General features: G+C 74.1%; 42 protein-coding genes and 2 pseudogenes (1 of these 44 only partly in view). 27 read left to right on the forward strand and 17 right to left on the reverse strand.

The window, feature by feature from the left end:
* The coding region (locus tag AAT21_RS19605; RefSeq protein ID WP_235438942.1) for an alpha/beta hydrolase fold domain-containing protein at positions 1 to 811 on the reverse strand (811 nt) is incomplete at its 3' end.
* 201 nt (positions 812 to 1012) lie between these two features.
* Between AAT21_RS19605 and tdh the strand changes: the two genes are divergently transcribed.
* The 3 genes from tdh to AAT21_RS19620 all read left to right on the forward strand — a co-directional run bounded on the left by tdh (position 1013) and on the right by AAT21_RS19620 (position 4309).
* The gene (gene tdh, locus AAT21_RS19610) at positions 1013 to 2041 is read left to right on the forward strand and encodes an L-threonine 3-dehydrogenase (protein WP_046778091.1); all 1029 of its coding nucleotides are present in this window, start codon (positions 1013 to 1015) and stop codon (positions 2039 to 2041) included.
* A 114-nt stretch (positions 2042 to 2155) separates the two neighbouring features.
* Positions 2156 to 3364 carry a glycine C-acetyltransferase gene (locus AAT21_RS19615; protein WP_046778092.1) on the forward strand — a complete coding sequence of 403 codons (1209 nt, stop codon included), beginning with the start codon at positions 2156 to 2158 and terminating at the stop codon, positions 3362 to 3364.
* Between the two features lie 30 nt (positions 3365 to 3394).
* Complete coding sequence (locus AAT21_RS19620) at positions 3395 to 4309, forward strand: LysR family transcriptional regulator (RefSeq protein WP_046778093.1); 915 nt, start codon at positions 3395 to 3397, stop codon at positions 4307 to 4309.
* 60 nt (positions 4310 to 4369) lie between these two features.
* Here the strand turns inward: AAT21_RS19620 and AAT21_RS19625 are convergent, their stop codons facing one another.
* Positions 4370 to 5149 (reverse strand): DeoR/GlpR family DNA-binding transcription regulator, encoded by a 780-nt coding sequence (locus AAT21_RS19625; RefSeq protein WP_046778094.1) that lies wholly within the window; start codon positions 5147 to 5149, stop codon positions 4370 to 4372.
* A 168-nt stretch (positions 5150 to 5317) separates the two neighbouring features.
* On the opposite strand from AAT21_RS19625, the gene AAT21_RS19630 reads away from it, so the two are divergent.
* From AAT21_RS19630 to AAT21_RS34545, 3 genes are read left to right on the forward strand one after another with little or no spacing between them, the layout of a single operon-like run.
* Positions 5318 to 6220, forward strand: coding sequence for an SIS domain-containing protein (locus AAT21_RS19630; RefSeq protein ID WP_046778095.1), 903 nt, complete (start codon positions 5318 to 5320; stop codon positions 6218 to 6220).
* The gene (locus AAT21_RS19635; RefSeq protein ID WP_046778096.1) at positions 6217 to 7053 is read left to right on the forward strand and encodes a class II fructose-bisphosphate aldolase; all 837 of its coding nucleotides are present in this window, start codon (positions 6217 to 6219) and stop codon (positions 7051 to 7053) included. The genes AAT21_RS19630 and AAT21_RS19635 overlap by 4 nt, the downstream gene beginning before the upstream one ends.
* Positions 7054 to 7072: 19 nt before the next feature.
* Positions 7073 to 7666: a hypothetical protein gene (locus AAT21_RS34545; protein WP_052757881.1), complete on the forward strand. Its 594-nt coding sequence runs from the start codon at positions 7073 to 7075 to the stop codon at positions 7664 to 7666.
* A 17-nt stretch (positions 7667 to 7683) separates the two neighbouring features.
* Here the strand turns inward: AAT21_RS34545 and AAT21_RS19645 are convergent, their stop codons facing one another.
* Positions 7684 to 8238: a DinB family protein gene (locus AAT21_RS19645; protein ID WP_046778097.1), complete on the reverse strand. Its 555-nt coding sequence runs from the start codon at positions 8236 to 8238 to the stop codon at positions 7684 to 7686.
* A gap of 184 nt (positions 8239 to 8422) precedes the next feature.
* Here AAT21_RS19645 and AAT21_RS19650 point away from each other — a divergent pair, with 184 nt between their 5' ends.
* The gene (locus AAT21_RS19650) at positions 8423 to 9613 is read left to right on the forward strand and encodes an acyl-CoA dehydrogenase family protein (protein WP_046778098.1); all 1191 of its coding nucleotides are present in this window, start codon (positions 8423 to 8425) and stop codon (positions 9611 to 9613) included.
* A gap of 91 nt (positions 9614 to 9704) precedes the next feature.
* On the opposite strand, the gene AAT21_RS19655 is transcribed toward AAT21_RS19650, so the two are convergent.
* On the reverse strand, positions 9705 to 11189 hold the full coding sequence (locus AAT21_RS19655; RefSeq protein ID WP_235438944.1) for an MBL fold metallo-hydrolase RNA specificity domain-containing protein: 1485 nt from the start codon (positions 11187 to 11189) through the stop codon (positions 9705 to 9707).
* Between the two features lie 178 nt (positions 11190 to 11367).
* Between AAT21_RS19655 and AAT21_RS19660 the strand changes: the two genes are divergently transcribed.
* Positions 11368 to 12444: a zinc-dependent alcohol dehydrogenase family protein gene (locus AAT21_RS19660; RefSeq protein WP_046778100.1), complete on the forward strand. Its 1077-nt coding sequence runs from the start codon at positions 11368 to 11370 to the stop codon at positions 12442 to 12444.
* Between the two features lie 115 nt (positions 12445 to 12559).
* Here AAT21_RS19660 and AAT21_RS19665 read toward each other — a convergent pair whose 3' ends face one another.
* Positions 12560 to 13585: an Acg family FMN-binding oxidoreductase gene (locus AAT21_RS19665; RefSeq protein ID WP_046778101.1), complete on the reverse strand. Its 1026-nt coding sequence runs from the start codon at positions 13583 to 13585 to the stop codon at positions 12560 to 12562.
* A gap of 52 nt (positions 13586 to 13637) precedes the next feature.
* Entirely contained in the window at positions 13638 to 14303 is a 666-nt protein-coding gene (locus AAT21_RS19670) for a CBS domain-containing protein (RefSeq protein WP_046778102.1), read from the reverse strand.
* A 395-nt stretch (positions 14304 to 14698) separates the two neighbouring features.
* On the opposite strand from AAT21_RS19670, the gene AAT21_RS19675 reads away from it, so the two are divergent.
* Complete coding sequence (locus AAT21_RS19675; protein ID WP_046778103.1) at positions 14699 to 16465, forward strand: sensor histidine kinase; 1767 nt, start codon at positions 14699 to 14701, stop codon at positions 16463 to 16465.
* A 41-nt stretch (positions 16466 to 16506) separates the two neighbouring features.
* Here AAT21_RS19675 and AAT21_RS19680 read toward each other — a convergent pair whose 3' ends face one another.
* From AAT21_RS19680 to AAT21_RS19690, 3 genes are all read right to left on the reverse strand, one after another.
* Positions 16507 to 17271, reverse strand: a complete 765-nt coding sequence (locus tag AAT21_RS19680) for a response regulator (protein ID WP_079025816.1) — start codon at positions 17269 to 17271, stop codon at positions 16507 to 16509.
* A 132-nt stretch (positions 17272 to 17403) separates the two neighbouring features.
* Entirely contained in the window at positions 17404 to 18309 is a 906-nt protein-coding gene (locus AAT21_RS19685; protein ID WP_046778104.1) for an ADP-ribosylglycohydrolase family protein, read from the reverse strand.
* A gap of 115 nt (positions 18310 to 18424) precedes the next feature.
* The gene (locus AAT21_RS19690; protein WP_046778105.1) at positions 18425 to 19180 is read right to left on the reverse strand and encodes an ABC transporter ATP-binding protein; all 756 of its coding nucleotides are present in this window, start codon (positions 19178 to 19180) and stop codon (positions 18425 to 18427) included.
* Between the two features lie 201 nt (positions 19181 to 19381).
* Between AAT21_RS19690 and AAT21_RS19695 the strand changes: the two genes are divergently transcribed.
* The 4 genes from AAT21_RS19695 to AAT21_RS37645 all read left to right on the forward strand — a co-directional run bounded on the left by AAT21_RS19695 (position 19382) and on the right by AAT21_RS37645 (position 28207).
* Complete coding sequence (locus AAT21_RS19695; protein WP_052757882.1) at positions 19382 to 22690, forward strand: FtsX-like permease family protein; 3309 nt, start codon at positions 19382 to 19384, stop codon at positions 22688 to 22690.
* The gene (locus AAT21_RS34550) at positions 22687 to 25626 is read left to right on the forward strand and encodes a hypothetical protein (protein WP_052757883.1); all 2940 of its coding nucleotides are present in this window, start codon (positions 22687 to 22689) and stop codon (positions 25624 to 25626) included. Before AAT21_RS19695 ends, AAT21_RS34550 begins: the two co-directional genes overlap by 4 nt.
* Positions 25623 to 26582: an ABC transporter ATP-binding protein gene (locus tag AAT21_RS19705; protein WP_046778106.1), complete on the forward strand. Its 960-nt coding sequence runs from the start codon at positions 25623 to 25625 to the stop codon at positions 26580 to 26582. Before AAT21_RS34550 ends, AAT21_RS19705 begins: the two co-directional genes overlap by 4 nt.
* 239 nt (positions 26583 to 26821) lie before the next feature.
* Positions 26822 to 28207, forward strand: coding sequence for a virginiamycin B lyase family protein (locus tag AAT21_RS37645; RefSeq protein ID WP_063838125.1), 1386 nt, complete (start codon positions 26822 to 26824; stop codon positions 28205 to 28207).
* A 21-nt stretch (positions 28208 to 28228) separates the two neighbouring features.
* On the opposite strand, the gene AAT21_RS19715 is transcribed toward AAT21_RS37645, so the two are convergent.
* On the reverse strand, positions 28229 to 28621 hold the full coding sequence (locus tag AAT21_RS19715) for a TOBE domain-containing protein (protein WP_046778107.1): 393 nt from the start codon (positions 28619 to 28621) through the stop codon (positions 28229 to 28231).
* A gap of 107 nt (positions 28622 to 28728) precedes the next feature.
* On the opposite strand from AAT21_RS19715, the gene AAT21_RS19720 reads away from it, so the two are divergent.
* From AAT21_RS19720 to AAT21_RS19735, 4 genes are all read left to right on the forward strand, one after another.
* Positions 28729 to 29718 carry an oxygenase MpaB family protein gene (locus AAT21_RS19720; RefSeq protein WP_079025817.1) on the forward strand — a complete coding sequence of 330 codons (990 nt, stop codon included), beginning with the start codon at positions 28729 to 28731 and terminating at the stop codon, positions 29716 to 29718.
* 26 nt (positions 29719 to 29744) lie between these two features.
* Positions 29745 to 31838: a serine/threonine-protein kinase gene (locus AAT21_RS19725; RefSeq protein ID WP_046778108.1), complete on the forward strand. Its 2094-nt coding sequence runs from the start codon at positions 29745 to 29747 to the stop codon at positions 31836 to 31838.
* Entirely contained in the window at positions 31835 to 33424 is a 1590-nt protein-coding gene (locus AAT21_RS19730; RefSeq protein ID WP_046778109.1) for a phytoene desaturase family protein, read from the forward strand. The genes AAT21_RS19725 and AAT21_RS19730 overlap by 4 nt, the downstream gene beginning before the upstream one ends.
* 105 nt (positions 33425 to 33529) lie before the next feature.
* A complete protein-coding gene (locus tag AAT21_RS19735) occupies positions 33530 to 34543 on the forward strand; it encodes an alpha/beta fold hydrolase (protein WP_079025818.1) in 1014 nt (337 codons plus the stop codon).
* Between the two features lie 75 nt (positions 34544 to 34618).
* On the opposite strand, the gene AAT21_RS19740 is transcribed toward AAT21_RS19735, so the two are convergent.
* Positions 34619 to 35821, reverse strand: a complete 1203-nt coding sequence (locus AAT21_RS19740; protein WP_052757884.1) for an FAD-dependent monooxygenase — start codon at positions 35819 to 35821, stop codon at positions 34619 to 34621.
* Between the two features lie 77 nt (positions 35822 to 35898).
* Between AAT21_RS19740 and AAT21_RS19745 the strand changes: the two genes are divergently transcribed.
* On the forward strand, positions 35899 to 36534 hold the full coding sequence (locus AAT21_RS19745; protein ID WP_046778110.1) for a TetR/AcrR family transcriptional regulator: 636 nt from the start codon (positions 35899 to 35901) through the stop codon (positions 36532 to 36534).
* 215 nt (positions 36535 to 36749) lie between these two features.
* Entirely contained in the window at positions 36750 to 37124 is a 375-nt protein-coding gene (locus tag AAT21_RS19750) for a VOC family protein (protein WP_046778111.1), read from the forward strand.
* Positions 37125 to 37149: 25 nt separating this feature from the next.
* On the opposite strand, the gene AAT21_RS19755 is transcribed toward AAT21_RS19750, so the two are convergent.
* Positions 37150 to 39282: a serine hydrolase domain-containing protein gene (locus AAT21_RS19755; RefSeq protein ID WP_079025819.1), complete on the reverse strand. Its 2133-nt coding sequence runs from the start codon at positions 39280 to 39282 to the stop codon at positions 37150 to 37152.
* Positions 39283 to 39571: 289 nt separating this feature from the next.
* Between AAT21_RS19755 and AAT21_RS19760 the strand changes: the two genes are divergently transcribed.
* The 3 genes from AAT21_RS19760 (at position 39572) to AAT21_RS19770 (ending at position 43533) form a co-directional block, all read left to right on the forward strand.
* Positions 39572 to 40687, forward strand: a complete 1116-nt coding sequence (locus AAT21_RS19760; RefSeq protein WP_046778112.1) for an NAD(P)H-dependent flavin oxidoreductase — start codon at positions 39572 to 39574, stop codon at positions 40685 to 40687.
* Positions 40688 to 40692: 5 nt separating this feature from the next.
* Entirely contained in the window at positions 40693 to 42276 is a 1584-nt protein-coding gene (locus AAT21_RS19765) for an acyl-CoA synthetase (RefSeq protein WP_046778525.1), read from the forward strand.
* 129 nt (positions 42277 to 42405) lie between these two features.
* Positions 42406 to 43533 (forward strand): calcium:cation antiporter, encoded by a 1128-nt coding sequence (locus AAT21_RS19770; protein ID WP_046778113.1) that lies wholly within the window; start codon positions 42406 to 42408, stop codon positions 43531 to 43533.
* Positions 43534 to 43632: 99 nt separating this feature from the next.
* Here the strand turns inward: AAT21_RS19770 and AAT21_RS39155 are convergent.
* A pseudogene (locus AAT21_RS39155) lies at positions 43633 to 44388 on the reverse strand (penicillin acylase family protein); the annotation flags it as partial.
* Positions 44389 to 44519: 131 nt separating this feature from the next.
* On the opposite strand from AAT21_RS39155, the gene AAT21_RS19780 reads away from it, so the two are divergent.
* The 3 genes and pseudogenes from AAT21_RS19780 to AAT21_RS40050 form a co-directional block, all read left to right on the forward strand.
* Entirely contained in the window at positions 44520 to 45041 is a 522-nt protein-coding gene (locus tag AAT21_RS19780) for a hypothetical protein (RefSeq protein ID WP_046778115.1), read from the forward strand.
* The gene (locus AAT21_RS34555) at positions 45038 to 50239 is read left to right on the forward strand and encodes a tetratricopeptide repeat protein (protein ID WP_052757885.1); all 5202 of its coding nucleotides are present in this window, start codon (positions 45038 to 45040) and stop codon (positions 50237 to 50239) included. Before AAT21_RS19780 ends, AAT21_RS34555 begins: the two co-directional genes overlap by 4 nt.
* Positions 50240 to 50378: 139 nt before the next feature.
* Positions 50379 to 50723, forward strand: a pseudogene (locus AAT21_RS40050) (DDE-type integrase/transposase/recombinase); the annotation flags it as partial.
* Positions 50724 to 50750: 27 nt separating this feature from the next.
* On the opposite strand, the gene AAT21_RS19795 reads toward AAT21_RS40050, so the two are convergent.
* A complete protein-coding gene (locus AAT21_RS19795; protein ID WP_046778116.1) occupies positions 50751 to 51605 on the reverse strand; it encodes a YhjD/YihY/BrkB family envelope integrity protein in 855 nt (284 codons plus the stop codon).
* 187 nt (positions 51606 to 51792) lie between these two features.
* On the opposite strand from AAT21_RS19795, the gene AAT21_RS19800 reads away from it, so the two are divergent.
* On the forward strand, positions 51793 to 52350 hold the full coding sequence (locus AAT21_RS19800; RefSeq protein ID WP_046778117.1) for a flavoprotein: 558 nt from the start codon (positions 51793 to 51795) through the stop codon (positions 52348 to 52350).
* Positions 52351 to 52548: 198 nt separating this feature from the next.
* On the opposite strand, the gene AAT21_RS37650 is transcribed toward AAT21_RS19800, so the two are convergent.
* A complete protein-coding gene (locus tag AAT21_RS37650) occupies positions 52549 to 53085 on the reverse strand; it encodes a hypothetical protein (RefSeq protein WP_157879739.1) in 537 nt (178 codons plus the stop codon).
* Positions 53086 to 53766: 681 nt separating this feature from the next.
* Complete coding sequence (gene paaK, locus AAT21_RS19810; protein ID WP_046778118.1) at positions 53767 to 55083, reverse strand: phenylacetate--CoA ligase PaaK; 1317 nt, start codon at positions 55081 to 55083, stop codon at positions 53767 to 53769.
* A 118-nt stretch (positions 55084 to 55201) separates the two neighbouring features.
* On the opposite strand from paaK, the gene AAT21_RS19815 reads away from it, so the two are divergent.
* On the forward strand, positions 55202 to 56050 hold the full coding sequence (locus AAT21_RS19815) for an alpha/beta fold hydrolase (RefSeq protein WP_046778528.1): 849 nt from the start codon (positions 55202 to 55204) through the stop codon (positions 56048 to 56050).
* Positions 56051 to 56143: 93 nt separating this feature from the next.
* Here AAT21_RS19815 and AAT21_RS19820 read toward each other — a convergent pair whose 3' ends face one another.
* Positions 56144 to 57671: the 3' portion of an acyl-CoA synthetase gene (locus tag AAT21_RS19820; protein ID WP_046778119.1), read on the reverse strand. Its footprint extends 110 nt past the window's final position; 1528 of the gene's 1638 nt are visible here — the last part of the coding sequence; its start codon lies off the right edge, out of view; it ends in the stop codon at positions 56144 to 56146.

Consider the following 57671-nt stretch of genomic DNA (forward strand, 5'->3'; position numbering starts at 1 on the left):
CCGCCTCCTGGAACTCCACCTCGACGCCCTCCGCGCGGGCCCGGCGCACCAGCTCCCGGCTGTCCGTCGCCAGCACGTCCCGGGGGCCGCTGAACACCGTCAGCGGCGCCAGGCCCCCGAACGTCCCGCGCAGCGGGCTGACCAGCGGATCCTCGACGGCCAGCGTCCCCGCGTACAGGCGCCCGGCCTCCATCAGCCCCGCACGGGACAGCACCGGATCGGCCGCCTCGATCACCGCCTGGTCCGGATGGCTCATCGTCACGTCCAGCCAGGGCGAGAGCAGCACGATCCGCGAGGGCTGCTCGCCGTCGCGGTCACGCAGCCGCTGCGCGGCCGCCAGCGCGAGCCCGGCCCCGGCCGAATCGCCGATGAGCACCGTCCCGCCGTCCCCGCCGCCCGCGATCAGCCCGCTCAGCAGATCGGTGGCGACCGGGACGGTCCGGTCCGCGGTCCCGCGCGGAGCCAGGACGTACGCAGGTACGACGACCCGCGCCCGCGCCCGCGTCACCAGGGTCCGCACCAGCTCCCAGTCCCGGCGCTCCAGCTCGCCCACGTAGTCCCCGCCGTGCACGTACAGCACCTGCACCGACGGCTCGACCCCGAGTGGGGACACGTCGTACACCGGCCAGGCACCCACGAACGTCCGGGAGATGTCGGCGACCCGGCCCAGCCGGCGCGGCGGCAGATGCGACGCGGGCCGGCGGGCGGCCGAGGCCACCCGGTCGCGCACCGCCTCGGCGCTCGCGGACCGTCTTCGCCGCCCCACCACGGCCATGGCGACCGAAAGCGCCCTGCTGCGCAGACTCGGCACGCCCCTCACCTCCCCTTTTCCCTGCCCCGTCAAGGGAGGAGCATAGGCGTGAAGACACGCTCGTGAAGCTGCGCTGTCGGCCTGTTTAAGAAAGTCTCGATGGACTGATCACCACGGTGATCGGCAGATTGGTGCCCGTCACCGACGCCGGCCGAGCCCCGCACGCTCGCGGCGCCCCCTTCCGCATGCCTGGAGCCACCCATGAAGGCACTCGTCAAGCACAAAGCCGAACCCGGCCTGTGGCTCATGGACGTCCCGGAGCCCGAGTACGGCCCCGGCGACGTGCTGATCAAGGTGCTGCGCACCGGCATCTGCGGAACCGACCTGCACATCCGCTCCTGGGACGGCTGGGCGCAGGGCGCGGTCAGGACCCCGCTCGTCCTCGGCCACGAGTTCGTCGGCGAGGTTGCGGCGGTCGGCGCGGACGTGCGCGACATCGAGCTCGGCGCGCTGGTCAGCGGCGAGGGCCACCTGGTGTGCGGCAAGTGCCGCAACTGTCTCGCCGGCCGTCGCCACCTGTGCCGCAGCACGGTCGGGCTCGGCGTGGGCCGTGACGGTGCCTTCGCCGAGTACGTGGTCCTGCCCGCGCAGAACGTCTGGGTGCACCGCACCGCCGTGGACCTCGACGTCGCCGCGATCTTCGACCCGTTCGGCAACGCCGTGCACACGGCGCTCTCCTTCCCGCTGGTCGGCGAGGACGTACTGATCACCGGCGCCGGCCCGATCGGCATCATGGCGGCCGCCGTGGCCAAGCACGCCGGTGCGCGCAACGTCGTCATCACCGACGTCAGCCCCGAGCGGCTCGAGATCGCCCGCAAGGCGGGCGCCACCCTCGCCGTGAACGTCGCCGAGTCCTCGATCGCCAACGCCCAGACGCAGCTCGGCCTGCGCGAGGGCTTCGACATCGGCCTGGAGATGTCCGGGCGCGCCGAGGCGATGCGCGACATGATCGACAACATGACGCATGGTGGCCGGATCGCCATGCTGGGCCTGCCGGCGACGGAGTTCCCCGTCGACTGGGCGAAGGTCGTCACCTCGATGATCACGATCAAGGGCATTTACGGCCGGGAGATGTTCGAGACCTGGTACGCGATGACGGTGCTCCTGGAGGGCGGGCTCGACCTCAGCCCCGTCATCACCGGCCGCTACTCGCACCGCGACTTCGAGGCCGCCTTCGACGAGGCGTCGACCGCCCGCAGCGGCAAGATCATCCTGGACTGGACGGCGTAGGGACTCCCCGCCCGAACGCCCCTTCCCCACGAACCATCTCCCCAGGGCCGGGCCCCGCAACCCTCCCCCCTCCGCGGGGCCCGGCCCCACTCCGCCGCACAAGGAGAACGCAGCATGTTCGAGACCGTCCGCGACGACCTCCGCGCCACCCTCGACGAGATCCGCTCCGCCGGTCTGCACAAGCCCGAGCGCGTCATCGGCACCCCGCAGAGCGCGGCCGTCGCCGTCACCTCGGGCGGCACCGCGGGCGAGGTCCTCAACTTCTGCGCCAACAACTACCTGGGCCTGGCCGACCACCCCGAGGTCGTCGCCGCCGCCAAGGACGCACTGGACCGCTGGGGCTACGGCATGGCCTCCGTCCGCTTCATCTGCGGCACCCAGGAGGTGCACAAGGAGCTGGAGGCACGCCTCTCGGCCTTCCTCGGCCAGGAGGACACGATCCTCTACTCCTCCTGCTTCGACGCCAACGGCGGCGTCTTCGAAACCCTCCTCGGCGCCGAGGACGCGGTCATCTCCGACGCCCTCAACCACGCCTCCATCATCGACGGCATCCGCCTGTCCAAGGCCCGCCGCTTCCGCTACGCCAACCGCGACATGGCCGAGCTGGAGACGCGGCTGAAGGAGGCCACCGAGGGCGGCGCCCGCCGCAAGCTGATCGTCACCGACGGCGTCTTCTCCATGGACGGCTACGTCGCCCCCCTCCAGGAGATCTGCGACCTCGCCGAGCGCTACGACGCCATGGTCATGGTCGACGACTCCCACGCCGTCGGCTTCGTCGGCCCCGGCGGCCGCGGCACCCCCGAGCTGCACGGCGTCATGGACCGCGTCGACATCATCACCGGCACCCTCGGCAAGGCCCTCGGCGGCGCCTCCGGCGGCTACGTCGCCGCGCGCGCCGAGATCGTCGAGCTGCTGCGCCAGCGCTCGCGCCCGTACCTCTTCTCCAACTCCCTCGCCCCGGTCATCGCGGCGGCCTCCCTCAAGGTCCTCGACCTGCTGGAGTCGGCCGGCGACCTGCGCGAGCGCCTCGCCGCCAACACCGCGCTCTTCCGCACCAAGATGACCGAGGCCGGCTTCGAGATCCTGCCCGGCGACCACGCCATCGCCCCCGTGATGATCGGCGACGCGGCGGAGGCCGGCCGGATGGCCGAGCTGCTCCTGGAGCGCGGGGTCTACGTGATCGGCTTCTCCTACCCGGTGGTGCCCATGGGCGCGGCCCGCATCCGCGTCCAGCTCTCGGCGGCCCACTCCACGGCCGACGTCGAGCGGGCGGTGGCCGCGTTCGTCGACGCCCGTGCGGCGCTGGAGACCGCCGGGTCCTGAGTGACCTGCGCATCCTGAGACAATGGTGGGGTGATCGACCCCCGCCGGCTGCGCATCCTGCGGGCCGTGGCGGACCACCGTACGGTGACCGCCGCGGCCGCAGCCCTCTACCTCACCCCCTCCGCCGTCTCCCAGCAGCTCGCGGCGCTGGAACAGGAGACCGGGCACGCGCTCCTCACCCGCAGCGGCCGGGGCGTACGGCTGACCGCGGCGGGGGAGATCCTGCTCGGCCACGCCCACGAGGTGCTGGCGCAGCTGGAGCGGGCGGAGGCCGAGCTCGCGGCGTACGCGGGCGGCGCGGCCGGCGAGGTCACCGTGGCCGCCTTCGCCACGGGGATCGCCGAAGTACTCGCCCCGGCCATCGCCCGGCTCGCCCTGGAGCGGCCGGGCATCAGGCTGCGGGTGCGTGACGCGGAGGGCGATCAGAGCCTCCCGCTGCTCCTGGACGGCGAGGCGGACCTCGCGCTCGCGGTCGAGTACCGGGGCGCGCCGGGCGCCGACGACGGCCGGCTCTCCGTCCTCCCGCTCTACGCGGAACCCTTCGACGCGGTGCTGCCCTCGGGGCACCCGCTGGCCGACCTGCCCGCGGTGTCGCTGGCGGACCTGTCCGACTCGGACTGGGTGGGCCAGTACCCCGGCAACCCGTGCCACGACGTGACGCTGCTCGCCTGCGAACTGGCCGGCTTCCAGCCGCGGTTCGCGCACTCCTCCGACGACTTCCGCGCCGTGACGGCGCTGGTCGGGGCCGGGGCCGGGGTGGCTCTCGTACCGCGCTCCGCGCTGCGGGGCATGGACCTCAAGGAGGTCCAGGTGCGTCCGGTCGCCGGGCCGGCCGCCACCCGCCGGGTCTTCGCCGCCACCCGCCGAGGAGCCGAGACCCACCCGCTGATCGCCCCCGTCCTGGCGGCCCTGGTCCGCGAATCGGAGCGCCTGCCGGCCCACTGAGGGGGCAGTGGTGGCGCGGTGTGTGTGGGGGACGGCTCTGCCCCGCCCCGCCCCCGCCCCTCACACTGTGAGCACCTCGACCCCCGCCGCGGTGAAGGCCTCCGCCACCGTCGGGGCGAGGCCCGTGTCCGTCACCAGGACGTCCACCGCCGAGGTGGCGCAGATGCGGGCGAAGGCGCGGACGCCCAGTTTGCTGGAGTCGGCCGCGACGACCACCCGGCGGGCGCGTTCGCACAGCAGGCGGTTGACCGAGGCCTCGTCCTCGTGCCGGGTCGCCGCACCGTCGCGCGGATCGAAGCCGTCCACGCCGAGGACCGCCGTGTCCACGGCGAGCTGCCCGAGGACCTGCTCGGCGAGCGGCCCCGTCAGTTCGTACGACTGGGGGCGGGCCACGCCTCCCGTCAGCACGATCTTGAACTGCGGCCGGATCACCAGCTCGCCCGCGATGTTGAGCGCGTTCGTGACCACGGTCAGCGCGGGCGAGCCCTGGGCCAGGTCCGGCCGTCCGGCCAGCGCACGCGCCACCTCCGTGGTCGTGGTGCCGCCCGTCAGGCCGATCACCTCGCCCGGGGAGACCAGCGCCGCGACGGCCTCGCTGATCCGGCCCTTCTCCGCGGCGCGCCGTGACGTCCGGTAGCGCAGGGGGAGTTCGTACGACACCCCGTGGAGCACCGCGCCGCCGCGCGTGCGGACCAGCAGCTGCTGTTCGGCGAGCTGGTCGAGGTCACGGCGGATCGTCGCGGCGGACACCCCGAGGGCCTCGGCCGCCGGTTCCACCTCCAGCTCGCCCCGTTCCACCAGCAGGTCCAGCAGTGTCTGCCAGCGCTCCTTGCGGGTCATCGGCCGCCCCCTCCCGTGCTCGCTCCGTGCTCGTCCCGTGGCCCCCGTCGGGCTACCCGGCGACACTAACCCAGCAGAACACCCCGTGGTTGCTTGAAGTTGCGTGAAACAGCCCGCTACCTTGCAGGAAAACGCATCCAGACCCGTCTGTCGCACGAGGGAGCCTGTATGAGTCACGTCGCGTACGAGTTGAGCACGCAGCCCGCATGCTGGGAGCGGGCCGCCGAACTGGCCCCGGCCCGGCGGGCGGTGCTCCCGCAGCCGGGTGAGCGCACCGCGATCGTGGGGTGCGGCACCTCGTACTACATGGCACAGGCGGCCGCCGTACTCCGCGAGGAGTCGGGCCAGGGGGAGACCGACGCCTTCCCCGCATCGGAGTTCCCGCGCCACCGCCGCTACGACAGGGTCGTCGCGCTCACCCGCTCCGGCACCACCACCGAGGTGCTGGACCTGCTGGCCGCACTGCGGGACGCGGACGTGCCCACGACCGCCGTCATCGGCGACCCGGCGACCCCGGTGATGACGCTGGCGGACGAGCTCGTCGTCCTCGACTTCGCCGACGAACGGTCCGTCGTGCAGACCCGCTTCGCGACCACCGCCCTCACCCTGCTGCGCGCCCACCTCGGGCTGCACGGCCCCGCGGTCGTCGCCGACGCCCGCACCGCCGTCGAGGAACCGCTCCCCGCGGGACTGGCGGGCCGGGGCCAGTTCACCTTCCTCGGCCGCGGCTGGAGCGTAGGACTCGCCCACGAGGCGGCCCTGAAAATGCGTGAGGCCTCGCTGTCGTGGGCCGAGTCCTACCCGGCGATGGAGTACCGGCACGGGCCGGTCAGCATCTCCGGACCCGGCACCGTCACCTGGTCGCTCGACGAGGCCCCCGACGGGCTCGCCGATCAGGTCCGCCGGACCGGGGGCCACTGGGTCGCCGGCCGGCTCGACCCGCTCGCCGAACTGGTCCGCGTACACCGCCTCGCCCTGGCCGTGGCCGCCGAACGCGGGCTGGACCCCGACGCGCCGCGCAATCTGACCCGCTCGGTGATCCTCACCACCGGCGAGGAGGCGGTCCGATGACCCTCGTCTGCGCGGGCACCCTGGTCAGGGAGGCGGCCGGCGCGGGCCGTGCCGTCGCCGCCTTCAACATCATCACGTTGGAGCACGCCGAAGCCGTCGTGGCCGGCGCCGAGGCGGCCGCACTGCCGGTCATCCTGCAACTGAGCGAGAACGCCGTGAAGTTCCGCGGCGGGCAGCTGCTGCCCATCTCGCGTGCCGCCGCCGCCTGCGCGGAGGCCGCCGGGGTCCCCGTCGGGCTGCACCTCGACCACGTCAAGAGCCCCGAGCTGCTGCGGCGGGCCTGCGACGCGGGGTACAGCTCGGTGATGTACGACGCGGCGCAACTCCCTTACGCCGAGAACCTGGAGGCCACCCGCTGGGCCGCCGACTGGGCGCACGCCAACGGGCTGTGGATCGAAGCCGAACTCGGCGAGGTCGGCGGCAAGGACGGCGCCGCCCCGCCGGACCCGCACGCGCCCGGCGCCCGTACGGACCCGGACGAGGCGCGGCGGTTCGTCGCCGACTCCGGGGTGGACGCCCTGGCCGTCGCCATCGGCAGCAGCCACGCGATGACCAGCCGGACCGCCGCCCTCGACCACGCGCTGCTGGCCAGGCTGGCCAAGACGGTGGAGGTACCGCTCGTCCTGCACGGTTCGTCCGGGCTGCCGGACTGCGAACTCGCGGCGGCCGTCGCGGGTGGCATCCGCAAGGTCAACATCGGCACCGCGCTGAACCTCGCCATGACGGACGCCATCCGCACCCATCTCACCCCGGCGGACCCCCGGCCGTACCTGACGGCGGCCCGTTCGGCGATGACGGCGACGGCCAGGGCTATGATCGGCGCCCTGAACTGAGCCGGCATCGGGGGCGGTCGTGGACGTACGGCGGGGACAGCCGAGGCAGCCCGGGCAGCGGGACGAGCGGGTAGAGCGGGAACAGCAGGAACCGCGGGGGCGTGTCGACCGCAGGCGCTTCCTGCTGATCGCCGGGGTCCCGCTGCTGGCGGTGGGCGCGGGCACGGCCTACGCCGCGTGGCCCGGACCGGACCGGCCCGGGCCACAGGTCCGCACCGACCTGGAACCCCTGAACGCCCGCTTCGGCCCGTACGTGGGGACCCTCGTCGAGGCGCACTGGCTCGGCTACGACATCGACGAGCCGCCCGGTGGCAGCCGCACCATCCCAGGCCCCGACTCAAGGATCCGCCTGGTCGGCGTCGCCCGTCTGGCGCCCGGGGGTGCGGCGGCGGTCACGGGCCGGGCGGAGTACGCCTTCACGCCCGCGGCCGCGCCGTCCGAACCGCCCGCCTCACTGGTCCCGTACCTCCCGGCCGGTGCGGCCTGGCAGCACAGCCCGCAGTTCGACGCCCACGCCAACCGCGAGGGCGCCGAGGGGAACCCGTCGGGCGAGTACCTCTTCGACCCGGCCCGGGACCTCGTCCGCTTCGACCTTATGTACCTCTACACCTGACGGGCGGATGCCGGGCGTCAGATGCCCACGGCCCCGTCGATCCGCTCGCGGAGCAGGTCGGCGTGGCCGTTGTGCCGGGCGTACTCCTCGACCATGTGGATCAGCACCCAGCGCAGGGACACCCGGCCGCGCCACGCGTCGTCGGCCTCGACGTCGAGGTCCGGGGCCTCGGCCACGAAGCGTTCGGCGAAGGCCACTTCGTCACGCCAGGCCTCCCACGCCTCCTCGACGGCGGCGGGATCGCCGGGCCGCGCCCCGTCGAAGTCGCCGTCGGGATCGCCCAGCGAGGAGAAGCGGGGCGGGGCGTCCTGACCGGCCAGGACCTGCCGGAACCAGCGGCGCTCCACGTCCGCCATGTGCCGGACCAGCCCGAGCAGCGAAAGCGTGGACGGCTCCACCGAGCGCCGCGCCAACTCGGCTCCCAGGTCTGCGCACTTCAGTTCCAGCGTCGCCCGGTGGTCCGCCAGGAAGGCGGTCAGCATGGGCCGTTCGCCACCGGTCGCGGGGCCGGCGAAGCGACTGTCGCGCTCGGGCTCGACGAAGAATTCCGCTCTGCTCCGTGGGATCGTCATGGTGGTGAGTATGGCCGCCGGAGCCGAACGGCGGGCACGCGGGTCCTTCCGAATTCTTGCAACAGGTTCTAATCTGACCGCCGCCACACGCCATCACGCCATCACGCCATCACGCCGCTACGCCATCACGGCGAACCGGCTGGACCGGCTGGACCGGCTGGACCGCGAGATTCCCGGAGGGGCCGTGCACCTCGAATACACGCCTGAGCAGCAGCAGTTGCGCACCGAGCTGCGCGCCTACTTCGCCGAGCTGGTCCCCGAGGACGTCTACGCCCGCTACGAGGACCCGGCCGCCCAGAAGCGGTTCTACCGGGAGACCATTCGCAGGCTCGGAGCCGACGGCTGGCTCGGCGTCGGCTGGCCGAAGGAGTACGGCGGCCGCGGGATGACCCCGATGGACCAGTTCATCTTCTTCGACGAGGCCGCGCAGGCCGTCGTACCGCTTCCCCTCATGGCGCTCAACACGGTCGGGCCGACCATCATGCAGTTCGGCACCGACGAGCAGAAGGCCTACTTCCTGCCCAGGATCCTCGCCGGGGAGATCGACTTCGCCATCGGCTACAGCGAGCCCGACGCGGGCACCGACCTCGCCGCACTCACGTGCAAGGCCGTGCGCGAGGGCGACGAGGAGACCGGCACCTACGTCGTCAACGGGCAGAAGATCTGGACCACCAACGGCGACACCGCCGACTGGGTCTGGCTCGCCGTACGCACCGACCCGGACGCCCCCGCCCACAAGGGCATCACCATGCTCCTCGTCCCGACCTCGGACCCCGGCTACTCCTGCACCCTCATCAACACCCTGGCCTCCCACGACACCACGGCCAGCTACTACGAGGACATCCGCGTCCCCGCGGCCCGCCGCGTCGGCCAGGAGAACAAGGGCTGGCGGCTGATCACCAACCAGCTCAACCACGAGCGCGTCACCCTGGCCGCGCACGGCACGATGGCGATCCGGGCACTCCACGACGTACAGCGCTGGGCCGCCTCGACGAAGCTCGCGGACGGCCGCCGGGTCATCGACCTGTCCTGGGTCCGCGGCCGCCTCGCCCGCACCCACGCCCGCCTCGACGCGATGAAGCTGCTCAACTGGCAGATGGTGAACGCGGTCGAGTCCGGCACCCTCACCCCGCAGGACGCCTCAGCGGTCAAGGTGTACGGCTCCGAGGCACGCCGCGACGCGTACGCCTGGCTGATGGAGATCGTCGGCGCGGCCGGCCCCCTCAAGGACGGCTCTGCCGGCGCGGTCCTCCACGGCGAACTCGAACGCGGCTACCGCAGCGCGGTCATCTTCACCTTCGGCGGCGGCAACAACGAGATCCAGCGCGAGATCATCTCCTGGATAGGCCTGGGCATGCCCCGAGTCCGCCGCTGACCTCCGTCATGACGTCGGCGACGGTGTACGGGGTGGAGGAGGTCGTTGTGGGTTCCTCATCGTGGGTGCGGGGGCGAGCGGGTAGCGAGCTTCAGCGGACCAGGACTGCTTCGCCGGACCTGGGGACGACGGCCGTCCAGCCCAGCTCGTCCGTGATCCGGTCGCGAAGGGTCTCGGAGGCGGTCTCCTCGCCGTGCACGAGGTAGGTCGTGTGCGGAGCGGGGGCGGCGCGCAGCCAGTCGATGATCTGTCCGGCATCGGCGTGGGCGGAGAAGTGCGGTACGTCGGCGACCTCGGCGCGTACGGGGACGTACTCGCCGAACATCTTGAGCGCGCGGGCGCCGTCCACCAGGTCACGGGCACGGGTGCCCGCCGCGGCGAATCCGACGATGACGACGGCGTTGCGTGGGTCGGGCAGGATCCGGTGGAGGTGGTGCAGGACGCGGCCGCCGGTGGCCATCCCGGCGGAGGAGACGATGACCGCCGGGCCGGTGGTGTTGTTGATGTCGATCGACTCCTGCACGGTCCGGGCCGCCAGGAAGGGCTCCGGGCTGATCGCGGCCTCGCCGGCGGCGACAACCTCCGGACGGAGCTCGGGGGAGTGCGACCGGACGGCGTTCCGGTAGACGTCGAGGGCCGCCAGCGCCATGGGGCTGTCGACATACACGGGTACGTGAGCGGGCAGGGTGCCGTCACCGCGGAGCGCGGCGAGTTCGTGCAGGACGACCTCGGTACGGTCGATCGCGAAGGCCGGGATGACCACCGTGCCCCCGCGGGACAGCGCGCGGGTGATCACGGACGCGAACCCGTGCCGCGCGCCCTCGGCATCGTGGTGCCGGTCACCGTACGTCGACTCCATGAGCAGGACGTCGGCGCCGGTGAACGGTTCGGGCGGCAGAAGAAGCGGGTGCCCGGGGCGGCCGAGGTCCCCGCTGACGGCGAGGGTGTGGCCGTCCTCCAGGGTCAGATGGGCCCAGGCGGAGCCGAGGATGTGGCCTCCGTGGTGGAGCGTGAGCTTGGTCCCGGCCATGATCTCGACCTCGCTGCCGACGGGGACCGGGTCGAAGAACTTCACCGTGCGGTCGACGTCGTCATCGTCGTAGAGCGGCCTGGCGGGCCGGTGCTTGGACCAGCCGTGCCGGTTGGCGTGCTCGGCGGCCTCCATCTGCAGGCGCGCGCTGTCCCGGAGCACGATCTCGGCCAGCCGGGCGGTGGCGGCGCTGGTCAGGACGGGCCCGCGGAAGCCGTGCCGGACCAGCCGCGGCAGGTAGCCGCAGTGGTCCAGGTGGGCGTGGGTGACGACGACGGCGTGGATGTCGGACGCGTCGCACGGAAGCGTGCGCCAGTTCCGGCGGCGCAGGTCCGCGACACCCTGGAAGAGTCCGCAGTCGACGAGGATCCGGGCGTGGTCGCTCTCGACGAGGAACTTGCTCCCGGTGACCGTACGCACACCGCCGAGGAAGGACAGCAGGGCCGGGCGCGCGGCCGCCGAGCGGGCGTGGGCCGAGGGGGACGCTGACGGCCGGGACATGGGTGACTGAGGCGTGGGTGACGGGGACACGGGTGACTGGGACATGGCAGCGGCCCTCCTTCCGGGACGGGTGCCGCTGTCCAGCGTGGCACCGGCCCGCCTCTGCAGGAGGGGTCCGACCGGGCCAGGCAAAGGGCCGACCGGCCCAAGCGGGGCGAGGGCGCACGGGAACAGCCTGGCCCTGAACCCCTTTTCGTACCGCACACAGAGAGAAGGCCGCGCCATGAAGGCACTCGTCTTCCACGGGCCCGGACAGACCTCCTGGCAGGACGTCCCGGACCCCGCGATCAAGGACGCCGCCGACGCGATCGTCCGCGTCGACGCCGTCACCATCTGCGGCACCGACCTGCACATCGTCAAGGGCGACGTCCCCGAGGTCACCCCGGGCCGCGTCCTCGGCCACGAGGCCGTGGGCACCGTCGTCGAGACGGGCGGCGACGTACGCACCGTACGCCCGGGCGACCGGGTGCTGATCTCCTGCATATCCGCATGCGGCCGCTGCCGCTTCTGCCGTGAGGCCCGCTACGGACAGTGCCGCGGGGGCGGTGGCTGGGTCCTGGGCCACACCACGGACGGCACCCAGGCCGAGTACGTACGCGTCCCCTTCGCCGACCTGTCCGTGCACGCCCTGCCCAGCACCCTGCCGAGCGACGAGGCGGTGCTGCTCGCGGACATCTTCCCGACCGCCTACGAGGTGGGCGTCCTCAACGGCAACGTACGCCCCGGCGACACCGTCGTCGTGGTGGGCGCGGGCCCCATCGGCCTCGCGGTCATCGCCACCGCCTCGCTCTGCAGCCCGTACCGGGTCATCGCCGTCGACCCGGCCGCGTCCCGGCTCGCCGCCGCCCGCGGCCTCGGCGCCGACGCCACCGTCAGCGCCGAGGAAGGGCCCGAGAAGCTGGTGGAGGACCTGACCGACGGGCTCGGCGCGGACGTGGTCGTCGAGGCCGTCGGCGTGCCGGAGGCGTTCGAGATGTGCACCCGCATGGTCCGGCCCGGGGGCCGCGTCGCCAACATCGGTGTCCACGGCAAGCCCGCGACCCTCCACCTCGAAGACCTGTGGATCAAGGACGTCACCATCACCACCGGCCTCGTCGACACCCACTCGACCCCTGTGCTGCTCCGCATGATGGCCGCGGGCCGGCTGCCGGGGGCGGCGATGGTCACCCACCGGTTCGAGCTGGACCGGATGGCGGAGGCGTACGACATCTTCTCCCGGGCCGGTGACACCGGCGCCCTCAAGGTCGTCCTCGGCGCAGCACGGCACGACACGGTCGCCGTACCGTCCCAGGAGCACTGATCGCCCTCCTGAGCACTGATCGCGCTCAGGAGCAGTGCTCACCGTAGAACCCCGGCCCCGCCCCGCCCGGCTCACCGCTCGTCGCACGACGGCCGATGAGCCGGGTGCCGGTGCGTCACCGGATCTCCAGGACATCCGTCACCGGGCGACGCGGCGTGGCCGCTCCCGACGGGCCGTAGCCGAGCCGCACCACCATCTGGACGTGGCCCACGGAGGCGAGCGGATCGCGGACCGTCCAGCGGAGCTCCGGCCATTCGAGGGGCTGCGAGGTCATCGACGTGGCGAGGCCGTCGGCGGTGGCCCGCAGGAGTACGCGCTCGAGAGCCTGGCCGGCCCGCAGCCAGTCGGCCGGGGTGTCGGCCGGCGTGCCGAGCAGGGCGAGCTGGGGGTGCTTCTCGAAGACGGCCCAGCCGCGGTCCGGGACCGGGTGGGCCCGGCCGAAGTCGCGTACGGGCGCCGTCGCCGCGCCGGAGCTCCGGGGGCCGAACGCCGCGGCGGGAATCCCGTCGCCCCGCGTCGTGGCCCTGCCCGAGGTCTGGGCCTGGGGCGTGGGAGACGGGTCCGGCGCCCCGGTGGTCCATGAGGCCGTCTCCGCCCGGGCGAGCGGATCCATCTCCTCATGGTGCTCCGCGTCCCGTACGAGTGCCAGCACGGTCTCGGTGTGCCAGCTGTCGGGGACGGTCAGTTGGCAGCCCTCCAGGCGGGCGGCTGCCCGCAGGCCGTCCAGCAGCGCGGGCGCAACGCGCTCGTCGCCGAACGGATGGCGGCTGGTGTGCCGGCGCCGGAGTACGTCGTGCAGCGCGGCGAGCTCGTGGTTCTCCTCCGTGGGCGGCCCGAGGGCGACGTTGGCCAGCAGCCACGGGTCGGCGGGGTCGGGCAGCAGGGCCACGTGGGCACCGAGCCCGTTCCACGCCGCCGACACGCGCAGGTTGAACAGCGCCGCGGCACAGCCCAGGTGGAGGGCGCGGTGATCGGGGTCCGTCCGTGTCATGGCCCGCTCCGGATCGCCGCGCAGTTCGAGGGTGCCGGCCGCCGAGTGCAGGAGGAACCGCCAGGGCTGCGCGTTGTGCATCGAGGGGGCAGTGACGGCGTCCGCCACGAGCCGGGCGGCGGTGTCCGCGTCGACGTGGGATGCGCTCATGGGAATCGTCCTGTCCGTGCGTTCCTTCAGGTGTCCGGCCGGCGGCCGGAGGTCACCACGGCATCGCGTGGCGGACGTTGCCGACGCCGGTGCTCTCCTCGTCGTCGGTGCGGGCCGTCAGGCGTGATGCCACGGCCACGACGCCGTCGATCCGTTCGACGAGAGAGAGGATCACGGGCAGCCGGCTCCGGCGCGGAACGGTGCCGTCGAGGGTGACGATGCCGTCCACCACGTGCACCTCGATGTCGGCGGTCGGTACGTCCGCCACGTCCCGCAGGACCTCCTGGACCCGTCGGCGTATCTCGGAGTCCGGGCGCAGGAACATGCGGAGCAGGTCCCGGCGGGTGATGATGCCGACCAGCCGGTCCTCCTCGTCCACGACGGGAAGCCGCTCGATGCCGCGGCGGGTCATCAGCCGGGCCGCGTCGGCCGCCGTCCCGTCGGCGAGGACGGTGATCGCCGGAGCGGACATGATCTCGCCCGCCGTGGTCGGCCGGGCCGCCGGCCTCTCGTCCGGTGACGCGTACGGATCGGGTCCGGCGTGGGCCAGTACGTCGGTCTGCGAAACGACACCCACCACACGGTCCTCGTCGTCCAGGACGGGGACACCGCTGATGTCGTACTGGGCGAGCAGTTTCGCGACGTCCTTGAAGGCGGTTCCCGGAACGACGGAGACGACCTCGTCGCTCATCAGGTCCGTCACCTTGAGGCTTTGCATGGGGCTCTCCTGCTCTGCCGTGTCGTGTCGTGTCGTGCGTGCCGGGTCTTGCGTGCCGTTCGGCCGCCAGCGGCTGTGCGGGGTGCATACGTCACCCAGCATCCGCCGGAGCCGGCGGGGGAGCGAGGGGCCGAACGGTCCCGTCCGGGGACCGGAAGGGCCCCCGGCCCCCGGCTACCCGGTCCCGGTGGTACGTCGTCTTCGGCGCCGCCACCGACGGCAGGGCGCTGTACCTGGCGGCGGAGACCGTCGAAGAGGTTCGTAGCGCGGGCCGTGAACTGCTGCGACGGCCGGCCGGGGGCTGACACGTCCGTACTGGACGGGAAACCGCCGCCGGCCGGGATTACTGTGGACAGCGTGGTCCTCTCACCGCTGTCCCCGGCCGGAGGTGGGGCATGAGCGAAGGCGGCAGGCCCACCGGCGGCGGCGTGCCGCGACTGCGGCTGGACGAGCTGCTCGACGAACTCCAGGACGAACTCCAGGTACGCATAGACGAGGTCAGAGGTGCCCGTGACCGGCTGAACGGCCTCCTGGAAGCCGTCATGTCCGTCGGCCGGAAGCTGGATCTGCCGCAGGTTCTGCGCGGCATCGTGGAGGCCGCCGTCGTGCTCGTGGACGCCGAGTACGGAGCCCTGGGAGTCGTCGGCGACGGGAAGAAGCTCGCCGAGTTCCTCCCCGTCGGCATCAGCGACGAGGTCCGCGCACGCATCGGGGACCTGCCCTCCGGCCACGGCATCCTCGGCGAACTGATCCGCCACCCCGCACCCCTGCGCCTCGCGGAGCTGTCCGAGCACCCCGCCTCGTACGGGTTCCCGCCGCACCACCCCCCGATGCACTCCTTCCTCGGCGTCCCCATCCGCGTCGGCGAGGCGGTCTTCGGCAACCTCTACCTGACCGAGAAGCGCGGAGGCGCCCACTTCGACGCCGAGGACGAGTCCGTCCTGTCCACCCTCGCGGTCGCCGCCGGCATCGCCATCGAGAACGCCCGCCTCTACGAGGAGGCCCGCCTGCGCGAACGCTGGCTGACGGCGAGCGCCGACATCACCAGCGCACTGCTCTCCGGAACGCCCCGCGACGACGTCCTCGACGGAATGCTGGACCGGGCCAGGGACATCACCGGCGCCGAGCTGGGCGTCTTCTACCTCCTCGGCCCCGTCGGCGACCTGCGCGGCTCCCTCGCCCGCGGGGAGGGAGCGGCAGCACACCGGGGGCTCGTGCTGCCCGGTACGCGGGGCACCCTGGCCGGGGCCGCCCTGGACCGGGACGGCCCGCTCACCGTCGCGGACGTCGAGAACGACCGGCAGATCACCGTGCAGCCCGAACGGTGGAAAGGCATGGGCCCGGCCGTCGCCGTCACCGTCGGCACGAAGGAGAAGCTCAGCGGCGTGCTGGTGCTCGCCCGCCGCCGCGGGCGGGCGAGGTTTGCCACCGCGGAGGTCGCCGCGCTGCCCGGCTTCGCGGGCCAGGCGGCCCTGGCCCTGGAGCTGGCGGACCGGCGCCGGGACGCCGAGCAGACGAGCATGCTGGAGGACCACGACCGTATCGCCCGCGACCTCCACGACCTGGCCATCCAGCGACTCTTCGCCACGGGCATGACCCTGCAGAGCGCCCGGCGTTTCGTCGACCACCCCGAGGCCTCCGAACGGCTCGCCCGGGCGGTCGACGACCTCGACGCCACCATCAAGATCATCCGGTCCACCATCTTCGGGCTCCGCGCGCACGACTCCCCGGCCGTGGGCTCCAAGCTGCGTGCGCGCGCCGTGCAGGCCCTGGACGAGGCCGCCGCGGGCCTCGGCTTCGCCCCGGCCCTGCGCATGGAGGGGCTGATCGACACCGACGTACCGCCGGCCGTGGCTGAGGAGGCCCTCGCCGTCATCGGCGAAGCCCTCAGCAACGTGGCCCGGCACGCCCGCGCCACCCGCGTCGACGTGTCGATCGCCGCGAGCGACGGGATCCTGACCCTGGAGGTGGCGGACGACGGTGTAGGCCTGCCCGAGGGCGGCGGCCGACGCAGCGGGCTGCGCAACATCGCCGAGCGCGCCGAGGGTCTCGGGGGCCGGATGACGGTCGGCCCGCGGGGCCGGGGCGAGCGCGGCACCCGCCTGCGCTGGCTGGTGCCGCTGGCTCCCCCGGGGACCGGAGCGAAGCCGCCGCCCGGGTGAGCGACAGGCCGGACGGGAGCGACGCCTCGTGACTGGGGACCCTACGGGCCGCCGTGCTCGGGGCTGTGGCCGAGACCGTGGCTGTCGCCGTGATCACGGTCGTGGTCGTGACCGTGATCGTGGTCGGGCTCGTGCTCGTGGACCTGCGCGGCGATCACGGCTGCCTGGACCCGGCGTTCGACGCCCAGCTTGCCGAGCAGCCGCGAGATGTGGTTCTTGACGGTCTTCTCCGACAGGTAGAGCCGCTTGGCGATCTGCCGGTTGGTGAGGCCCTCGCCGATGAGCTCCAGCACGGCCCGTTCCCGTTCCGTCAGAGCCGCCAGGCGGGCGTCCTCCGGCTCCTTCGGCGCCTCCGGGGCACGCAGGGAGTGCATCAGCCGGGCGGTGGTGGCCGGATCGAGCATGGACTGCCCGGTGGCGACGGTGCGTACGGCGGAGACCAGGTCGGAGCCCTTGATCTGCTTCAGTACGTATCCGGCCGCGCCCGCCATGATCGAGTCCAGCAGGGCGTCCTCGTCGTCGAAGGACGTCAGCATCAGGCAGGCCAGGGTGGGCATGTGGGAGCGCAGCTCCCGGCAGACGGTGATGCCGTCGCCGTCGGGCAGCCGGACGTCGAGCACGGCCACGTCCGGACGCAGCGCCGGACCGCGGGCGAGGGCCTGCTCGGCCGTGCCCGCCTCACCCACGACGCTGATGTCCGGTTCGGCGTCGAGGAGGTCCCGCAGCCCCCGCCGGACCACCTCATGATCGTCGAGGAGGAACACCTTGATCGGCGTCCGGGGAGAGACATTCGGATCGTCGGACATATTCGCCCCTGATTCGGACCCTGCTGTGACCTTCCGTCCGTATTGTCTCAGGGAGGAGTGCGCCGCACCCGTGGGACCGACCGACGCGGGTGCGGCGCAATGCGCGATCCGGACGCCGCGGCGGCCGCGGTGTCAGCCGTGCCCGGGCAGCGGTTCGCGGGCCGCGTGCCAGGCGGGCGGGAGGGCGGCGACGCCCGTCCGGGCGGCGATCACCCCGCCCGCGATGGCGCAGGTGGTGTCGATGTCCCCGCGCCCGGCGACGGTGGACCACAGGCCCTCGTGCAGATCGTCGAGGTGTCCCGCCGCGCACCAGAGGGCGTAGGGGACGGTGTCGGGCCCGGACATCCGGTATCCGGAGCCCAGGACCTCCGCGGCGTGCCGGACCGAGGCACGCGGCGACATCCGGGCCGCGATCCGTATCCCCGAGCGGACGTCGCCGTCGGGCAGCCGTGCGGCGACCTCGTGGAGGAAGTCCGGCCGGGCCGGGGCGGGCCCGCCCCGGCTGCGCGCCGCCAGGGCTGCGGCGACGGCCACCGCCACCGCTCCGGCCACCGCCTCCGGGTGGTGGTGCGAGACGACGCTCTGCTCGGCTGCCAGCCCGGCGGCGACGTCGAGGTCCGCGCAGTGCCAGGCACCGAGCGGGGCCACGCGCATGGCCGCGCCGTTGCCCCAGGAGCCCTGGCCTTCGAACTGCCCGGCCACCACCTCCCGCCAGGGCTCGCCCTCGCCGATCCGGCGGAGCACGTCGTGCATCGAGGCTCCGTAGCCGCGGTGCGTGTCGTCGGCGTAGGCCTCGGCGAGGCGGCGGGCCAGGCGGTCCTGGTCGATCGCTGCGCCGCCCTCGGTCAGTTCCCGTACCAGGACGAGCGCCTGGGCGGTGTCGTCGGTCCACTCCCACAGCGGCTCCGGGGGCACGGTCCGTGCCTCCAGGGCCGCTTCACCCTCGCGGCGCAGTATGCCGAACCAGCGCTCACCGAAGGCATCGCCGAAGGCGAGCCCGGAGAGCGAGTCGAGCGCGGGGACGGGCAAGTTGATCATCGGACCAGTATCACAGGGCGGAGGCGTACGCGGCACCGTGTTTCGGTGCGGCCGCGGCGCCGCCGGAACCGGAACCGGAACCGGGAGTGGGGCCAAGGCCGCGGCCGGACACGCCCTACGGTGCCGGCGCCGGCGTCGGCGTGGCCGCGTCGACGATGCGGCCGTCGCGGAGTTCCACGACCCGGTCGGCGAGTTCGATGAGCTGGGGGTCGTGGGTGGCGACCAGGATGGTGACCCCCTCGCTGCGCACCACCGCGCGCAGCAGCTCCATGATCGACCGGCCGGTCTCCGAGTCGAGCTGGCCCGTCGGCTCGTCGGCGATGATCAGGTCGGGGTCGTTGGCGAGGGCGCGGGCCACCGCCACGCGCTGCTGCTGACCGCCGGAGAGTTCGCCCGGGCGCTGCTCGGCGTGGTCCGCGAGGCCGACCAGGGCGAGCAGGGTCCGGGCGCGCTCCTCGCGCTCCTTGGCCGGGACGCGCCGCAGCCGCATCGGTACGCCGACGTTCTCGGCGGCGGTGAGGACGGGAATCAGGCCGAAGGACTGGAAGACGAAGCCGATGCGGTCGCGGCGCAGGGCGAGCAGGTCCGGCTCGCCCAGGGTCGCCAGGTCGGTGCCGTCGACGCTGATCCGGCCACCGGTCGGGGCGTCGAGGCCGCCGACGAGGTTCAGCAGGGTGGTCTTGCCGGAGCCCGACCGGCCCTTGAGCGCGGTGAGTTCGCCCCGGCGCACCTCGAAGGACACGCCGCGCAGGGCGTGGACGGCCTGCGCTCCGCTGCCGAAGCTGTGGCGTACGTCGTCCACGACCACGATCGGCGTGCCGTCGTCCTTCCGTGCCGCCGGGACCGTGGCCGTTTCCTGGTGATCCGTCATCGCCTGTACCCCCCGTTGGGTCGTCGGGCGGAGCGTTCGGCTCCGTATCTCCCGCCCCGGTCCCGCTGCCGCTGCAACATTCTGATCGCATTTGCGCATCCGTTGCACCAATCACGCAAGCCCCTTCCGCCCCTGGCTCGAATCTGACAACATCGTCCGCTATCCGGTACCAGGGGTCCGGATGGGGGAGGGACTGACCACGTGCTCGGCTTCGTCGTGCGCCGGCTGCGCGGGCGTTGGCCGCTCGCCGTCGCCGTGCTGCTCACCGTACTGATCACCGCGACCGCTCTGACCGCGCTGACGGCTTTCACCCGTGGCGTGGGGGAGGAGGGACTGCGGCGGGCCCTGGCCGGCCCGGAACAGCCGCGGACCACCGTCGTGATCACCAGCGGCCATCCCGCCGCCGACCGCGCCAAGGACGACGAGTCCGTCCGGGCATACGCGGACCAGGTGTTCGGACGGCTTCCCGTCACCGCCGAGAGCGTGGCCCGCAGCCGCTCGTACGGACTCCCCGGCGCCGCCGCCTCGGGCCAGGACGCCGACCTCACCCTGCTCGCCGCCCTCGCCCGGGACCACGTACAACTGCTCGCCGGCCGGTGGCCCGAGCCGGTCACCGCCGCCACGCCCGCCACTGCTGCCCCGGCCTCCACTGCCGGAGCCACCACCGCCCCGGCGCCGGCCCAGGTCGCCGTGCCGCGCGCCGCCCTGGCCCGCCTCGGCCTCACGGAGGCCGCGCTGCCCGCACCCGTCCGGCTCGACGACCGGTTCGGCGGCCCCCAGCTGACCGTGCTGGTCACCGGCGTGTACCGGGCCGCCGACCCGGACGCCGGATACTGGAAACTCGACCCGCTCGGCGGCCGTGAGGTCCAGTCCAGCACCCTGGCCACCTACGGTCCGCTCCTGGTGGACGACAGCGCCTTCACCACGGGCGCTCTCCTCCAGAACTACCGCCTCACGCTGCTCACTCCGGACCTGCGCACCCTCCGCACGGCCGAGGCCGCGACCGTCCGCACCGCGGCGGACCCCGCCGCGGCGGCCCTGGAGAACGCCACCTCCCTGCGCGCCGCCACCGAGCTGCCGAAGGTCCTCACCGAGCTCGACTCCGGGATGCGCGTCGCCCGTTCGACCCTGATGATGGGCGCCCTCCAGCTTGCCGTCCTCGCCACCGCCGCCCTGCTCCTCGTCTCCCACATCGTCGCGGTCCGCCAGGAACCGGAGCGCGTCCTGCTCACCGCGCGCGGCGCCTCCCGCCGACGCCTCGGCGCCCTGAGCGCGACCGAGTCCCTGCTGCTGGCCCTGCCCGCCGCCGTCCTGGCACCGCTGCTGACCCCGCCCCTGCTGAGCCTGTTCAGCCGGTTCGGACCACTGGAGCGGGTCCACCTGCGCATCCCGGACACCTGGCTGGTCTGGCCCGTCGCCGCCGGCTGCGCCCTGGCCTGCGTCCTGCTGACGACCCTGCCCGCCGTCCTGCGCGGCGCCTCGGCCGCCGTACTGCGCCGCGCCGGTAGCAGGCAGGCCATGGTGGCCGGGGCCGCCCGCTCCGGCCTGGACCTGGCCGTGGTGGTCCTCGCCGTCCTCGGTTACCAGCAGCTCTCGAAGTACGGCGACACCGACACCCCGCCGGCCACCACCGGCTTCGGCGACGGACTCGGCGTGGACCCCGTCCTCGTCGCCGCGCCCGCCCTGGCCCTGTGCGCAGGCACGCTGCTCGTCCTGCGGCTGCTGCCGTTCGCGGCGCGCGCCGGGGGACGGCTGGCCGCCCGCGGCCGCAGCCTCGCCCCGGCCCTGTTCGGCTGGCAGCTCGCCCGGCGCCCCGGCCGGGCCACCGGGCCCGTACTGCTCCTCGTACTCGCCGTCTCCAGCGGCATCCTGGCCCTCGGCCAGGACTCCGTCTGGTCCGCGTCCCAGCGCGACCAGGCCGACTTCGCGACCGCGGGCGGCCTGCGGATCTCGGCCGGCAGCATGCCCGCGATGGGACAGGGCGGCCGCTACGGGGCACTGCCGGGCGGCGACCGCCTGGGCCCGGTGATCCGCCGGGAGCAGCAACTGCCCGGCGGCATCGTCGCCGACGTCATGGCGCTGGACGCCGCCAAGACGGCCGCGCACATACCGCTGCGCGCCGACCTGCGTGGCGGCCGCGACATGCGCGAACTCTTCGCCCCGCTCGCCGACACCGCCGCGCAGGCCCCCGGCATCGCACTGCCCGGCACCCCCCGCCGGATCGACCTCGACGTGTCCGTACGATCCGCCGGCACCGGCTGGGCCGCCGTCAGCATGCTGCTGCGCGACCGGTTCGGGGCCCTCCACGGCACGCAGTCGGTCACCCTGCCCGCCGACGGCGACACCACCCTCGCCTTCCCCCTGGACACCCTCACCGGCGCCCCGGTCGGGACCGCCGCCACCCCGCTGACCCTCGCGGGCCTGCGACTCTCGTACGCCGGGGACGGCAGCCCACCCGGCGACGGCAGCGAACTGACCCTGCGCCGGATCGCCGTCTCCGGCACCGCTGACGGCGCCGCGACGGCGGTCCCCGCACCCGCAGCCACCGGCCCGGACGGCTGGCGCACCTCGTCCTCGCCGGAGCAGCGCGTCCAGCGGGCCCCCGAACTCCCGCCGCTCCCGGCCGGATCCACGGACCTGGCACGCCTGCGCTACTGGGGCGGCTTCGGCACCGACAGAGGTGTCACCGCCGTACTGTTCCCGGCGCCCGCCGCGCCGCCCGCCGACGCCGTCCCGGCCGTCGCCACCACCCGCTACCTGCGGACCGTGGGCGCCTCCGTCGGAGACACCGTCCGCGTCCCGATGGACGGAGCGACCGTCCCCCTGCGGATCACCGCCGCCGTGGACTCCCTCCCCGTGGCCGGCCGGACGGCCCTCGCCGCGGACCTCCGCGTGCTCGGCCGCTTCCTCGTGGAATCCGCCGGCCGGCAGCCGGCCCCGCCCACCGAGTGGTGGCTGCCAGCCACCTCGGCGGCCGATCCCGTCCCGGCCCGCGCCGCCGCCGAACTGCGCGCGGGAGCCAGGACCGAGCGCGTCCAGCTCCGCGAGGAGATCACGGACCGTCTGCTCGACGACCCGCTGAGCGCCGGCCCGCAGAGCGCGCTCGCCGCCCTCGCCGTCGCCTGCGCGGTGCTCGCGGCCATCGGCTTCGCGACCTCCACGGCCGCCGAACGGCGGGTGCGCGGCCGGGAGTTCTCCGTCCTGCTCGCACTCGGCACCCCGCGCCGGTCCCTCGCCAGGGCGGCCGCCGCCGAGGGCGGAGTGCTGATCCTCATCGGGACCGCCGTCGGCACCGGCCTGGGCGTCGCCCTCGTGCATCTGATGGCGCCCCTGATCGTGCTGACCCCGTCGGCCGGGCGGCCGTTCCCGCCCGTACAGGTGGACATGCCGCTCTGGCAGATCCTGCTGACGGCCGCCGCCATCGCCGCCGTTCCCCTGCTGTCGGCCGTCTTCAGCGGCCCCCGGGGCCGCGACATCGCCGCCCGGCTGCGCCCCGTGGAGGAGATGTGACCACCCCGCCGCCGTCCGCCACCCCGCCGTCGCCGGCCCCGCCGGAGCGGTCCGCCCCCCAGCCGCCCGCCGCCCCGCGGGCCGGGACGCGGCCCGCGCCGTGGGTCCGGACCCGGCTGCGCGCGGCTCCGCTCGGCACGCTGCTCGCCGCCGCGCTGGCGTTCGTCGCGGTCCTCTTCGCCGCCGCACTGCCACGGGCCCAGGACCGGGGCGCCGACCAGGCCCTGCGGTCCTTCCTGACCGACAGCGGGTCGACCCGCACCAGCCTGCGGGCGACCGCGCCGGCCCCCGGGGCCGGGCAGAGCGCCGAGGCCCTGGACCGGACGCTGAAGAGCCTGCTCGCCCAGACCGGGAACACCTTCCACGTCGACACCGACCGGGTCGTCCACGGCACACGGACCGTGAAGCGGCAGCCACTGCTCAACCCGGAACTGTCCCGACCCCACGGCATACCGCCCATGATGTCCCTGCTGTACATCCAGCAGGCGCGGGACCACGTGAAGCTGGTGGAGGGGCACTGGCCGGGTGACACCCCCCGGTCTGCCGGGGCCGCCGGGGTCACGGGGGCCGCCGCGTACGAGCCGCCGCTCCAGGTCGCCATGTCGCAGCAGGCCGCCCGGACCATCGGCGCCCGCGTGGGATCCGTCCTGCAGAGCGCGCCCCTGGTCGACGGCACGCCGTCCGTCGAGGTCGTGGGCCTCTACTCGGTCCCGGACGAGACCGAGGACTTCTGGGTGGACCTGGACTGCCTCCCGCGCGCCTGCAAGACCTTCGTCGGGGACAGCTACCTGTGGGAGGCCGACGCCCTGATCGGCGCCGGCGACCTCGAACGGATGGACCTCTGGGGCCACGACGCCGATGACTTCTGGCGCCTCCCCGTGGACGTCGGCAGCCTGCGGGCCGACCGGCTCGACGCCACAAAGAAGGAGATCGCCTCCTACGTGGCCGGACCCACCGCCGCCCGGCTCGCGTTCGAGACCCGCCGTGAGGGACTGCGGACCACCTCCTGGCTGCCCGAGCTGTTCGAGCAGGCTCACGAACGCAGGCAGGCGGCGGCGCCGCTCGCGCTGATCGGACCCGCCGGGGTCGGCGGCGTCGCCTTCGTCGTCCTGTGCCTCGCCGGCGCGCTCGCCACGGACCGGCGGGACGCCGAACTGCGGCTGCTGCGGGCACGCGGCGGCTCGCGCTCGGCCATCGTCGGCCGCCTCCTCCGGGAGGGCGCCGTCACCGTCCTCCCGGCGGCCGCGGCCGCCACCGCACTCGCCGTACTCCTGCTGCCCACGCCCCGGCTCGCCCCCGCGGTGCTCTCCGCTGCGGCCGTCGCGCTGGTCGCGCTGCTGACCTTCCCGGTACGGGCGGCCGTGCTGCTGACCCCGCCGCGCCCGGCCGGGCGCTGGCGTCGGCCCGTGGCCGAACTGCTCGTTCTCGCCGCCACGGCCGCCGCCGTGCTGGAGGTCCGCCGCCGCGGGGTCGCCCCGGCCGGCAGCGACCCGGACCCGCTGCTCGTCGCGTCCCCGCTGCTGCTCGCCCTGTGCGGCGCGCTGCTGCTGGCCCGGGTCCAGCCCGTGGTGACGGGGTGGTTCGCCCGGGTGGCCGGCCGCAGCTCCGGACTGGTCGGCTTCCTCGGACTGGCCCGGGCCGCCCGCGGCACCGGAGCCCGCGGCGCGGGCCGCTCCGGCCCTTCCGTCCTGCCGATGGTCGCCGTGCTCCTCGCCATCACCACCGGGGGGTTCGGGGCCTCCGTCCTGCAGTCCGTCGAGTCGAACCGCCTCGGGGTCGCCCGGCTGACGGTCGGGGGCGACGCGTCGATCTCCGCCTTCGGCAAGGGGAACCTTCCCGACGGCCTCGCGAAGGCCGCCGGTGAACTGCCGGGCGTACGGACCTCCGTACCGCTGTGGGTCGACCACGACTCCTCCCTCGTGGGCACCGTCCGGCGCTCCAGCCAGGTCAACCTGATCGTCGTCGACCCGGCCGCTTACGCCGAACTGTCCCGCGTCCTCGACTGCGGCCGCTTCGACCCCGCCCTGCTCGCCACAGGCGGCGGGGAGTCCGCGGACGCGCCGGTGCCCGCGCTGTTCACCTCCGGCGTGGCACGCCTGGGCGGCTCGGGCACCTTCACCGTCCAGCCCGGCAACGGCGGCGAGGTGCGGGTCCGGGGCGCCGCCGTGATCGACTGCACCCCCGCGGTCCCGGCCGCCGACGCCGCGACCGTCGTCCTGCCCGCGGGCCGGGCGACGGCCCTGATCGGCGGCTCCGACCGCCCGAACCGGTGGATCGGCCTCGGCCCCGTCGACGGGGACCGGCTGCGCGCACTGGTACGGTCCGCGCTGCCGGCGGAGTCCGCGACCCCGCCGGCGCCCGGGTCCGCGACCCCGTCGGCGTCCCCGTCGCCCACGACCCCCGTCGCGGGGCGGGCCCCGGCCGCGGGGCCACAGCCGGACGACGAGGTGTATCCCGTGCGCACCAGCGCCGACGCCGTCGCCGCGCTGGGCGCCGATCCGCTGCAGCGGTCGGCCGAGCGCCTCTTCTGGGCGTCCGTCGCCGGAGCGGCCGGCTTCGCCCTGCTGGCCGTACTGCTGACGCTGATGCGGACCGTCCCCGAACGCGCGGCCCTGCTGGCCCGGCTGCGCACGATGGGCCTGCGCCGCCGGCAGGGCGTCGCACTGATCCTCGCCGAGACCCTGCCGCAGACCCTGGCGGCGGCCCTGGGCGGGGCACTGGTGGCGGCCGCCGCGGTGGCGCTGCTGGGCCCGGCGATGGACCTGTCCACCCTGGTCGGCGCGAGCGTGCCGACCGGCGTACGGCTCACGGCGGCGCCCGTACTGACCCAGGCCCTGGGCCTGGCCGCCCTGGTCGCCGCGGCCATGCTCGTCGAGGCGGCGACATCCGGGCGACGGCAGATCACCACCGAGTTGAGAGCGGGAGACCAGCGTTGAACAGCGACCAGCCGACGTACGAGGAGCTGCGCCGCCGGGCGACGGCAGCCGCGGAGCCCCGCGCCCGGGCGGTGGACGCCGCGATCGCCTGCGACCGCCTGGTACGGATCTTCAGCACGGACGGCATCGAGGTACAGGCCCTCCAGGGGCTGGAGCTGACGGTCGAACAGGGCGACCTGGTGGCCCTCGTCGGCGCCTCGGGCAGCGGCAAGTCCACCCTCCTGAACATCCTGGCGGGACTGGACGTCCCGACGGCGGGCAGCGCGGCCGTCGCCGGCTACGACCTGCTGGAACTGACGGCGCGGGACCGGCTGCGCTACCGGCGCGAAGCGGTCGGGTTCGTCTTCCAGCAGACGGCCCGCAATCTGCTGCCGTTCCTGACGGCCGCCCAGAACGTGGCGCTGCCGATGCAGTTGAAGGGCGGAGGCTCCCGTCGAGGCGGGAGCGCCCGCCGCTCGGCCCGGGTGGCGGAGCTCCTGGACGCCCTCGGGATCGGCGACCTGGCGCACCGGCTCCCGGCGGAACTGTCAGGCGGCCAGCAGCAGCGCGTCGCGATCGCGGTGGCGATGGCCAACGACCCCAAGGTGCTGCTGGCCGACGAACCCACCGGCGAACTCGACTCCGAGACGGCCGCGGCCGTCTTCGAGGCCTTCCGCACGGTCAACAAGGAACTCGGCGTGACGGTGGTCATCGTGACGCACGACCCCATGGTGGCGGGCGAGGTCCGCCGCACCGTCGCGATCCGCGACGGCCGCACCAGCAGCGAGGTCCTGCGCCGCCTGGTCACCGACGAGCACGGCGAGGAGTCGATCAGCGAACGGGAGTACGTCGTCCTGGACCGTTCGGGACGCGTCCAGCTCCCCGCGAAGTTCCTGGAGGCCCTCGGCATGGAACACCGGGTGGCGGTCGACCTCGCGGCGGACCACATCGAACTCCGCCCGGACCGCGCCTCCTAGGAGGTGTCCGGCGGGGCGGCGGCGCGGGAGCACCCGGCCGGGCGTCAGCCTGTTGGCCCACCGCGGACTGACAGGCCGTCATGCGGGCCCCTACGCTGCAGTGCGCGCACGCCTCCGGCATGCCCGGAGGGCGCCGCTGTCGCGACCTCACGCGCCGCCCGACAGCGCCCGGACCCGCCGGCGAGGGCTCGCCCGAGGACGGGCCCGCCCCCGCACCCCGGCCGAAAGGTCTGCCGCCGATGACCCCCCGCACCGCCCGACCGCGCCGCGCGCGCTGGGCCCTCTCGCTGGCCGCCGTGTTCCTCCTCGGCCTCGCCTGCCCGCCCGCTGCCGCCGCCCCGGTCCCCGCACCCGTCCCCGTACGTGCCGCGGTCGGGGACATCACCGAGTACCCGCTGGCCGCCGGGAGCGCGCCGGGCGGCATCACCACCGGATCCGACGGCAACCTCTGGTTCACCGAGACCGGCACCAGGAAGATCGGCCGGCTCACCTCCGCCGGGAAGCTGACCGAGTTCCCGCTGCCCGGCACCGCCAACGACGCGCTCGGGATCACCGCGGGCCCCGACGGCAATCTGTGGTTCACGGACATCACCGGCCGGATCGGGAAGATCACCACGGCCGGCGTCGTCACCGAGTACGCCCTGCCGCCGGGCAGCGGACAGCCGTTCGCCATCACCACCGGCCCGGACGGGAACCTCTGGTTCACCGAGGACCCCGGCGACAGCATCGGCAGGATCACCACGGCGGGCGTCATCACCCGCTACGCGCTGCCCCACCCGGGCAGCGGGCCGGAGAGCATCGTGACCGGCCCCGACGGGAACCTGTGGTTCACCGAGATCCTCGGCAACCGCATCGGGAGGATCACCACGGGCGGCGTCGTCACCGAGTACGCCCTGCCCCACCCCGACAGCGGACCCGACGTCATCACCGCCGGTCCCGACGGCCGGCTCTGGTTCACGGAACTCTTCGGCAACCGGATCGGGAGGATCACCACCGACGGGACGGTCACCGAGTACGACGTGCCCGCGGCCGACAGCGGCCCGGACGGGATCGCCGCCGGCCCCGACGGCAATCTGTGGTTCACCGCGCAGCTCGGGAACGGCATCGGCCGGATCACCCCGGCAGGGCGGTTCACGCACTACCCGCTGCCCGGCGCGGACTCCTTCCCGACCCGCATCACCGCGGGGCCGGACGGCGGCATGTGGTTCACCGAGATCGTCGGCGACCGCGTCGGCCGCATCGACGCCGGCGCCGGCCGGCCCAGGGCCGACCTGGCGGTCCGGCTGAGCGCGCCGGCCACCGTACGGGAGGGCGGTCAGTACACCTACACCGTCACGGTGACCAACGACGGGCCCTTCGCCGCGGCCGACACGACGGTCACCCTGAACCTGCCGCGCGGGGCGCGGGTCACGGGCACGGATCCGGCCACCGTCCGGGGCGGCGTCCACCGGGTGAGCCGGCGGATCGAGGCCCTCGGGGCCGGACAGCTGCGGGTCTTCCACGTCACGGTGCGGGCCGACCGGCGGCCCGTCGTCATCGCGACGGCCGAGGTGCACTCCCGTACACCGGACCCGAAGCGGAGCAACAACACCGACAGGGCGGTCACTCGGGTGACCCGCCCCTGACCGCCCGGCCTGCGGTGCGGCTCAGTCCACGTCGATGTGGACGCTGGTGGACTTCACGCGGGCGACGGCCCGCACGCCGACCGCGAGCCCGAGCTCCTCGACCGCCTCACGCGTCAGCAGGGAGACCACCCGGTGCGGACCCGCCTGGATCTCGACCTGGGCGGCGACCTCGCCGAGCGTCACCGCGGTCACGATGCCGGGCAGCGCGTTGCGTGCGGACGTCGAGGGCTCACCCGCGTCCTCGGCGGCCTCCCGGGCGAGCTCCGTGCAGAGGGCGGCCAGATGGACGCCCTCGACCATTCGCCTGGTGCCGTCCCGCCGGGTCGGGAAGCGGCCGGCATCGGCCCAGCGGCGGGCGGTGTCGGTGCTGACGCGGAGGAGTTGGGCGGCCTCGCCGATGGTGTAGAGCTGCACCCGGCAACTCTATGCGTCCGGCCGGTCCGGCCGGTCCGGCCGCTGCCCCGAGGACGCCTCCCTCGGTAGGCTGGAGCCGCCGGGCGCCTGCGACGGGGAGGTACGGGATGGGGAACACCGCGACCGGACCCGACCCGGGACCCGGACCCGACCCGGGACCCGGACCCGGCCCCGAACCACGCACCGGACCCGGGGCGGGAACCGCGCCCGGGGCGGGAACCGGACCCGACCCGGGGCTCTACGGCCCCGGCTCCGTCACCTGGCAGTGCCACGGCGACCCGATGATGTGGATCGCCGGGGTCCGCGCCCTCTACCTCCAGGCCCTCCACCCCCGCGCCGTACGGGGCGTCAGGGAGAACTCCGACTTCCGGCGCGACGCCTGGGGCCGGCTGCTGCGCACCGCCGACTTCGTCGGCACGCTCACCTACGGCACCACCGAGGCCGCCGAGCACGCCGGCCGCCGGGTCCGGGCCATCCACCGCAGGCTCTCCGCCACCGACCCGGCCACCGGCCGTACCTTCCCCGTCGACGACCCCGAGCTGCTGCTGTGGATCCACTGCGCGCAGATCGACAGCTTCCTGCACGTGCTGCGCCGGTCGGGCATCACGCTCACCACCGCCCAGGCCGACCGATACGTGGACGAGAACCGCGTCAACGCACGGCTCGTCGGACTCGACCCGGCGGACGTACCCGCCGACACCGCCGGGCTCGCCGCCTACTTCGACAAGGTCCGCCCGGAGCTCGCCGCCGGCCCCGACGCCCTCGCCGTGGACGACTTCCTGCGCGGCCCGCCCGTCCCTGCCCTTCTGGTGCCTGGCCGAAACCTGCTGTGGCGCCCGCTCGCCGGCCTCGCGTACGGTTCCCTCCCCGGCTGGGCGCACCAGCTGTACGGGCGGCCCGCCCCGGCCCCGCGCAGCGTCACCCGGCGCCTGCGTCTCACCGGACGCGTCCTGCGCAGCATTCCCGCAGGTCTGCGCTGGAAGCTGCCGCCAGGTCACATCTTGAAAGCGATGCGTCGCATGGGCCCCGGGAGCCGCCCCTCTCCGTACACACTGCGTACATCAGCGGCCATACTGGACCGGCCGGGGAGGGCGTAGCGCGACGACGGGGGCGATTTCAAGACATGGCGGAGTCCAGACTGATCCAGGGCCGGTACCGGTCGCTCGATCTGATCGGGCGCGGCGGCATGGGCGAGGTATGGCGCGCCCGCGACGAATCGCTGGGCCGGCACGTCGCCGTGAAGTGCCTCAAGCCGATCGGCGCCGACCAGGACGCCCACTTCACGCAGGTGCTGCGCGAGCGCTTCCGGCGCGAGGCGCGCGTGGCGGCCTCCCTCCAGCACCGCGGTGTCACCGTCGTCCACGACTTCGGCGACGACAGTGCCGCCGGCGGCCCCCTCTACCTCGTCATGGAGCTGCTCGAAGGGCGCAACCTCAGCCAGCTCATGGAGGACAACGAGACCCGCCCGCTCCCCGTGGAGGTGGTCGTCGACATCGCCGAGCAGATGGCCGCCGCCCTCGGCTACACCCACGACCAGGGCGTCGTCCACCGCGACCTGAAACCGGCCAACATCATGCGGCTCGTCGACGGCACCGTGAAGATCTGCGACTTCGGCATCGCCCGGCTCGCGCACGACATCGGCTTCACCGCCAAGCTCACCGGCGGCGGCATGGCCATGGGCACCCCGCACTACATGTCGCCCGAGCAGATCGCGGGCGGCGAGGTCGACCACCGCAGCGACCTCTACTCCCTCGGCTGCGTCCTGTACGAGATCGCCACCGGCGCCCCGCCCTTCGACCTCGGCGACTCCTGGTCGGTGCTCATCGGCCACCGCGATGCCGCGCCCGTGCCGCTGCGCCGGCACCGCCCCGAGCTGCCCGGCTACTTCGAGCAGGTGGTCCTCGACCTGCTCGCCAAATGCCCCGACGACCGGCCACAGGACGCCCGCCACGTGCACCGCAGGCTCGTGGAGTCCCGGCTCGGCCGCGGTGCGCCGTCCGGCGCCCTCGCCCCGCTCCCGCCATGGGCCCGCGGGATGACCGCCGGTCGCAAGGCGGGCATCGAGGCGCGGCCCGCCAGCGGCGAATGGGCCGTGCTCACCGGCTCCTGGACGGCCGTGCGCCCCAGCGGCGAACACCCCGTCCCGCGCCCCGGCGGCGACCGGTACGCGACGATCGTGCGCCCCGCCCCCGCCGAGGACCCGCGCCTCACCGTGGCCTACGGCTTCCCCCGTCCCGTCGGCCCGCGCGAGACCGGCCCGGACGCCCTCGCGGCCGGCCACGCCCGCGCCTACACCCTCAGCCGCGCCGGCCGCCCCGAGGAGGCGCTCTCCGTGTACGCGGCCGTGGCAGACGGGCGCGCCCGGGTCCTCGGCCCGGACCACGCCGACACCCTCGCGGCCCGCCAGGAGGCGGCGTACGAGATGGGCCGGCTCGGCCGCCACCAGGAGGCGTACGACGTCTACCGCGCGGTGCTCGTCGCCCGCGAGCGCAGCATGGGACAGCTCCACCCCGACACGCTGCGCTGCCGCCACAACCTGGCCTGCGCCCTGCGTGCGCTGGGCCGGTACGCGGACGCCCACACCACGGCCGTCGCTGTCGCCGCGGACCGGGCGGCCGTCCTGGGCGCCGACCACCCGGACACCCTGCTGACCCGGTACGAGGTGGCGTACGTGCTCGGCCGCCTCGACCGCTGGCACGAGGCGCTGGCCGGCTTCCGCGACGTCGCCGCCGCGCGGGAACGGGTCCTCGGCCGCGACCACCCCGACACCCTGGCCGCCCGCTACGAGGTCGGCATCGCGCTCGGCCGCACCGGCGGCAGCGCCCGGGCCCTCGACCTCTTCCGGGCCCTGGTCCGCGACCGCACCCGCGCCTACGGGGCCACCGACCCCGAGACGCTGCGCGCCCGGCACGTCCTCGGTGTCAACCTGGGCCGCCTGGACCGCTGGGAGGAGGCGGTGGCCGAGGCCCGTCAGGTGGCCGCCGCCCGGGCCCGGGTGCTCGGCGCCGAACACGCCGACACCCTGGTCAGCCGCCGGGAACTGGCCGTCGCACTGGGCCGGCTGGGCCGCTGGGACGAGGCCCTCCCGATCTACCGGGACCTGTCCGGCATCCGTGAACGGTCCCTGGGCGACGAGCACCCCGAGACGGTGCTGGCCCACGCCGACGAGGCCCACTGTCTGGAGCGGCTCGGCCAGGTGTGCTACCAAGAGCCATGACGACCTTCGGGCGGGACGTGTACGACGACGTGATCGTGGGCGGCGGGCACAACGGGCTGGTGGCCGCCGCGTACCTGGCCCGGGCGGGCCGCTCGGTGCTGGTCCTGGAGCGGCTCGGGAACACCGGCGGCGCGGCGATCTCCAGCAGACCCTTCGTGGGCGTCGACGCCCGCCTCTCGCGCTACTCGTACCTCGTCTCCCTGCTGCCCGACAAGATCGTGCGCGACCTGGAGCTGAGCTTCGCCGTACGCCGGCGCACGGTCTCCTCGTACACGCCGACCGAGCGCGACGGACGGCCCGGCGGACTGCTCGTCGGCGGCGGCGAGGAACGCACCCGGGAGTCCTTCGCCCGGCTCACCGGCTCGGACCGGGAGTACGAGAGCTGGCGCGCCTTCTACGAGACCACCGGACGGGTGGCCCGCACGGTGTTCCCGACCCTGACCGAGCCGCTGCCCACCCGGGCCGAGCTGCGCCGGCGGATCGACGACGAGGCCGCGTGGCGGATGCTGTTCGAGGAGCCGCTGGGCGTCGCGGTGGAGCGGCACTTCACCGACGACCTGGTCCGCGGGGTGGTCCTGACGGACGGCCTCATCGGCACCTTCGCCGATGCGCACGACCCCTCGCTGGCCCAGAACCGGTGCTTCCTCTACCACGTCATCGGCGGCGGGACCGGGGACTGGGACGTGCCGGTCGGCGGCATGGGCGCCCTGACGGACGCCCTCGCGGCCGCCGCGGTCAAGGCCGGAGCGGAGATCGTCACCGGCCACGAGGTGCTGCGGATCGACACGGACGGCGTTGCTCCGGCCGAGGTGGTGTTCCGTACGGCGACCGGCGAAGGCCGGGTCGTGGGCCGTACGGTGCTGGTGAACGCCTCCCCGCGGGCCCTGGCCGAACTCCTCGGCGAGACACCGGCCCAGGACCCGGCGACGGCCCCCGAGGGTGCCCAGCTCAAGGTCAACATGCTGCTGCGCCGGCTGCCCCGGCTGCGGGACACCACCGTGGACCCGCGCGAGGCCTTCGGCGGGACCTTCCACATCGCCGAGGGGTACACCGAGCTCGCCCGGGCCTACGCGGAGGCGGCGGCCGGGGAACTGCCGTCCGTACCGCCCTCGGAGATCTACTGCCACTCGCTGGCCGATCCGACGATCCTCGGGCCGGAACTGGTCGAGCAGGGCTACCAGACGCTCACCCTCTTCGGCCTGCACACCCCGGCCCGGCTGTTCGGGCACGACAACCAACAGGCCCGGGAGGTGCTGCTGACCGCCACCCTCGCGCAGCTCGACGCGCACCTGGCCGAGCCGCTCACCGACTGTCTCGCCTTCGACGCGGACGGCCGCCCCTGCATCGAGGCGAAGACCCCGCTGGACCTGGAGCGCGAACTGCGGCTGCCCGGCGGCCACATCTTCCACCGCGACCTGTCCTGGCCGTACGCGGACGAGAGCGAGAACGAGGGTGCGGGCGTCGGCCGGTGGGGCGTGGAGACGGCACACCGCAACGTCCTGCTGTGCGGCGCGGGCGCGGTGCGCGGCGGCGGCGTCAGCGGGGTCCCCGGCCACAACGCGGCGATGGCGGTGCTGGGGCGGTAGGACCGTCGGGCGGTCCGGCCCGGACGGCCCGGGACCGGGCGTTGCGGACCGGCGGCCTGGCCGAAACCGGACGGTCAACTACGGCCCTGATTTAGGGTGTTACTCATGAGTAACGCGAGTGGTGTGAGCGGTACGAATGACATCGGCGGCGCGGGGCGCCCCGGCGGGCGGAGTCGGCGCGGGGTCCTGAAGGCGGCCGTCGCCGGGGCCGGGGCGGTCGCGGCGGTGGGCGCGGGGGCCGCCGCCGCACACGCGGACACCCGGGGGCGGGGCGCTCCCGTGTTCGTCCTGGTCCACGGCTCCGGAAGCAACTCCTACGGCTGGAGCCCGGTCCTGCGGGAACTGGGCCTGCGCGGACACCGGGCGATCGCGGTGGACCTGCCCGGCCACGGGCCCGGCGCCTACTTCCCCGTCTCCTACCAGACCCCGCAGGACCTGGAACGGCTGGCCACGGAACCGTCGCCGATCTCGGCGGTGACACTGGCGGACTTCGCGGCCCACGTGGTCGGGACGGTCCGCACCGCGCACCGGTCCGGTCCGGTCGTCCTGGTCGGCCAGAGCCTGGGCGGGGTGACGCTGAACGCGGTCGCCAACCAGGTACCCGAGCTGATCTCCCACCTGGTGTACGCGTCCGCCTTCTGCCCGACGCGGCACAGGTCGGTGATGGAGCTCATGACGACTCCGGAGGCCGCATCCAGCGCCCTGTTCTGGATCCCGGCCTTCAAGACCCCGCCGGAGCTGGGCGTCAACCGGGTCAACTGGCGTTCCGGCGACCCCGCCTTCTTCGCCGCGGTGAAGGAGGCGCTGGCGGCCGACTGGCCGGACACGGAGGTGCGGGCGCTCCTGAACATCCTCGAACCGGACGAGTCTGCGGCGATCGGAGCTGCCGACTCCCGGGGGCTGCCCGACCGGTGGGGGCGGGTGCCGCGCACGTTCCTGCGGTTCGGCGCGGACCGGGCGATCCCGGCCGCGCTCCAGGACCTGATGATCCGCGAGGCGGACGCGACGACGCCGCACAACCGCTTCCGCGTACGGTCGCTGGACGCCCCGCACGTCGGTCCGCGGGACGCGGCCGTGTGGGCGGACGAACTGGAGCGCGTGGCGCGCACCTGCCGCTGAGGCGACGGGCCCGTCACCGTGTCCTGACGGTCGCGCGGGCCCGTCACCGCGGCCGGGGCCGTCCTCGGAGCTGCCTCACCGGCTGCCAACGCCCCCGGGTGCGCCGCCCGTTCCGGCCGGAAGGGTGAATCCGTCGAAGAGGCCGTCCAGCGCTTGGTGCGCGGCCCGGTCTGGCGTGACGCGGACAGCCAGGTCGCGCAGGGCCGCGGCGAGGGGGTGGCTCAGCGCGGCGAACCGGCCCGCGCGGCGGGCCCGGACGCGGATGGCATCGGTGCGGGCGCAGCGGGCCGCGCTGTAGGCGCCGAGGGCCGCCGGCACGCCCCCGGCCCCGTCCAGCAGGTGGGCGAGGATCACGGCGTCCTCGATGGCCTGGCAGCCGCCCTGGCCGAGGTTGGGCGTCATGGCGTGGGCGGCGTCGCCGAGCCAGGCCAGGCGCCCGTGGTGGAAGCGGGGGAGCGGGGCCGCCAGGTCGTACAGGTCGTGCTGGAGCACGGCCGCCGGGTCGATCCGCTCCAGCAGGGCCGGGATCGGGTCGTGCCAGGTCCCGTAGCGGCGCAGGAGTTCGGCGCGGACGTCGGCGGGCCGGTACCCCTCGGGGACGAGGGCGGTGGCGTAGAGGTAGGTCCTTCCGTCGGCGAGCGGCACCACGCCGAAGCGCTCGCCGTGGCCCCATGTCTCCGCGGTCGCCGCCCCGGCCGGGCTCGCGGAGGCCGGCAGGACGGTGCGCCAGGCGGTCTCCCCGCTGTGGCGCAGGCCCGGGTGGTCCGGGAAGTACCGGCGGCGCAGCGGGCTGTGGATGCCGTCCGCGGCGACCACGAGATCGGCGGAGCCGTCGAGGTCACCCGCCGAGGTGCGGACCACGGGGAAGCCGTCGGCGCCGTCCACGGAGGTGACAGCGACGCCGTAGCGGACCGTCCCCGCGGGGAGCGCGCCGGCCAGGGCGTCGGCGAGCGCCGAGCGGTGCAGGGCGAGCGGCGGCCCGCCGTAGCGGGCGGCCAGGGCCGCGGTGTCGGCGCGGCTCAGCCAGCGGCCGTCGGGGCGGCGCAGGCCCATCGCGGCCGGGAGGGTGCGGCCCGCCGTGCGGGTGATGTCGAAGCCGATGGCGTCGAGGGCGCGCAGGGCGTTGGGCGCGAGGACGATCCCGGCGCCGACGGCGGCCGGGCCGGGCGCCCGCTCGCAGACGGTCACCCGCCAGCCCTTGCGGTGCAGGGCCAGGGCCGCAGTGAGCCCGCCGATCCCGGCACCCGAGACCACCGCGTGACGCTGAACTGCCGACATGACGGATCCCTGCCCTCTCCCGGGCCTCTACAGCTGTAGAGGACGACGGTGTCACTCTACAGCTGTAGAGTGACCTGATGTCCACCTCTCCTCCTGCTGATCGCAGAGCGCTGATCGCCGACACCGCGATCGGACTCGTGGCCGCCGCCGGGCTCCGGGGCCTGACCCACCGCGCGGTCGACGCCGCCGCCGGGCTGCCCGCGGGCAGCACCTCGTACTACTTCCGCACGAGGACGGCGCTGATCGGGGCGTGCTATCAGCGGCTGGCCGAACTGGACCTCGCGGACGTGGGCGACGGGAGCCCCTTCGGGACCGCCGAGCCGGCCCTCCCTGGGGCGCCCGGCCGGGATCCGGTCGACCGGGAGGCGGCCGCGGCGGCGCTGGCGGGGCTGCTGTACCGCTGGCTGACCGTGGGACGCGAGCGCCAGCTGGCCCGCTTCGAACTGAGCCTGGAGGCCGCGCGCAATCCGGAGCTGGGGGCGGACCTCCGGCGGGCGGGGCGGGGGCCCCGGGTCCGGGCTGCGGGCATCGTGGCCGCCCTCGGGGCCGACCGGCCCGAAGAGGCCGCGGAACTGCTCGTCGCCTGGACCGAGGGGCTCCTCTACGACCGGCTGGCCGGTGCCCTGGCCCGCTCCCGGCCGGCCCCGGACCTCGCCGAACTGACCGCGGTGGCGCGCCGGATGCTCGCCGCGGCCCTGGCGGACCCGGCCTGAACGCGGAAGAGCCCCGCCGCACCGGGGGATGTGGCGGCGGGGCTCTTCCATCGGTACGCGCCGGCGGGATCAAGGCGGGAGGGCCGGTGCGTTCCTCCTGGTGGAGTGCGCTTACGCTACGCCCGGCGTGGCTGAAAATACACCCCTTCGCATGGCTTGATTCGCACGTCCGGGAGGGGCAGGATTTTCTGTTCGGGCACCTCTAGGATCCGGTCATGATCGCTGAACTGCAGTGCGTGGTCCTCGACTGCCCCGAGCCGCAGGCGCTCGCCGATTTCTACCGGTCGCTGCTGGGCGGCAACGTCAACCAGCAGGACCGGCGTTGGTCCCTCGACGACACCTGGGCGACGCTCCACACGCCGTCGGGTCCGGTGCTCGCCTTCCAGCGGGTGACGGACCATCAGCCGCCGCGCTGGCCCGACCCCAGCCGGCCGCAGCAGTTCCACCTGGACCTCGGCGTCGCGGACCTGGACCGGGCGCAGGAGGAGGTGCTCGCGGCCGGCGGGACCCTGCTCGACGGGGCGGACGGGCGCGGCTGGCGCGTGTACGCGGACCCGGCGGGACACCCCTTCTGCCTGGTCCGCGACTGACCCGCCCCGTCGCTCGGTCCTTCGGTCAGTCCGCGGACCGGCTCCAGCCGACGGCCTCGACGCGGGCCGCGTCGTCGGGCCGGTCCTCCGCGAACAGCAGCCGGGCAGGTTCCGCCACGCGTACGACATCCACGTACACCCCACGCCCGACATAGCGGCCCGTAGCGGTGTGGCGGAACCGCAGCCGCACCTCACGGCCCGCCCAGGCGGCCGTGAGGGGGGCCTCCAGCCGGTGCCAGATACGCCCCGACCAGCCGCCGACGGAGCCCTGCGGCCACTCCTCGGTGACGCCGCCGGTGGACCGCAGGGTGGTGAACGGCAGCGGCGCCCAGTCCACGCCGTCCGGCGAGACTTCCAGGTGCAGGGCGCCCTCCCCTGGCACGGTGTCCCACCACACGGCGCAGCGCAGCCGGGCGGCGGCCGTGGCCGGGGTGAGCGGCGGCAGGGTGAGGGTGCCCGAGCCGCCGGGGACGTTCCCGGAGAACCAGGCGGCGCCGCCGTGCCGCGTACGGACCGGGACGGCGCGGGCGAAGCGGTTGCCGACGGCGACCCGCGGGGCGCTGCCGGCCCGCCAGGTGCGCACGGGGTGGACGGAGTTGCCCAGCAGGATCAGGAAGGAGTCGGTGGAGGGGTCGAGGACGAGGGAGGTGCCGGTGAACCCGGTGTGGCCGGCCGAGTGAGGGGTGGCCATGGCGCCCATGTACCAGTGCTGGTAGAGCTCGAAGCCGAGGCCGTGGTCGTCGCCGGGGAAGGCGGTGTTGTAGTCGGTGAAGAGCAGTTCGACGGAGGCCGGGCGCAGGATCCGCCGGCCCGCGTAGGCCCCGCCGTCGAGGAGGGTGCGGGCCAGGACGGCCAGGTCCCAGGCGGTGCCGAAGACCCCGGCGTGGCCCGCGACCCCGCCGAGGGCGTACGCGTTCTCGTCATGGACCTCGCCCCACACCAGGCCGCGGTCCAGGCCGGACCAGGGCGGCCGCTGCACCTCGGTGGCGGCGGTGATCCGGCGCCAGGAGAGCGGCGGGTTGTATCGCGTGCGGTGCATACCGAGCGGAGCGGTGATCTCGTCGTGGAGCAGGACATCCAGAGTGCGACCGGTGATCCGTTCCAGGAGCAGTTGCAGCGCGATGAGGTTGAGGTCGGAGTAGCGGTAGACGCTCCCCGGGGTCTCCTGCGGCCTGACCGACCACAGCAGCCGCAGCCGCCCCTCGCGCGTCGGCTCCTGGTAGAAGGGCGCCCACGAGCGAAGTCCCGAGGTGTGCGTGAGCAGCTGACGGACCGTGATGATCTCCTTGCCGCCGCCGGTGAACTCCGGCAGGTAGCGGCGCACCGGAGCCTCCAGCTCCAGTCGCCCGCGCTCCATCTGCTGCACGGCCAGGATCGAGGTGAACAGCTTGGTCAGCGAGGCCAGGTCGAAGACGGTGTCCTCGGCCATCGCGATCCGCTCGGCCGCGGGGAACTCCCGTACCCGATCGGTCCGTACGTCGTAGTCCGCGTACCGGACGGCATGGCCCATGGCCCGGTGCAGGGCGACGGTACGGCCCCGGCCGGCCAGGACCACCGCCCCGGCGTAGTACGGATGCTCGGGGGAGGGGCCCAGGAACCGCCGGGCCTCGTCCGCCACCGCCTCCAGGTGCCGCTCCAGCAGGCCGGCCTGGCGCGCGGACCCGTACCGCAGGCGCAGCCCCTGCAGGGCGCGCCGCTCGGCCGGGTTGCCGGCCGCACCCGCCGCGCCCGGGAGCGCCGCGTGCAGCACGAGCACCCCGCCGAGCGCGAGCAGCCGCGCCCCGAGCCGCCGCCGGCTCAGCGCCCGCCGGGACCCGGACGCCGCGCCGCGCCCCTGTCCCCCGTCCTCCCCCTGCTCCGGCCGCCCCCCGTGGCCCCGTCCCCGTTCGGCCTCTTGCTCCCGCCTCGGGTCCCGCTCCGGCTCCCGCCTCGGCTCCGGCTTCCGCTTCGGCTCCCGCCGTTGCGTCCGCTCCCGGTGCGGGTCCCGCCCGTGCGCCCGATCAGGCCTCTGCTCCCGCTGGGAACGGGGTCCGGGGGCCTGTCGGGCTGCTGTCTCCAAGGCGGCGTCCCCGTGCTCGTACGGCTGCTCACGGCCTGCGCCGCCCGCCCGTTCCGTACCGGCCTCCGCCACCGCCTCGGCCCCCGTGTCCACTGCCATGTCCGGCCCTCCTCGTCCGCAACCCGCAACCCGCAACCCGCAACCCGCACTTCGCGCCCGCGGTCCCTGCCGGATGCCCGTCCCGCCCGGCCCGCCCCGGCGGGAGACGGGCCCGCCGCAGGCGAGCAGGCCCGGACCTCCCGGCTCCCGGATCTGCCGAGCGAGCCGCAGGCTATTGGGTATCTGCCCGCCCCTCGGTCACCCTCCCCACCGACCGGGCCGTAAAGAATCTGACACTGCATCAGAAAATCTCTTCCCTCGGCCGCCGGGCTGCGGCATCCTGCCGCCCATGGAGACGGAGCTGAGCAGGAAACTGGGAGTCGAGCACGCCATCTTCGGCTTCACGCCCTTCCCCGCGGTCGCCGCCGCGATCACCCGGGCGGGTGGATTCGGCGTTCTCGGCGCGGTCCGCTACACCGCGCCCGGCGACCTCAAACGCGACCTCGACTGGATGCAGGCGCACACCGACGGCAAGCCCTACGGTCTGGACGTCGTCATGCCCGCCAAGAAGGCCGTCGACGGGATCGGCGAAGCCGACATCGAGGCGATGATCCCGGCCGCTCACCGCGCCTTCGTCCGCGACATCCTCGCCGAACACCACGTGCCCGAGCTCGCCGAGGGCGAGGCCTCCGGCTGGCGCATCACCGGCTGGATGGAGCAGGTCGCCCGGGGCCAGCTCGACGTCGCCTTCGACTACCCGGTCAAACTCCTGGCGAACGCCCTCGGTTCCCCGCCCGCCGACGTCATCGCCCGCGCCCACGACCACGGCGTGCTCGTCGCGGCCCTCGCCGGCAGCGCCAAGCACGCCCGCCGTCACGCCGAAGCCGGCATCGACGTCGTCGTCGCCCAGGGCTACGAGGCCGGCGGCCACACCGGCGACATAGCCACCATGGTCCTGGTCCCGGAGATCGTCGAGGCCGTCGCCCCGCTCCCGGTCCTCGCAGCCGGCGGCATCGGCAGCGGCGAGCAGATCGCCGCCGGCCTCGCCCTCGGCGCCCAGGGCGCCTGGCTCGGCTCCCTCTGGCTCACCACCACCGAGGCCGACCTCCACTCCCGCGCCCTCACCGAGAAGCTCCTCGCCGCCGGCTCCGGCGACACCGTCCGCTCCCGCGCCCTCACCGGGAAACCCGCCCGCCAGCTGCGCACCGAGTGGACCGACGCCTGGGACGACCCGGCGGGGCCGGGCGCGCTCCCCATGCCGCTCCAGGGCCTCCTCGTCGCCGAGGCCGTCTCCCGCATCCAGAAGTACGAGGTCCAGCCGCTGCTGGGCACCCCCGTCGGCCAGATCGTCGGCCGCATGAACAGCGAACGCAGCGTCCAGGCCGTCTTCGACGAGCTCACCAGCGGCTTCGAGAAGGCGATCGACCGCATCAACCGCATCGCCGGCCGAGTCCGAGAGGCGTGACCGCCATGACCGCCAGCACGTCCACCGCCCCCGCCGCCGACCGGCAGCCGCCCAACGGCTTCTGGGCCCAGGCCGCCGCCGATCCCGGCCGCACCGTCCTGACCGCCCCGGACGGCGAGGAGTGGAGCGCCGGCCGGCTGCACGCCGACGTCAACCGGCTCGTCCACGGGCTGCGCGCCGCCGGGCTGGAGAGGGGCGACGTCTTCGCCGTCGTCCTCCCCAACGGCGTCGAGTTCCTCACCGCCTACCTCGCCGCCTCCCAGGCCGGCCTCTACCTCGTGCCCGTCAACCACCACCTGGTGGGCCCCGAGATCGCCTGGATCGTCTCCGACTCCGGCGCCAAGGTCCTCATCGCCCACGAGCGCTTCGCCGAGGCCGCCACCGCCGCGGCCGACGAGGCGGCCCTGCCCGGAAGCCACCGCTACGCCGTCGGAACGGTCCCCGGCTTCCGCCCGTACGGCGAACTCCTCGACGGCCGGCCCGCCACACCCCCGGCGGACCGCACCCTCGGCTGGGTCATGAACTACACCTCCGGCACCACCGGCCGCCCGCGCGGCATCCGCCGCCCCCTGCCCGGCAAGCTCCCGGAGGAGACGTACCTCGGCGGCTTCCTCGGCATCTTCGGGATCCGCCCCTTCGACGGCAACGTCCACCTGGTCTGCTCGCCGCTCTACCACACGGCCGTCCTCCAGTTCGCGGGCGCCGCCCTGCACATAGGCCACCCGCTCGTCCTCATGGACAAGTGGACCCCGCAGGAGATGCTGCGCCTCATCGACGCCCACGCCTGCACCCACACCCACATGGTGCCCACCCAGTTCCACCGGCTCCTCGCCCTCCCGCAGGAGACGAAGGAGGCCTACGACGTCTCCTCGATGCGGCACGCCATCCACGGCGCCGCGCCCTGCCCCGACCACGTCAAACGGGCGATGATCGACTGGTGGGGCGGCTGCGTGGAGGAGTACTACGCGGCGAGCGAGGGCGGGGGCGCCTTCGCGACGGCCGAGGACTGGCTGAAGAAGCCGGGCACGGTGGGCAAGGCCTGGCCGATCAGCGAGCTGGCCGTCTTCGACGACGACGGCAAACGGCTGCCCCCGGGCGAACTGGGCACGGTCTACATGAAGATGAACACCGGCGGCTTCAGCTACCACAAGGACGAGGGCAAGACGAGGAAGAACCGCATCGGCGACTTCTTCACCGTCGGCGACCTCGGCCTGATGGACGAGGACGGCTACCTCTTCCTCCGCGACCGCAAGATCGACATGATCATCTCCGGCGGGGTCAACATCTACCCGGCCGAGATCGAGTCCGCCCTGCTCACCCACCCGGCCGTCGCGGACGCCGCTGCCTTCGGCATCCCGCACGCTGACTGGGGCGAGGAGGTCAAGGCGGTCATCGAACCGGCCGAGGGCTTCGCAGCCGGCGACGCCCTGGCCGCGGAGATCCTGCACCACTGTGAGCGCCGGCTCGCCGGGTACAAGCGGCCCAGGACCGTCGACTTCATCGAGACGATGCCTCGCGACCCGAACGGCAAGCTCTACAAGCGGCGGCTGCGGGATCCGTACTGGGAGGGCCACGAACGCGCCATGTGAGCGCGGGCCCCGGAGGCAGACCGGGGCCGGGGGCGGCCACGCCGGGAGATCCATGAGAAACGCCACGCCAGGTCCGGGGGAGCGTGCCGTGCGACGCGCCGGAGGGACACTTCTGGCAAGTTGGCAGATATGGGTACGACGAAGCGCAGATCCCCCCTGACCGACTGGACCGTCCTGGTCCCCGTGGTGGCGCTGGTCGCGCTGGTGTTCAGCTGGGGGCGGGAGCTACCCGGCTTCGCCGTGGTGTTGGTCGCCCTGTGCCTGGCCGGTGCGGTCCTGGCAGCCGTCCACCATGCCGAGGTCGTCGCCCACCGGGTCGGCGAACCCTTCGGATCCCTGATCCTCGCCGTCGCCGTCACGGTCATCGAAGTGGCACTCATCGTCACCCTGATGGCCGACGGCGGGGACAAGTCCGCCTCGCTCGCCCGGGACACCGTCTTCGCCGCCGTCATGATCACCTGCAACGGGATCGTCGGCGTGTCCCTGCTCGTCGGCGCCCTCCGCAACCGGGTCGCCGTCTTCAACCCCGAGGGCTCGGGCGCGGCCCTCGCCACCGTCGCCACCCTGGCAACCCTCAGCCTGGTCCTGCCGACCTTCACCACGAGCAAGCCCGGCCCGGAGTTCTCCACGGGGCAGCTGACCTTCGCCGCGGTCGCCTCGCTCGCCCTGTACGGGCTGTTCATCGCCGTCCAGACGGTCCGGCACCGCAACTACTTCCTGCCCGTGGACACCAGCGGGGACGCGGACACCGGCCGGGACGCCGACGCGTACCAGGTGGACGACCACGCGGCGCCGCCCACCGCGGCCGCCGCCCGGCTCAGCCTCGGCCTGCTGCTGGTCGCGCTCGTCGCGGTGGTCGGCGACGCCAAGGCCGTCTCCCCGACCATCGAGGCGGCGGTGGCCAAGGCCGGTCTGCCTCAGGCCGTCGTCGGTGTGATCATCGCCCTGCTCGTCCTGCTGCCGGAGACCCTGGCCGCCGTCCGGGCCGCCCGCCGCGACCGCGTGCAGACCAGCCTCAACCTCGCCTACGGATCCGCCATCGCCAGCATCGGACTGACCATCCCGGCGATCGCGCTGGCCTCGGTCTGGCTGTCCGGCCCGCTCCTGCTCGGCCTCGGCCCGGTCCACATGGTGCTGCTCGCGCTGACCGTGGTGGTCAGCACGCTCACCCTCGCCCCCGGCCGCGCCACACTGCTGCAGGGCGGGGTGCACATCGTGGTGCTGGCCGCGTACCTCTTCCTGGCCGTCAGCCCGTGAGGGCCGGTGCCCGAGCCGGGGCCGGGGCCGGGGCCGGGGGCTGGGCCTGCGCCTGGGCCGGGGCATGGGCCTGGGCCGGGAAGAGGCCGCGGGCGCCGGTCAGCGCCGCTCGCGCACCGGCACCACCTTCAGCCCGGGCGAGGTGAGGATGTCCCGCTCGCAGAGCCGCGCCCGGACCCAGCGCTCCTCGCAGAACAGCCGGATCTGGTCCGCGTGGTACAGCGAGCCCCGGTCCGAGGACTGGCTCTACGTCAGCAGCGTGCGGGCCCCCGGGCAGGAACTGCCGTCCCAGCCGGCCGCCTGGATCTGGCTGGACCCGTGCGCGACGTCCGGACAGCCACCGGCCGCCGCGTTCCACCGCGCCTCGATCCTGTTCCAGGCGCCGAGCGCATCCGTACCGCCCCGACCGGCCGTTTCCGGCCGCCCCGGACCACGAACCGGTGCTCGCCCAGCGGGCGTCCAGCGCGATCCCGGCCGCCCGCAGCCCCGCCACGGTGTCCGCGAGCGCACGCCCGATGCCAGGGGCCGCCCGGTTGACCGTCCGCGGCGTACCTACGGGGTCGGCGGCCGAGAACGGCACCAGCCACAGGTCCGTGGCCGGGGTCGAGGCCGTCAGCCTGCACCAGAACCGGTCGAGGAGCAGCGCTCCACGGCTGCCGGCGTCGGTCGTACGGTCCCGGCGTCCCGGCACGCCGCCAAGACGTCCACCACCGAGCCGTTGCCCGCCGTGGCCGTGCCACCGGGCAGGGCGGAGCAGGCCTTCGCCGCATCCGCCGCCGCCAGGTCACCGGCCGGAGCCCGGTTCGCGAACTGCAGCCGCTCCGGATCGGCCACCGTCAGCCGGCCCTTCGCGGCCACGGGGGCTCTCCGCTCCGCCCGGCGACAAGAACGGCTTGAAGTGATCCAGGTCAACCGGGTTGCTGCGGTGCAGACTTGCCACTGAGGATGGAGAAGTGTTTCGACTGCCTTCGGAGGGGAACAGCGTCGTGGACCCTGCTGTCGCAGCTGTCGCGGCCACCGCCGCGACCACGCTCGTCACCGCGATGACGACAGACGCGTGGGACCACACCCGGCGCGGCTTCGGCCGACTGCTCGGGCTCGGCGGGCGGGCCGGGGAAGGCGGCGCCGTCGGGGCGGAGGCCGAGGCGGAGCTGGAGCAGGCGCGAGAGACCGTGCTCACCGCGTACGAGCGCGGCGACGCGGCGGCCCTGGGCGAGGCCCACGAGAACTGGGCGGCGCGGCTCGGGGCGGCACTGGAGGCGAATGCCCACCGCTCGGCCGAGTGCGAGCGGCTGCTGCGCGAACTGATCGCCGGGCAGCCCGGCGCCGACGGCGAGATCCGCGCCCTCGGGGCGGCCCTGCGCGGGTCGCAGACCCACGGGGTCTACAGCCAGGTGATCCAGAGCGGCGGCGCGGGCGCTCAGGGCCCGGGGGCCAGCGTGACCGTGAACAACCACCACCACGGGCCCGGCGCGGCCCAGGCCGGGACTCCCCGCGGAGAGTCTTGACCGAGCCACGCTACGAGCAGTACCTCACCCCCGGTTCGGCCGCCGCGCAGGGCCCGGGCGCAAGGGCCACCGTCAACCACTATCACGGGTCTCCCGGGCCCGGCATCGAGGCGCTGCCGGCGCCGTCGGCCCCGGCCACCGACTGGCTGATGGCGCAACCCAGCCGGCTTCTCGACGCGCGCAGCCGTGTGGTGCCCTTCATCGGCCGGGAGGCCGAACTGGAGCGGCTGCGGCGCTGGCGTGACACCCGCAATGCCCGCCTGTCGGTACTGCTGCTCCACGCTCCCGGTGGGGAGGGCAAGACCCGCCTCGCCATGGAGTTCGCCGAGCGGTCCCGAGACCCCGGCCGACCGGCCGCGGAACGCTGGCAGGTGCTGCACGCCGTGGTCCGCGACGGCGGCCCCGCCCAGGACCCCGGCACCCGACCGGCCGAGGACGGCGTCGGCGTCCTGCTCGTCGTGGACTACGCGGACCGCTGGGCGTACAGCCAGCTGGAGCGGCTGCTGTCCGAGCCTGTCCTGCACCGGCAGCGGCCCACCCGTGTCCTCCTGATCGGCCGTACGGTCCGCTGGTTCGCGGCCCTGCGCGGTGAACTCCACGACCGGCGCGCCGAGATCGACGACATGCTGCTGCCCTCCTTGGACGCGGACCGGCTGCGGATGTTCACCGCCGCCCGCGACTGCTACGGTGCGAGCGACCTCTACGACCTGCCGGACACCTCCGAGGTCGCACCGCCCGCCCTTCTGGACCGGCCCGACTTCGGACTGACGCTGACCCTGCAGATGGCGGCGCTGGTCGCCGTCGATGCCCACGCGCGCGGGCGCCGGCCGTCCCTGACCGAACCGCACGAGCTGTCGGCGTACCTTCTGGACCGTGAATACCGGGCGTGGCAGAGGCTGTTCGAGGCCGGCGGCTCCGGACTGGACTACAAGACCCGGCCCGCCGTCATGGCCAGGACGGTGTTCACCGCCGCCCTGACCGGGGCGGTCAGCCACGGCACCGGCGCCCGGGCGCTGCGCGCCCTCGACCTGCCGGGCCATCCGCAGGACCTCCTCCTCGACCACCGGTTCTGCTATCCGCCCGTCGAGCGCGACCTGTTCCTGGAGCCGCTGTACCCCGACCGGCTCACCGAGGACTTCCTCGGGCTGTTCACCCCGGGACACGACATCACCGCGTACGACCCGGACCCCTGGGCGGGCGATGTCCCGGCGGCCCTGATGGGCGGGGACCTGGGGCCGGCGGTGGCCCCGCGGGCCGTGACGTTCCTGGCGTCCGCGGCCGCCCGCTGGACGCACGTCGGCCGTCGGGTGCTGTACCCGCTGCTGCGGTCCTCGCCCTACCTCGCGGTCACCGCGGGCAGCCCCGCCCTGACGACGCTCGCCGCCCTCGCCGCGCCGGGCGAAGCCGGCGGCGAGGGTGAGGCGGGCGGCGCGGGCACCGGCAGCGAAGCCGCGCCGCCACTCGACGCCGATCTGGTGGCGGTACTGGAGGCCGTGGAAGCCGTGCTGCCCTCGGGCCGCCACGTGGACCTGGACAACGGAATCCTCGCCGTCGCCGAGGCGCTGACCGCGCACCGGCTGGCCACCACCGAGGACCCCGCCCGGCGGGCCGTGCTGTACGGGACGCTGGCGTGGCGCCGGGCCAACGCGGGCCGCCGCGAGCAGGCCGTCTTCCCCGCACAGGAGGCCGTACGGCTGCACCGGGGGCTCGCCTCCGAGGACCCCGCGCACCTCCCCTTCCTCGCGAACTCCCTCGGTGTGCTCGGCGAGCGGCTCTCCGCCGCCGGCCGCTGGGAGGAGGCGCTGTTCACCGCCGAGGAGTCCGTCGCGATCGGCCGGCGCCTGACCGCCGTTGACCCCGCCGCCCACCAGGACCGCCTGGCGGGCGCGCTGACCGGCCTCGGCAGCAGTCTGTCGCGGCACGGCAGGCGGGCGGAGGCCCTGGCCGTCACCGAGGAGGCCGCCGAGCTGTACCGGCGGCTGTCCGAAACCGACCCCGTGTACGCTCCCGACCGGGCCGCGCTCCTCACCCACCTGGGCCTGCGGCTCCTCGACGCCGGCCGCACCGAGGAGGGCCTGGCCGCCAGTGAGGAGGCTGCCGGGCTGTACCGGCGGCTGTCCGACGCCGACCCCGGCGGCGAGCGGCACCACTTCGCGCGCTCCCTCATCAACCTGGGGGCCGCGCTGCGCGCCGTCGGCAGGCTGGAGGAGGGCCTGGAGGTCACGGAGGTGGCCGGCGACCTGTACCGTCGGCTCGCGGCGGCCAACCCCGCCGCCCACCAGCCCGATCTGACGGCCGCGCTGGTCAGCCTCGGGGGGTTCCTCGCGGAGATGGGCCGGGGCGAGGAGGCCCTGGCCCCGGTCGAGGAGGCCGTGGCGATCCAGCGCCGGCTCGCGGAGTCCGACCCCGCCGCCCACAGCCTCGATCTGGCCCGGGTGTTGAACGACCTCGGGACCCGGCTGCTCGCCCTGGGGCACGAGGAGCGGGCCCTGGCGGTGACGAGGGAGGCCGACGACCTGTACCGGCGGCTGGCTCGCGCACATCCCACCGTCGACCTTCCCGAACACGCCGCCGTACAGAACCGGTTGGCCCGGGAGCCGGACCGGGTCCGGGAGGAGGCGCTGGCGGCCACGCGCGAGGCGACCGAATTGTACCGGCTGCTTGCCGACCCGCCGACCGGCGCCGACCTCAGCACGCAGGCGGCGCGTTTGGGCAGGGTCGGTGAGACGCTGATCGGGCTCGGGCGTTTCGAGGAGGCCCTCACGGCCGTGGAGCGGGCCGCGGCCGTCCACCTCGACATCGGCGACCGGCGCCGGGCGGCCGAGCTGCTCCTCCAGTCGGGCAGCGCCCTGGCCGGCGTACGGCGGCAGAAGGAGGCGATCGGCCTGTTCGAACAGGCCGTTCAGCACTTCGACCGGCTGGGTGAACGGGCTCTGCTGGGAGCCACGCTCACCAACCTCGGCACCTCCCTGGCAGCCGACGGTCGCACCGACGAAGCCGTCACCGCCTGCGAACGGGCCGCGGCCATCTTCCGGAGCGGCGGTCCGGGCGGCGGTAGCGCCGGTGCTGACGCGGCCGGTGATCCGGGCCCTCTGGAGATCGCCGCGCTCACCAACCTGAGCAATGCCCTCACAGCCGCCAAGCGGTACGCCGAAGCCGCCGAAGTCAGCCGGCGGGCCGCAGCCCTGAGCGCCGGCGGCGGCCATGACCACTTCGGCAGCGCGCCGCTCCACAACCTGGGCAACGCCCTGATCAACGAGGGCCGGTTCGAGGAAGCCATCCCGCCCGTCCGGCAGGCCGCCGCCCTCTACCGTCTGGACGGCGATCGAGACCGTGAAGCCGATTCCCTCGCCAACCTCGCCGTCGCCCTGCACCGTACGGGTCGACTCGACGAGGCGATCACCACCTACCAGCGCTCGGCCGAGCTCTTCGGAGAAACCGGCGAACGCGGCAAGGAGTGCTGGGTGCTCGACGGTCTCATCCCGGCCCTGATCGGAGCACGACGCTACGAAGCGGCCGTCGACGCCGCGCAGCGGTCCGCCACCCTCTACCGTGACCTGGGCGACCGTACGGGTGAGGCGTCCGCGCTCATCAACCTCGGCAACGCCGCCGGCCAGGCAGGCCGTTACGCTGAGGCGGCCACCGCCTGCGGGAAGGCGGCCGCCCTGCTGCGGGAGACCGGCGACCACGAGCGCGAGGGCAATGCGCTGTCCAACCGCAGCGAGGCACTTGCCCGGGTGGGACGCCACGACGAGGCTGCCGCCGCCTGCGAAGAGGCCGTGGCCGCGTACCGCCGGTCCGGCAGTCGGGCGCGGGAGGCCGTGATGCTGCGCAACCTCGCCATCCGCCTCTTCCAGGCCCATCGCTCCGACGAAGCCATCGCCGCCTACCGGCAGGAGCTCGCGGTCCACCGGGAGACCGGCGACCGCCGGGGCGAGCTGACCGCCCTGCGCAGCCTCTCCCTCGTCCTGGTCCACGAGGGACGGTACGAGGAGGCCGTGCCCGCCTGTGAGCAGGGACTCGTCTGCTGCCGCGCGGCCGGCGACCGCGAGCACGAGGGGGAACTCCTGGACCGGCTCGGCGAAGCACTGGGAGCACTGGGCCGCGTGGAGGAGTCGGCCGCCGCCCGGGAAGGCGCCGTCGCCGTGCACCGGGCCGCCGGCGACAGGGCGGGCGAGGCGGCGGCCTCAGCCGAACTCGGCTCCGCTCTCATCCGACTGGGACGGTACGAGCAGGCCGCCGACGCGGGCCGGCACGCCGCCGAGCTGCACCGGCTGGCCGGTGACCGCGCCCACGAGGCCCATGCCCTCATCGTCGTCGGCACTGGCCTGGAGCATCAGGGGAAACCGAAGAAGGCCATCCCTGCCTACACCCGGGCGGCGGAGCTGTCCCGCGAGATCGGCGACGCCCCCGCCGAGGCCACGGCTCTGCGCCGGCTCGGCGGCGCCCTCGAAGCGGCGGGCCGGGACACGCAGGCCATGACCGTCCTGCAACAGGCCGCGGCCGTCTCCCGGGGCGCCGGCGACCAGGAGGGCGAGGCCATGGCCCTTTACCACCTGGGTGAGAAGCTGACCAACGCCGGCCGGCTCGAAGAGGCCGTCGTAGCCCATCGGCGCGTCGCCACCGTGTTCCGTGAACTGGACCGCCCGGACCTCGAAGGGTCCGCACTCCTCAACCTGGCCCGCGACCTACGGGTGTTGGACCGAGACGAGGAGGCCGTCGCCGTCTACCGGCGGGCCGTGGTCGTCTACCCCCGGACGGAGGACCGGGCGCGGGAGAACCAACTCCACCTCCACCTCGGCATGACGCTGGAGAAGCTGGGCCGGCGCGCCGACGCCCTCCTCTCGTACGGACGTGCCGCGGAGCTGTTCCGCGCCGCACAGGACCGCACCAACGAAAGCCAGACCCTGTACCGCTACAGCGTCCTGGCCGTGGAGCTCCGGCAGTACGGGGACGCCGTCCCCGCCCTCGAGCGGTACCTGGCGCTCTGCCGGGACGCCGCCGACGGGCAGGGCGAGGGTACCGCCCTGCTCATCCTCGGCGGCCTCCTCGTGGACGTGGGACGGTATGAGGAAGCCGTGACCGTCAACGACCAGGCAGCCAGTCACTTCCGCGCCGAGGGCAGGACCCGGGCGATGGACCTGGCCCTGACCCACCGCAGCAAGGCCCTCCACGCCCTGGGCCGCCGCGACGCCTGACCGGGGGCCGCGACCGCGCGGGGGCTGCGGGTCAGGCGCGGATGCGGTGGGCGCGGTGGCGCTGTTCGGCCGCCAGCGACCCGCACGCGGCCACCCGTCCGACCTCGTCCTCCGCGCCTTCCCGCCCGACGCGGAAGCGGTGGCCACCCGCTGGTGCGGCGATATCACCTGCATCGCCACCGACGAGGGCTGGCTCTACCTGGCCATCGTCATCGACATCGCCTTCCGCCGCGTCGTGGGCCGGTCCATCACCGACCACATGCGAACCGAGCTGGTCGCGGACGCCCGCCGCGCCCGTCGCCCGGCCGGTCCGGTGATCTCCCACTCGGATCGCGGCTGCCAGTACACCAGCCGCGAATTCGCCACCGCCCTGCCCAAGGGCGCGATGAGGACCCACCGGGCTCTCGCCCACGAGTACGAGAGCGCGATCGAGGCGCTGGACCTGGCCGAGGAGGACCGGCCGGTCCGCTCGCTGCCGCTGTACGGCTGACTCCCGTACGGGTGCGCGGGATCAGTCCGGTCCCAGGTGGTGGTGCCGGGCCCCGTCCCCGGGCAGGACGCCGCTGCGCCGCAGGCGCCGCAGGGTGAGGTGCTCGTGCACGAGGCGGCCGACGAGCGCGCCGCCGTAGACCACGAAACCCACACCGACGAGCCAGGACTGGACGACCAGCAGCGTCCCGAACGGGCCGTACGTCACGGCGTTGGAGGCGATGAGCGGGGAGAACACCAGCTGCGAGAAGATCCGCAGCCCCAGCAGTCCGATACTGGCCGCCACCGCTCCCGGGACCAGAGCCCGCCAGCGGACCCGTCCGCCGAGCAGCAGACGCTGCGAGCCGATGAAGAACAGGCAGGTGCCGAAGAGGTCGCCGAGCGTGCCGAGGACCGGGCCGAAGAAGTCGTCCGACGGCGAGGGGATCACCACGAGCAGCCCGATGTAGCAGACCAGCAGGGCGAGCCAGACGACGTGCCGCCACATGGTGTGCCAGCGGGCGGTCGGCAGGTCCCACACCTTCTCGTAGCCGGTCTGCACGGCCGAGCCGAAGGTCAGGCCGAACACGGCGAGGGCGGCCAGACCGAAGGCGGTGGTCCGCTCCAGCGCCAGGTCCGCGGCGCCGAAGACCATCTCGATCCTGGTACGCGAGTACGCCGTCACCCCGAGGGCCTGGCCGAGCCACCGGCCGAACCCGGATCCGCTCCCGGGCGCCGCGGCCGCCACGACCACCAGCAGGGGCACCAGGGTGAGGAATCCGAGGGCGGCGAAGCCCATCGCCCGGTGCATCAGCTCCATCTCCCGGCCGCGGCTCCAGGCCAGCCCGACATAGGAGCCCTGGAGCCGGTCGTGGAGCTGCCGGAGGGTCGAGATCACGTCTCATGCACTACCCGGACGTGCCCGTCGGCTCCCGGGGGCCGGACCGAAATGGGCCCGAAGGGGTGGTTTCGTTCGCTCCGGTCCCTCCGGCCTCGGTCTCACGCCCGGTGCGCGGATGTGCTCGCCCCGTGGCTCCAGGGCCCCCGCTGACGTGCCGCATCCGCCGTCTGGTCAACTGTGGCGCATGACGCGCACCCTGTACCTGCTCTGTTCGGCCGCCCCGCCGGTCTTCGACGTCGCCCGCGTGATCGAGGACGCCCAGGCACGCGGCTGGGACGTCTGTCTCGGTCTGACCCCGACGGCGGCCCACTGGCTGGCGGAGGGCACCGACGGCCTGGCCGCACTCACCGGGCACCCGGTCCGCAGCCGGTACAAGATGCCGGCGGATCCGGACGTGTGGCCGGAGGCGGACGCGGTCCTCGTCGCCCCGGCGACGTTCAACACGGTCAACGGCTGGGCGCTCGGGCTCACGGACCGGTTCGTCGTCGGCCTGGCCGCCGAGGCCATCGGCAAGGACACCCCGCTGGCGGTCATGCCGTGCGTGAATACGGCGTACGTACGGCACCCGCAGTTCGAGCAGAGCATCGCCGTCCTGCGCGACGCGGGTGTCCGGGTGCTGTACGGCGAAGGCGGCTTCACCCCCCACCCGCCGGGCCTGGGCGGCACGGAACCGTACCCGTGGGAACTGGCCCTGGACGCCATGGACGACCTCGTCCGGCAGGACTTCCGGCCGGCCGGCTGAACCGCAGCGAAACCGCCGGGTGGCGTGGTCACCGAGCCGGAACGGCCGCGTGGCCCCGGACGCTCCTGCGCACCCGCGGACGGTCACCGCGCCCGTGCGTGGCATCGGAGCGCTCGGCAGGCACCCCCCGGCCGGCTTCCGCAGGGTCTCCGGGCCGGCGGACACCGTCGCAGGTGCGCGACAGGACCGGCGACCGGATCAGCAGCTTATGCGTGACCCGTCGGGCATTGCCTCGGTGGACCAGGAGAACCAGGTTCTGGCGTCCACGCCGAGCAGGGACGCCGGGTGCGGTTCCGTTCCGTAGTACTCGCGGAGCTGCTCGGGGGAGGCGAAGTCGAGGGTGATGCTCGGACGGCCGGCGGATTCGAAGCAGAAGACGGCGAAGCCGGCGCGGAACGCCGTGTCCAGGTTCCCGGCCGGGCGCCATCCTGCCGCGGCCGCCTCCCGCCGGTAGTACTCCAGGACTTCCTTCCTGGTCCCGCCGTACGCGTAGAACCGCGTCGCGGTGAGCCAGGCGCCACCGGTGTCGTCCACGCAGCGGGCCCCGGCCCACGGTTCGCCGACGATGGACACGGCGCCCTTCGGGCGCAGTTCCAGGGCGGGCAGCTGGTCGAGCTCGGCCACGGCGGCCTCCGTCCCCCCACAGTCTTCGAACGGGGGGAGGAGGGAACATCCGCTCAGGCCGGTTCCCACGAGCACGGCCGCCAACAACGCCCGCACGGCAAGCATGTTCATGGCGAGATTATGACCCTGCCCAGGAGCCCTCCGGCCCACCGGCCTCGCGCAGGACCCGCCTGGCCGCACTCCACCACGCGCCGTCGCCGCCGACAGAGGCTGTTCGGTGTCGAGTTGGTGGTCCGCCCAGACGTAGCTCTCGGGGAGCAGTTCGGCGATGGGGACGGACCGGAGGCCCGTCCCGCGCACGGGCCGCGGCGGAGACCGGGGTCAGGGCGTGGCCGGGGCAGGGCACTTCACGTGGAAGTAGGGCCACGAGCCGGACGTGACAGTGCCGTTGCTGTGGATGGCGGTCGTCTTCACGTCGGCGTAGTACGTGGCGTCGCAGACGGCGGTCCCGGCACCCTGGGTGCGGACGACCCGGACGGTGAACGTCCGGCGCCCGCGGACATCGGCGCCGGCCCAGCGGTACAGCAGCAGGGCGCGGCATCCTCGGCCGCGTCGGGCGCCGCAACGCGGCCGTGGGCTCGGTGTCCTTGATGACCTTGTGGGCGGGCGTGGGGCTGCCTTCGCCGCTCATGCCCGAGTGATCGGCGTCGGGGCCGGCGCAGCCGGTGAGGGCCGGAGGAGCGGCTGCCGCGGCCGGGCCGGTGGAGCGGTGTGGACGCATCGCGCCGTGCCGGCCGGAGCCGGGCGCCTGCGGGGCCCTTGTGACAGCCCTGTGACCTGCGGAAGTCCGCGTCAGGGGGCCGGGGGCCGGTCGGCGGTGCGCAGATCGACGAGTCTTTTGATCTTGCCCACCGAGCGTTCCAGCGTCTCCGGGTCGACCACCTCGACCCGGACGGACACCCCGATCCCCGCCTTGACCGCCTGGACCAAGGCCGTCGCCGCACTTTCCCGCAGGGCGGTGTCCGACTCCCGGCGCGCCTCGACCCGGACCGTCAGGGTGTCCATCCGGCCCTCCCGGGCCAGTCTCAGCTGGAAGTGGGGCGCGAGCCCCGGCGTCCGCAGCAGGATCTCCTCGATCTGGGTCGGGTACAGATTCACCCCACGCAGGATGATCATGTCGTCGCTGCGGCCCGTGACCTTCTCCATCCGGCGGAAGGCCGGCCGTGCCGTGCCGGGGAGCAGTCGCGTCAGGTCCCGGGTGCGGTAGCGGATGACCGGCATGGCCTCCTTGGTGAGGGAGGTGAACACCAGCTCCCCGAGCTCACCCTCCGGCAGCACCGCACCCGTCAGCGGATCCACCACCTCCGGATAGAAGTGGTCCTCCCAGATGTGCAGCCCGTCCTTGGTCTCGACGCACTCCTGCGCCACGCCCGGCCCGATGACCTCGGACAGGCCGTAGATGTCCACCGCGTCCATGTCGAGGCGCTCCTCGATCTCGCGGCGCATCTCCTCGGTCCACGGCTCCGCGCCGAAGATCCCCGTCCGCAGCGAGGTGGTGCGCGGGTCGATGCCCTGACGCTCCATCTCGTCCAGCAGGGTCAGCATGTAGGACGGGGTCACCATGATGACCTCCGGCCGGAAGTCCTCGATGAGCCGGACCTGGCGGTCCGTCATCCCGCCCGAGGCGGGCACGACCGTACAGCCGAGGCGTTCGGCGCCGTAGTGCGCGCCCAGCCCGCCCGTGAACAGGCCGTAGCCGTAGGCGATGTGGACGATCTGGCCCGGCCGGCCGCCCGCCGCCCGTATCGAACGGGCCACGACACCGGCCCAGGTGGAGAGATCCCGCTCGGTGTAGCCCACGACGGTCGGCCGCCCGGTGGTGCCGCTGGAGGCGTGGATGCGGCGCACCTCGGAACGCGGCACCGCGAACATCCCGAAGGGGTACTGGTCGCGCAGATCGGCCTTGGTGGTCAGGGGGAACAGGGCGAGATCGGCCAGGGAGCGGCAGTCGTCGGGATGCACCCCCGCCTTGTCGAACGCCTGCCGGTGGAACGGCACCCGCTCGTACGCGCGGTGCAAGGTCTCCCGCAGTCGTCTGAGCTGGAGGGCGGCCAGCTCGTCGTGGTCCAGCCGCTCGGCCTCGTCGTGGAATCCCGCCCGCACCGCCATGTCGTCACCTCATCGTGAGTGGGCCCCCGAGAACCCGACCGATCATTCGGTAGATTGCCAGGACTCCGCAGGTTAAATCAATGACTCGAACGAGTGATCGTCTGGTCTGATGGCCTCCATGCCGATCTTCACCACGTACGACGGAACCGAACTGGCCTACCGCACCCTGGGCGAAGGGCCGCCGCTGGTCTGCCTCCCGGGCGGCGCCATGCGCGCCTCGCGCTACCTGGGCGACCTCGGTGGACTGGCCGCCGGGCGCACTCTGATCCTCCTCGACCTGCGCGGCACCGGCGACTCCGCGGTGCCGGCCGACGAGTCGACGTACCGCGTGGACCACCAGGTCGCCGACGTCGAGGCGCTCCGCGTCCACCTGGGCCTGGAACGCATGGACGTGCTGGCCCACTCGGCGGCCGGCAACCTCGCGATGCTGTATGCGGCCGCGCATCCGCAGCGGCTGGGCCGGACCGTCCTGGTCACCCCCACCGCATGGGTGCTGGACCTGGTGAGTACCGCGGAGGACCGGCTGGCGGCGGCCCGCCTCAGGGCCGGGACCGAGCCGTACGACACGGCCCTTGCGGCATACCGCCGCATCCTCGGCGGGGCCGCCACGGACGAGGAGTGGGACCGCGCGGCGCCCCTCTTCTACGGCCGCTGGGACGACGTCGCGCAGGCGCACGACGCCGCGGGCGAGCACGAGCAGAACGAGAAGGCGGCCGCGGCCTACGCGGGCCCCGGCGCGTGTGACCCGGCCGCGGTGCGGGAGGCCCTGCGCCAGCTCTCCGGGGAGGTGCTGGTGCTGGTGGGCGCACTGGACGGCAATCCGCCGCCCGGCCTCGCCGAGAGGATCGCGGCGGCGTTCCCCGCCGGGATCCTCGACGTCCGGCCGGGCGCCGCGCACTTCCCGTGGCTGGACGACCCCGCCGGCTTCGCGGAGCGCGTCGAGCGCTTCCTGGCCACCGGAGCCTGACCCGGGCGACAGGCGCGCCCCGGGCGCGGGTGACGGGCGCGGTCGGGGGCGCCGCACGTGGTGCGGAGCCCCGACCCGCACCCGCCGGTTCCCTCAGCTCGTGCTGCCGGTGTCCGCCTCCGTCGCGACCGTCTTCGCCCAGCGGTAGTCCGCCTTGCCGCTCGGAGAACGCTGTATGGCCGGCGTGATGACCAGCTGCCGCGGAATCTTGTAGCCCGCGAGCCTGGTGCGGCAGTGGCTCTGGATCTCGTCCAGCGTCGGCGCAGCGGCTCCCGGCCGTACCTGGACCACCGCGGCCACATGGCTGCCCCAGGTCGCGTCGGAGACCCCCGCCACCAGGGCGTCGTACACGTCGGGGTGCGACTTCAGCGCCTGCTCGACCTCTTCCGGATAGACCTTCTCGCCGCCCGTGTTGATGCACTGCGAGCCGCGCCCGAGGACCGTCACGATGCCCTGCTCGTCGACGGTCGCCATGTCACCGAGCAGCACCCACCGCTCCCCGCCCTTCTGGAAGAAGGTGTCGGCGGTTTTCTCCGGGTCGTTGTAGTAGCCGAGCGGTACGTGGCCGCGCTGCGCCAGGCGCCCCGGCTCGCCGACCGCCACCGGCTCGTGCGTCACCGGATCCACCACCTGCGTACGGTCGTTGACCTCCAGGCGGAAGCCCTTCTCCGGGCCCGAGTCGTCCGTCGCGCGGCCGTTGGAGCCGGACTCGGAGGACCCGAAGTTGTTCAGGAGCAGGACGTTCGGCACCAGACGCTGGAACTCGGCGCGCACCGTCTCGGACATGATCGCCCCGGACGAGGAGACGCTGAACAGCGAGGACAGGTCCGTGCCCCGCAGCGGACCGTTCAGGGCGTCGATGAGCGGCCTGAGCATCGCGTCGCCGACCAGCGACACGCTCGACACCTTCTCCTTCTCGATCGTGCGCAGCACCTCCTCGGGGGCGTACTTGCGGTGGATGACCACCCGCTGGCCGTAGTTGAAGGCGATGAACGAGGTCAGTGTCGACGTCCCGTGCATCAGCGGGGGCGCGGGGAAGAAGGTGAGCCCGGCGCCGCGCGCCGCCACCCGCTCGGCCAGCTCCTCCGGCCGTTTCACCGGCTCGCCCGAGGGCTCACCGCCGAAGAGCCCCGCGAAGAAGAGGTCCTCCGCCCGCCACATCACGCCCTTGGGCATGCCCGTGGTGCCGCCGGTGTAGATGATGAACAGGTCGTCGGCGCTGCGCGGCGGGAACCCGCGCGCGGGCGAGCCGGCCGCCTCCGCGTCCGGGTACGCGACCGGCGCGATCGACGGCTCCGGAGCCCCCTCTGGGGTCTCGCCGACCCGGATCAGGTGCCGCAGCTGCGGCGTCTTCGGCAGCGCGGCCGCCACCCGCCCGGTGAACTCGCCCTCGAAGACGAGCGCGGCGAGGTCGGCGTCGTTGTAGAGGTAGACCAGTTCCTCCTCCACGTACCGGTAGTTGACGTTCACCGGGACCAGCCGGGCCTTCAGGCAGGCCAGGACGGTCTGGAGGTACTCGATCCCGTTGTAGAGGTGCAGCCCCAGGTGCTCGCCGGCCGTCAGACCGCTGTCCAGCAGGTGGTGTGCGATCCGGTTCGCCGCCGCGTCCAGTTCCGCGTAC

It is taken from the genome of Streptomyces yangpuensis, from assembly GCF_001005295.1.
Taxonomy (GTDB): domain Bacteria; phylum Actinomycetota; class Actinomycetes; order Streptomycetales; family Streptomycetaceae; genus Streptomyces; species Streptomyces yangpuensis.

Bases quoted from the DNA above. Each gene is read 5' to 3' on its own strand.
- tdh (WP_046778091.1), top strand. From the start codon at position 1,013: ATGAAGGCACTCGTCAAGCACAAAGCCGAACCCGGCCTGTGGCTCATG.
- AAT21_RS19615 (WP_046778092.1), top strand. From the start codon at position 2,156: ATGTTCGAGACCGTCCGCGACGACCTCCGCGCCACCCTCGACGAGATC.
- AAT21_RS19625 (WP_046778094.1), bottom strand. From the start codon at position 5,149: ATGACCCGCAAGGAGCGCTGGCAGACACTGCTGGACCTGCTGGTGGAA.
- AAT21_RS19630 (WP_046778095.1), top strand. From the start codon at position 5,318: ATGAGTCACGTCGCGTACGAGTTGAGCACGCAGCCCGCATGCTGGGAG.
- AAT21_RS19635 (WP_046778096.1), top strand. From the start codon at position 6,217: ATGACCCTCGTCTGCGCGGGCACCCTGGTCAGGGAGGCGGCCGGCGCG.
- AAT21_RS19645 (WP_046778097.1), bottom strand. From the start codon at position 8,238: ATGACGATCCCACGGAGCAGAGCGGAATTCTTCGTCGAGCCCGAGCGC.
- AAT21_RS19655 (WP_235438944.1), bottom strand. From the start codon at position 11,189: ATGTCCCAGTCACCCGTGTCCCCGTCACCCACGCCTCAGTCACCCATG.
- AAT21_RS19660 (WP_046778100.1), top strand. From the start codon at position 11,368: ATGAAGGCACTCGTCTTCCACGGGCCCGGACAGACCTCCTGGCAGGAC.
- AAT21_RS19665 (WP_046778101.1), bottom strand. From the start codon at position 13,585: ATGAGCGCATCCCACGTCGACGCGGACACCGCCGCCCGGCTCGTGGCG.
- AAT21_RS19670 (WP_046778102.1), bottom strand. From the start codon at position 14,303: ATGCAAAGCCTCAAGGTGACGGACCTGATGAGCGACGAGGTCGTCTCC.
- AAT21_RS19675 (WP_046778103.1), top strand. From the start codon at position 14,699: ATGAGCGAAGGCGGCAGGCCCACCGGCGGCGGCGTGCCGCGACTGCGG.
- AAT21_RS19680 (WP_079025816.1), bottom strand. From the start codon at position 17,271: ATGTCCGACGATCCGAATGTCTCTCCCCGGACGCCGATCAAGGTGTTC.
- AAT21_RS19685 (WP_046778104.1), bottom strand. From the start codon at position 18,309: ATGATCAACTTGCCCGTCCCCGCGCTCGACTCGCTCTCCGGGCTCGCC.
- AAT21_RS19690 (WP_046778105.1), bottom strand. From the start codon at position 19,180: ATGACGGATCACCAGGAAACGGCCACGGTCCCGGCGGCACGGAAGGAC.
- AAT21_RS37645 (WP_063838125.1), top strand. From the start codon at position 26,822: ATGACCCCCCGCACCGCCCGACCGCGCCGCGCGCGCTGGGCCCTCTCG.
- AAT21_RS19720 (WP_079025817.1), top strand. From the start codon at position 28,729: ATGGGGAACACCGCGACCGGACCCGACCCGGGACCCGGACCCGACCCG.
- AAT21_RS19725 (WP_046778108.1), top strand. From the start codon at position 29,745: ATGGCGGAGTCCAGACTGATCCAGGGCCGGTACCGGTCGCTCGATCTG.
- AAT21_RS19730 (WP_046778109.1), top strand. From the start codon at position 31,835: ATGACGACCTTCGGGCGGGACGTGTACGACGACGTGATCGTGGGCGGC.
- AAT21_RS19735 (WP_079025818.1), top strand. From the start codon at position 33,530: ATGAGTAACGCGAGTGGTGTGAGCGGTACGAATGACATCGGCGGCGCG.
- AAT21_RS19740 (WP_052757884.1), bottom strand. From the start codon at position 35,821: ATGTCGGCAGTTCAGCGTCACGCGGTGGTCTCGGGTGCCGGGATCGGC.
- AAT21_RS19745 (WP_046778110.1), top strand. From the start codon at position 35,899: ATGTCCACCTCTCCTCCTGCTGATCGCAGAGCGCTGATCGCCGACACC.
- AAT21_RS19750 (WP_046778111.1), top strand. From the start codon at position 36,750: ATGATCGCTGAACTGCAGTGCGTGGTCCTCGACTGCCCCGAGCCGCAG.
- AAT21_RS19755 (WP_079025819.1), bottom strand. From the start codon at position 39,282: ATGGCAGTGGACACGGGGGCCGAGGCGGTGGCGGAGGCCGGTACGGAA.
- AAT21_RS19760 (WP_046778112.1), top strand. From the start codon at position 39,572: ATGGAGACGGAGCTGAGCAGGAAACTGGGAGTCGAGCACGCCATCTTC.
- AAT21_RS19765 (WP_046778525.1), top strand. From the start codon at position 40,693: ATGACCGCCAGCACGTCCACCGCCCCCGCCGCCGACCGGCAGCCGCCC.
- AAT21_RS19770 (WP_046778113.1), top strand. From the start codon at position 42,406: ATGGGTACGACGAAGCGCAGATCCCCCCTGACCGACTGGACCGTCCTG.
- AAT21_RS19800 (WP_046778117.1), top strand. From the start codon at position 51,793: ATGACGCGCACCCTGTACCTGCTCTGTTCGGCCGCCCCGCCGGTCTTC.
- AAT21_RS37650 (WP_157879739.1), bottom strand. From the start codon at position 53,085: ATGAACATGCTTGCCGTGCGGGCGTTGTTGGCGGCCGTGCTCGTGGGA.
- paaK (WP_046778118.1), bottom strand. From the start codon at position 55,083: ATGGCGGTGCGGGCGGGATTCCACGACGAGGCCGAGCGGCTGGACCAC.
- AAT21_RS19815 (WP_046778528.1), top strand. From the start codon at position 55,202: ATGCCGATCTTCACCACGTACGACGGAACCGAACTGGCCTACCGCACC.